The organism is Natrinema sp. CGMCC1.2065 (assembly GCF_051225675.1).
Taxonomy (GTDB): domain Archaea; phylum Halobacteriota; class Halobacteria; order Halobacteriales; family Natrialbaceae; genus Natrinema; species Natrinema thermotolerans.
Map to the genome: position 1 here is coordinate 1 of NZ_JBPJSJ010000006.1, position 55,017 is coordinate 55,017.

At 66.9% G+C, this 55,017-nt stretch carries 54 protein-coding genes and 2 pseudogenes (1 of these 56 only partly in view); 27 read left to right on the top strand and 29 right to left on the bottom strand.

From position 1 onward, the window contains the following. Positions 1-238, bottom strand: a pseudogene (locus ACSBP4_RS07920) (beta-ribofuranosylaminobenzene 5'-phosphate synthase family protein); the annotation flags it as partial. A 203-nt stretch (positions 239-441) separates the two neighbouring features. On the opposite strand from ACSBP4_RS07920, the gene ilvD reads away from it, so the two are divergent. Then, positions 442-2,169, top strand: a complete 1,728-nt coding sequence (gene ilvD, locus ACSBP4_RS07925; protein ID WP_049966746.1) for a dihydroxy-acid dehydratase — start codon at positions 442-444, stop codon at positions 2,167-2,169. 125 nt (positions 2,170-2,294) lie between these two features. After that, a complete protein-coding gene (locus tag ACSBP4_RS07930) occupies positions 2,295-2,450 on the top strand; it encodes a hypothetical protein (protein ID WP_162834903.1) in 156 nt (51 codons plus the stop codon). 15 nt (positions 2,451-2,465) lie between these two features. On the opposite strand, the gene ACSBP4_RS07935 is transcribed toward ACSBP4_RS07930, so the two are convergent. The 3 genes from ACSBP4_RS07935 to ACSBP4_RS07945 form a co-directional block, all read right to left on the bottom strand. After that, positions 2,466-2,894: an adenylyltransferase/cytidyltransferase family protein gene (locus ACSBP4_RS07935; protein WP_049966747.1), complete on the bottom strand. Its 429-nt coding sequence runs from the start codon at positions 2,892-2,894 to the stop codon at positions 2,466-2,468. Positions 2,895-2,988: 94 nt separating this feature from the next. Then, a complete protein-coding gene (locus ACSBP4_RS07940) occupies positions 2,989-3,483 on the bottom strand; it encodes a Mov34/MPN/PAD-1 family protein (protein WP_006650783.1) in 495 nt (164 codons plus the stop codon). 72 nt (positions 3,484-3,555) lie between these two features. Then, on the bottom strand, positions 3,556-7,620 hold the full coding sequence (locus ACSBP4_RS07945) for a hypothetical protein (RefSeq protein WP_435551860.1): 4,065 nt from the start codon (positions 7,618-7,620) through the stop codon (positions 3,556-3,558). 403 nt (positions 7,621-8,023) lie between these two features. Here ACSBP4_RS07945 and ACSBP4_RS07950 point away from each other — a divergent pair, with 403 nt between their 5' ends. The 3 genes from ACSBP4_RS07950 to ACSBP4_RS07960 all read left to right on the top strand — a co-directional run bounded on the left by ACSBP4_RS07950 (position 8,024) and on the right by ACSBP4_RS07960 (position 10,886). Then, entirely contained in the window at positions 8,024-9,931 is a 1,908-nt protein-coding gene (locus ACSBP4_RS07950; RefSeq protein ID WP_435551861.1) for a DHH family phosphoesterase, read from the top strand. A 97-nt stretch (positions 9,932-10,028) separates the two neighbouring features. After that, positions 10,029-10,319: an amphi-Trp domain-containing protein gene (locus tag ACSBP4_RS07955; protein WP_006650786.1), complete on the top strand. Its 291-nt coding sequence runs from the start codon at positions 10,029-10,031 to the stop codon at positions 10,317-10,319. A 180-nt stretch (positions 10,320-10,499) separates the two neighbouring features. After that, entirely contained in the window at positions 10,500-10,886 is a 387-nt protein-coding gene (locus tag ACSBP4_RS07960) for a MaoC family dehydratase (RefSeq protein WP_006650787.1), read from the top strand. Positions 10,887-11,037: 151 nt separating this feature from the next. Here the strand turns inward: ACSBP4_RS07960 and ACSBP4_RS07965 are convergent, their stop codons facing one another. Together ACSBP4_RS07965 and ACSBP4_RS07970 are read right to left on the bottom strand one after the other, a co-directional pair. After that, the gene (locus ACSBP4_RS07965) at positions 11,038-11,166 is read right to left on the bottom strand and encodes a hypothetical protein (RefSeq protein WP_006650788.1); all 129 of its coding nucleotides are present in this window, start codon (positions 11,164-11,166) and stop codon (positions 11,038-11,040) included. Positions 11,167-11,307: 141 nt separating this feature from the next. Further along, positions 11,308-11,631, bottom strand: coding sequence for a hypothetical protein (locus tag ACSBP4_RS07970; protein WP_435551862.1), 324 nt, complete (start codon positions 11,629-11,631; stop codon positions 11,308-11,310). Between the two features lie 113 nt (positions 11,632-11,744). Here ACSBP4_RS07970 and ACSBP4_RS07975 point away from each other — a divergent pair, with 113 nt between their 5' ends. The 3 genes from ACSBP4_RS07975 (at position 11,745) to ACSBP4_RS07985 (ending at position 14,700) form a co-directional block, all read left to right on the top strand. After that, complete coding sequence (locus ACSBP4_RS07975; protein ID WP_435551863.1) at positions 11,745-12,668, top strand: A/G-specific adenine glycosylase; 924 nt, start codon at positions 11,745-11,747, stop codon at positions 12,666-12,668. Positions 12,669-13,036: 368 nt separating this feature from the next. After that, a complete protein-coding gene (locus tag ACSBP4_RS07980) occupies positions 13,037-13,744 on the top strand; it encodes a helix-turn-helix domain-containing protein (RefSeq protein ID WP_006650791.1) in 708 nt (235 codons plus the stop codon). A 398-nt stretch (positions 13,745-14,142) separates the two neighbouring features. Next, positions 14,143-14,700 (top strand): DUF7344 domain-containing protein, encoded by a 558-nt coding sequence (locus ACSBP4_RS07985; protein ID WP_006650792.1) that lies wholly within the window; start codon positions 14,143-14,145, stop codon positions 14,698-14,700. 28 nt (positions 14,701-14,728) lie between these two features. Here ACSBP4_RS07985 and ACSBP4_RS07990 read toward each other — a convergent pair whose 3' ends face one another. Beyond that, on the bottom strand, positions 14,729-15,178 hold the full coding sequence (locus ACSBP4_RS07990; protein WP_006650793.1) for a hypothetical protein: 450 nt from the start codon (positions 15,176-15,178) through the stop codon (positions 14,729-14,731). A 178-nt stretch (positions 15,179-15,356) separates the two neighbouring features. Here ACSBP4_RS07990 and ACSBP4_RS07995 point away from each other — a divergent pair, with 178 nt between their 5' ends. Together ACSBP4_RS07995 and ACSBP4_RS08000 are read left to right on the top strand one after the other, a co-directional pair. Next, positions 15,357-16,085 carry a GNAT family N-acetyltransferase gene (locus ACSBP4_RS07995; RefSeq protein ID WP_006650794.1) on the top strand — a complete coding sequence of 243 codons (729 nt, stop codon included), beginning with the start codon at positions 15,357-15,359 and terminating at the stop codon, positions 16,083-16,085. A gap of 203 nt (positions 16,086-16,288) precedes the next feature. Then, positions 16,289-17,467, top strand: a complete 1,179-nt coding sequence (locus ACSBP4_RS08000) for a redox-regulated ATPase YchF (RefSeq protein ID WP_435551864.1) — start codon at positions 16,289-16,291, stop codon at positions 17,465-17,467. 21 nt (positions 17,468-17,488) lie between these two features. Here ACSBP4_RS08000 and ACSBP4_RS08005 read toward each other — a convergent pair whose 3' ends face one another. Together ACSBP4_RS08005 and ACSBP4_RS08010 are read right to left on the bottom strand one after the other, a co-directional pair. After that, positions 17,489-17,629, bottom strand: coding sequence for a hypothetical protein (locus tag ACSBP4_RS08005; RefSeq protein ID WP_224214673.1), 141 nt, complete (start codon positions 17,627-17,629; stop codon positions 17,489-17,491). A gap of 25 nt (positions 17,630-17,654) precedes the next feature. After that, positions 17,655-18,143 (bottom strand): type II toxin-antitoxin system death-on-curing family toxin, encoded by a 489-nt coding sequence (locus tag ACSBP4_RS08010; RefSeq protein ID WP_435551865.1) that lies wholly within the window; start codon positions 18,141-18,143, stop codon positions 17,655-17,657. A 385-nt stretch (positions 18,144-18,528) separates the two neighbouring features. On the opposite strand from ACSBP4_RS08010, the gene ACSBP4_RS08015 reads away from it, so the two are divergent. After that, positions 18,529-18,804, top strand: a complete 276-nt coding sequence (locus ACSBP4_RS08015; RefSeq protein WP_049966755.1) for an amphi-Trp domain-containing protein — start codon at positions 18,529-18,531, stop codon at positions 18,802-18,804. A gap of 157 nt (positions 18,805-18,961) precedes the next feature. Then, on the top strand, positions 18,962-19,165 hold the full coding sequence (locus tag ACSBP4_RS08020) for a hypothetical protein (RefSeq protein WP_435551995.1): 204 nt from the start codon (positions 18,962-18,964) through the stop codon (positions 19,163-19,165). Positions 19,166-19,186: 21 nt separating this feature from the next. Here ACSBP4_RS08020 and ACSBP4_RS08025 read toward each other — a convergent pair whose 3' ends face one another. Continuing rightward, complete coding sequence (locus ACSBP4_RS08025) at positions 19,187-20,047, bottom strand: UbiA family prenyltransferase (protein ID WP_435551866.1); 861 nt, start codon at positions 20,045-20,047, stop codon at positions 19,187-19,189. Between the two features lie 95 nt (positions 20,048-20,142). Here ACSBP4_RS08025 and ACSBP4_RS08030 point away from each other — a divergent pair, with 95 nt between their 5' ends. Together ACSBP4_RS08030 and ACSBP4_RS08035 are read left to right on the top strand one after the other, a co-directional pair. Further along, the gene (locus ACSBP4_RS08030; RefSeq protein ID WP_435551867.1) at positions 20,143-21,831 is read left to right on the top strand and encodes a thiamine pyrophosphate-binding protein; all 1,689 of its coding nucleotides are present in this window, start codon (positions 20,143-20,145) and stop codon (positions 21,829-21,831) included. 98 nt (positions 21,832-21,929) lie between these two features. Continuing rightward, positions 21,930-23,714, top strand: coding sequence for a histidine kinase N-terminal 7TM domain-containing protein (locus tag ACSBP4_RS08035; protein WP_435551868.1), 1,785 nt, complete (start codon positions 21,930-21,932; stop codon positions 23,712-23,714). Positions 23,715-23,729: 15 nt separating this feature from the next. Here ACSBP4_RS08035 and ACSBP4_RS08040 read toward each other — a convergent pair whose 3' ends face one another. The 3 genes from ACSBP4_RS08040 to ACSBP4_RS08050 all read right to left on the bottom strand — a co-directional run bounded on the left by ACSBP4_RS08040 (position 23,730) and on the right by ACSBP4_RS08050 (position 27,785). Beyond that, positions 23,730-25,277, bottom strand: coding sequence for a TrkH family potassium uptake protein (locus tag ACSBP4_RS08040; RefSeq protein WP_435551869.1), 1,548 nt, complete (start codon positions 25,275-25,277; stop codon positions 23,730-23,732). A 123-nt stretch (positions 25,278-25,400) separates the two neighbouring features. Next, on the bottom strand, positions 25,401-26,231 hold the full coding sequence (locus tag ACSBP4_RS08045) for a hypothetical protein (protein ID WP_435551870.1): 831 nt from the start codon (positions 26,229-26,231) through the stop codon (positions 25,401-25,403). Between the two features lie 132 nt (positions 26,232-26,363). Further along, positions 26,364-27,785 carry an FAD-binding oxidoreductase gene (locus ACSBP4_RS08050; RefSeq protein ID WP_435551871.1) on the bottom strand — a complete coding sequence of 474 codons (1,422 nt, stop codon included), beginning with the start codon at positions 27,783-27,785 and terminating at the stop codon, positions 26,364-26,366. A gap of 171 nt (positions 27,786-27,956) precedes the next feature. Here ACSBP4_RS08050 and ACSBP4_RS08055 point away from each other — a divergent pair, with 171 nt between their 5' ends. From ACSBP4_RS08055 to ACSBP4_RS08065, 3 genes are all read left to right on the top strand, one after another. Continuing rightward, entirely contained in the window at positions 27,957-29,684 is a 1,728-nt protein-coding gene (locus ACSBP4_RS08055) for an alkaline phosphatase D family protein (protein WP_435551872.1), read from the top strand. Between the two features lie 179 nt (positions 29,685-29,863). Continuing rightward, positions 29,864-30,871 carry a TIGR04024 family LLM class F420-dependent oxidoreductase gene (locus tag ACSBP4_RS08060; RefSeq protein ID WP_435551873.1) on the top strand — a complete coding sequence of 336 codons (1,008 nt, stop codon included), beginning with the start codon at positions 29,864-29,866 and terminating at the stop codon, positions 30,869-30,871. 127 nt (positions 30,872-30,998) lie between these two features. Further along, positions 30,999-31,388, top strand: a complete 390-nt coding sequence (locus ACSBP4_RS08065; RefSeq protein ID WP_435551874.1) for a DUF7344 domain-containing protein — start codon at positions 30,999-31,001, stop codon at positions 31,386-31,388. Between the two features lie 39 nt (positions 31,389-31,427). Here ACSBP4_RS08065 and ACSBP4_RS08070 read toward each other — a convergent pair whose 3' ends face one another. Together ACSBP4_RS08070 and ACSBP4_RS08075 are read right to left on the bottom strand one after the other, a co-directional pair. Continuing rightward, positions 31,428-32,393: an NADPH:quinone reductase gene (locus tag ACSBP4_RS08070; RefSeq protein WP_435551875.1), complete on the bottom strand. Its 966-nt coding sequence runs from the start codon at positions 32,391-32,393 to the stop codon at positions 31,428-31,430. A gap of 122 nt (positions 32,394-32,515) precedes the next feature. Continuing rightward, positions 32,516-33,637: a pyridoxal phosphate-dependent aminotransferase gene (locus ACSBP4_RS08075; RefSeq protein WP_435551876.1), complete on the bottom strand. Its 1,122-nt coding sequence runs from the start codon at positions 33,635-33,637 to the stop codon at positions 32,516-32,518. A 146-nt stretch (positions 33,638-33,783) separates the two neighbouring features. Here ACSBP4_RS08075 and ACSBP4_RS08080 point away from each other — a divergent pair, with 146 nt between their 5' ends. Next, the gene (locus ACSBP4_RS08080) at positions 33,784-34,446 is read left to right on the top strand and encodes a DUF6517 family protein (protein ID WP_373632775.1); all 663 of its coding nucleotides are present in this window, start codon (positions 33,784-33,786) and stop codon (positions 34,444-34,446) included. 137 nt (positions 34,447-34,583) lie between these two features. On the opposite strand, the gene ACSBP4_RS08085 is transcribed toward ACSBP4_RS08080, so the two are convergent. Together ACSBP4_RS08085 and ACSBP4_RS08090 are read right to left on the bottom strand one after the other, a co-directional pair. After that, positions 34,584-35,450, bottom strand: a complete 867-nt coding sequence (locus ACSBP4_RS08085) for a 2-oxoacid:ferredoxin oxidoreductase subunit beta (RefSeq protein WP_006650815.1) — start codon at positions 35,448-35,450, stop codon at positions 34,584-34,586. Then, a complete protein-coding gene (locus ACSBP4_RS08090; protein ID WP_006650816.1) occupies positions 35,450-37,204 on the bottom strand; it encodes a 2-oxoacid:acceptor oxidoreductase subunit alpha in 1,755 nt (584 codons plus the stop codon). The genes ACSBP4_RS08085 and ACSBP4_RS08090 overlap by 1 nt, the downstream gene beginning before the upstream one ends. A gap of 266 nt (positions 37,205-37,470) precedes the next feature. On the opposite strand from ACSBP4_RS08090, the gene ACSBP4_RS08095 reads away from it, so the two are divergent. Then, positions 37,471-38,109: an FAD-binding oxidoreductase gene (locus tag ACSBP4_RS08095; protein WP_049966767.1), complete on the top strand. Its 639-nt coding sequence runs from the start codon at positions 37,471-37,473 to the stop codon at positions 38,107-38,109. 198 nt (positions 38,110-38,307) lie between these two features. Further along, positions 38,308-39,243, top strand: a complete 936-nt coding sequence (locus ACSBP4_RS08100; protein ID WP_049966768.1) for a hypothetical protein — start codon at positions 38,308-38,310, stop codon at positions 39,241-39,243. A gap of 73 nt (positions 39,244-39,316) precedes the next feature. On the opposite strand, the gene mce is transcribed toward ACSBP4_RS08100, so the two are convergent. The 3 genes from mce to ACSBP4_RS08115 all read right to left on the bottom strand — a co-directional run bounded on the left by mce (position 39,317) and on the right by ACSBP4_RS08115 (position 42,065). Continuing rightward, on the bottom strand, positions 39,317-39,700 hold the full coding sequence (mce, locus tag ACSBP4_RS08105) for a methylmalonyl-CoA epimerase (RefSeq protein WP_006650819.1): 384 nt from the start codon (positions 39,698-39,700) through the stop codon (positions 39,317-39,319). Between the two features lie 160 nt (positions 39,701-39,860). Further along, complete coding sequence (locus ACSBP4_RS08110; RefSeq protein WP_136396921.1) at positions 39,861-41,543, bottom strand: acyl-CoA mutase large subunit family protein; 1,683 nt, start codon at positions 41,541-41,543, stop codon at positions 39,861-39,863. Between the two features lie 168 nt (positions 41,544-41,711). Continuing rightward, complete coding sequence (locus ACSBP4_RS08115) at positions 41,712-42,065, bottom strand: hypothetical protein (protein ID WP_435551877.1); 354 nt, start codon at positions 42,063-42,065, stop codon at positions 41,712-41,714. Between the two features lie 56 nt (positions 42,066-42,121). Here ACSBP4_RS08115 and ACSBP4_RS08120 point away from each other — a divergent pair, with 56 nt between their 5' ends. Continuing rightward, the gene (locus ACSBP4_RS08120) at positions 42,122-42,385 is read left to right on the top strand and encodes a hypothetical protein (RefSeq protein WP_049966770.1); all 264 of its coding nucleotides are present in this window, start codon (positions 42,122-42,124) and stop codon (positions 42,383-42,385) included. A gap of 20 nt (positions 42,386-42,405) precedes the next feature. Here ACSBP4_RS08120 and ACSBP4_RS08125 read toward each other — a convergent pair whose 3' ends face one another. Continuing rightward, positions 42,406-42,990, bottom strand: a complete 585-nt coding sequence (locus tag ACSBP4_RS08125) for a GNAT family N-acetyltransferase (RefSeq protein ID WP_435551878.1) — start codon at positions 42,988-42,990, stop codon at positions 42,406-42,408. 236 nt (positions 42,991-43,226) lie between these two features. On the opposite strand from ACSBP4_RS08125, the gene ACSBP4_RS08130 reads away from it, so the two are divergent. Beyond that, entirely contained in the window at positions 43,227-43,517 is a 291-nt protein-coding gene (locus ACSBP4_RS08130) for a hypothetical protein (RefSeq protein ID WP_435551879.1), read from the top strand. 88 nt (positions 43,518-43,605) lie between these two features. After that, entirely contained in the window at positions 43,606-44,325 is a 720-nt protein-coding gene (locus ACSBP4_RS08135) for a DICT sensory domain-containing protein (RefSeq protein ID WP_435551880.1), read from the top strand. Positions 44,326-44,328: 3 nt separating this feature from the next. Here ACSBP4_RS08135 and ACSBP4_RS08140 read toward each other — a convergent pair whose 3' ends face one another. From ACSBP4_RS08140 to ACSBP4_RS08155, 4 genes are all read right to left on the bottom strand, one after another. Continuing rightward, entirely contained in the window at positions 44,329-45,291 is a 963-nt protein-coding gene (locus ACSBP4_RS08140) for a M48 family metallopeptidase (RefSeq protein WP_435551881.1), read from the bottom strand. An 80-nt stretch (positions 45,292-45,371) separates the two neighbouring features. Continuing rightward, positions 45,372-45,812, bottom strand: a complete 441-nt coding sequence (locus ACSBP4_RS08145; RefSeq protein WP_006650828.1) for a hypothetical protein — start codon at positions 45,810-45,812, stop codon at positions 45,372-45,374. A gap of 104 nt (positions 45,813-45,916) precedes the next feature. Further along, a complete protein-coding gene (locus ACSBP4_RS08150; RefSeq protein ID WP_435551882.1) occupies positions 45,917-46,843 on the bottom strand; it encodes a hypothetical protein in 927 nt (308 codons plus the stop codon). 78 nt (positions 46,844-46,921) lie between these two features. Further along, a complete protein-coding gene (locus ACSBP4_RS08155; protein ID WP_049966776.1) occupies positions 46,922-47,575 on the bottom strand; it encodes an HAD family hydrolase in 654 nt (217 codons plus the stop codon). A gap of 110 nt (positions 47,576-47,685) precedes the next feature. Between ACSBP4_RS08155 and ACSBP4_RS08160 the strand changes: the two genes are divergently transcribed. Further along, entirely contained in the window at positions 47,686-49,356 is a 1,671-nt protein-coding gene (locus ACSBP4_RS08160) for an aldehyde ferredoxin oxidoreductase family protein (RefSeq protein ID WP_435551883.1), read from the top strand. A 28-nt stretch (positions 49,357-49,384) separates the two neighbouring features. Here ACSBP4_RS08160 and ACSBP4_RS08165 read toward each other — a convergent pair whose 3' ends face one another. Then, on the bottom strand, positions 49,385-49,666 hold the full coding sequence (locus ACSBP4_RS08165) for a ubiquitin-like small modifier protein 1 (protein ID WP_373632756.1): 282 nt from the start codon (positions 49,664-49,666) through the stop codon (positions 49,385-49,387). Between the two features lie 191 nt (positions 49,667-49,857). On the opposite strand from ACSBP4_RS08165, the gene ACSBP4_RS08170 reads away from it, so the two are divergent. Both ACSBP4_RS08170 and ACSBP4_RS08175 read left to right on the top strand, forming a co-directional pair. Then, positions 49,858-51,066 (top strand): MFS transporter, encoded by a 1,209-nt coding sequence (locus ACSBP4_RS08170; RefSeq protein ID WP_435551884.1) that lies wholly within the window; start codon positions 49,858-49,860, stop codon positions 51,064-51,066. Between the two features lie 58 nt (positions 51,067-51,124). Further along, positions 51,125-52,690, top strand: a complete 1,566-nt coding sequence (locus tag ACSBP4_RS08175) for an FAD-dependent oxidoreductase (RefSeq protein WP_435551996.1) — start codon at positions 51,125-51,127, stop codon at positions 52,688-52,690. A gap of 82 nt (positions 52,691-52,772) precedes the next feature. Here ACSBP4_RS08175 and ACSBP4_RS08180 read toward each other — a convergent pair. After that, positions 52,773-53,003: pseudogene (locus tag ACSBP4_RS08180) on the bottom strand (ribonuclease H); the annotation flags it as partial. Positions 53,004-53,240: 237 nt separating this feature from the next. On the opposite strand from ACSBP4_RS08180, the gene ACSBP4_RS08185 reads away from it, so the two are divergent. Beyond that, positions 53,241-53,774, top strand: a complete 534-nt coding sequence (locus ACSBP4_RS08185; RefSeq protein ID WP_435551885.1) for a hypothetical protein — start codon at positions 53,241-53,243, stop codon at positions 53,772-53,774. A 176-nt stretch (positions 53,775-53,950) separates the two neighbouring features. On the opposite strand, the gene ACSBP4_RS08190 is transcribed toward ACSBP4_RS08185, so the two are convergent. Together ACSBP4_RS08190 and ACSBP4_RS08195 are read right to left on the bottom strand one after the other, a co-directional pair. Beyond that, positions 53,951-54,694, bottom strand: coding sequence for a hypothetical protein (locus ACSBP4_RS08190; RefSeq protein ID WP_435551886.1), 744 nt, complete (start codon positions 54,692-54,694; stop codon positions 53,951-53,953). Positions 54,695-54,800: 106 nt separating this feature from the next. Beyond that, on the bottom strand, positions 54,801-55,017 hold the 3' end of the coding sequence (locus ACSBP4_RS08195; RefSeq protein ID WP_373632747.1) for a DJ-1/PfpI family protein. It continues 374 nt past the right edge of the window; only the last 217 of its 591 coding nucleotides appear in the window; its start codon lies beyond the right edge, outside the window; its stop codon occupies positions 54,801-54,803.

The window sequence follows — 55,017 nt, forward strand, 5'->3', positions numbered from 1 at the left end:
GCCGCTCCTCGAGGGCGACCGCGACGCCGGGGAGATCCAGCACGTCGACGGCGCGGCGGGCGTACTCCGCGACGAGCGGGTCGTCGGTCACGACGCCGTCGGCGGGTTCGGCGGTGACGGTCGCCCGCGGCTCCGCGAGCCCGACGCCGATGCCCCCGTAGAGCCGCTCGCGGGCGAGCGACAGGTTCTGAAAACCGACGTGGAGTCGCGCTCCGGTGCTGACGGTCGCGTTCGGCATGATCGTGGGCCCGCTACGAACCTCCCCGGGAAGGGGGTTTCGACGGTGACAATGACTGACGATTACTTCTGAGCGCTCGAGCCCGTGTTCCGCTCCCGAATCCGCGCCGTTCGCCTCCGGGCGAACGTATTCGGCTTTTTCGGAGTTTCCGAACCATTGGCCGAGAAAGGGTAACTTATACCGTTTCGATGCGACGTGAGACCATGAGCAGCGATACCGAATTCGACTACGGCAAGGACGAGGAGTTACGTAGTCGCGAGGTGACCGAGGGCGCGGACAAGGCCCCACACCGCGCGATGTTCCGTGCGATGGGGTTCGACGACGAGGACTTCGGCGCGCCGATGATCGGCGTTCCAAACCCCGCGGCCGACATCACGCCGTGTAACGTCCATCTGGATGACGTCGCCGACGCCGCCCTCGAGGGCGTCGACGACACCGGCGGGATGCCGATCGAGTTCGGGACGATCACGATCTCGGACGCCATCTCGATGGGGACCGAGGGGATGAAGGCCTCGCTGATCTCCCGGGAAGTGATCGCCGACTCCGTCGAACTGGTGTCGTTCGGCGAGCGCATGGACGGGCTGGTCACGATCGGCGGCTGTGACAAGAACATGCCCGGAATGATGATGGCCGCCATTCGAACGGATCTCCCCAGCGTCTTCCTCTACGGCGGCTCGATCATGCCCGGCGAACACGAGGGCCGGGAGATCACCGTCCAGAACCTCTTCGAGGGCGTCGGTGCCGTCGCCGACGGCGAGATGAGCCCGGACGAACTCGACGAGATGGAGCGCAACGCCTGCCCCGGCGCGGGCTCGTGTGGCGGCATGTTCACCGCCAACACGATGGCCTCGATCTCCGAGGCGATCGGCTTCGCACCGCTTGGTAGCGCCAGCCCGCCCGCCGAAGCCGAGTCGCGCTACGAGGTCGCCCGCGAGGCCGGCGAGATCGCCGTCGAAGCCGTCGAAGCGGGGCGGAAACCCTCCGACTTCCTCAGCGAGGCCTCCTTCGAGAACGCGATCGCCCTGCAGGTCGCTGTCGGCGGCTCGACCAACGCCGTCCTCCACCTGCTGGCGATGGCCGCCGAGGCCGGCGTCGACTTAGACATCGAGACGTTCAACGAGATCAGCGCCCGCACGCCGAAGATCGCCAACCTCCAGCCCGGCGGCAAGCGCGTGATGAACGACCTCCACGAGGTCGGCGGCGTGCCGGTCGTCCTGCGCGAACTGCTCGAGGCCGACCTGCTCCACGGCGACGCGCTGACGGTCACCGGCGAGACGATGGCCGAGGCCATCGAGCGGGTCGATCCGCCCGCGATTTCGGATCTCGACGCCGACTTCCTGCATACCGTCGACGACCCGATCCACGAGCGCGGCGCCATCCGCATCCTCACCGGCAACCTCGCGCCCGAGGGGGCGGTCATCAAGATCACCGGCGAGGACCACCTCCACCACGAGGGACCGGTCCGGATCTTCGAGCGCGAGGAGGAGGCCATGGCCTACGTCCAGGAGGGTAACGTCGAATCCGGCGACGTCATCGGGATCCGCAACGAGGGTCCCCGCGGCGGTCCCGGCATGCGCGAGATGCTCGGCGTCACCTCAGCCGTGGCCGGCCAGGGCCACGCCGAGGACGTCGCGCTCTTTACCGACGGCCGCTTCTCCGGTGCGACCCGCGGGTTCTCTATCGGCCACGTCGCCCCCGAGGCGGCGGCCGGCGGTCCCATCGCCGCCCTCGAAGACGGCGACACGATCACCATCGACATCGACGACCTCGAACTCTCCGTCGACCTCTCCGACGAAGAGATCGAGCAGCGACTCGCGGACCGGGAACAGCCCGACCGCCAGTACACCAGCGGCGTGCTGGCGAAGTACGGGCAGGCCTTTGGCTCCGCGGCCAACGGTGCCGTGACCAACCCCGGCGTCAAAGACGAGTAGCGGCCGCAACCGGCTCGCGGCGTCTCACCGTCCGGGCCGTGTTCGTCCCGACCGCGGGGCGGTCCCTTCGATTTCCTGCACCGCTCTTTCCCGCCCTTGAGACCGAGTACCAGCTAGACTCCCGCATGCGCAAATACTGTCTCGAGTGCGACTGGCAGGTCAGCACCGCCGACGGCTACACCGAAAAAGAGGTGTCCAAAGAGGCGATCGACCACTTCGTCGAGACGGGACACACGGTCGATTCGCTGCGGCTCCCGCCGCCCGTGATCCGTCAGAACTGATCTCCGCGTCGCCGCTCAGCCGCGGCGCTCGAGGACCCGATCGATAATCAGCCGGGTCGAGAGCAGTTGCTCGTCGTCGGTCTCTCGGGCGCTCGCACGGCGCACCTCGCAGTCGATCCCCCGCCGCTCGAGTTCGGCCGCGATTGCCTCGTCGTCGTGGTGCTGGTCGTGACCCAGCGCGATCACGTCGGGGTCGATCTCCTCGATGGGGACGAAGATGTCCTCCTCGTGGCCCAGCAGCGCCTCGTCGACGGACTCGAGTGCGCCGACTACGTCCCGGCGCTGGGTCGCCGGACAGATCGGCTTCTCCTTGTGATCGACGTTCGTCTTGCGGGCGACGATCACGTAGAGTTCGTCGCCCATCGCGGCGGCTTCCGCCAGGTAGTGGACGTGGCCGGGATGGATGATGTCGAAGGTCCCCTGCGCGATGACGGTCCGGCTCATGTCGCCCCCGCGGTCGATCCGGCGGTACGTGGTTTTCGTGGCGATCCCGTCGTCGGTCCGGTACGTGGCATCGTCTCGAGCATGGCGAGTCTCGTCATCGCAGTTCCTCGTCGATATCCGCCTGCGTGAAATCGAAGAAGTCCTCGGTCTCGGGCAGGTCGACGTCGATCACGTTCAGTCCGGTCGGCTGGCCCTTCGAATCGAACGCCTTCCAATCGGTCCGGCGGTAGGGCGCGCCGATGATGACGTGAACGCTTCCCCGACCGAAGGTGTCCAGATCGGCGTTACTCGGGCTGATGACGCCGTTCGGATGGGAGTGGATGCTACCCAACGCCTTCACGTCGTTGGGAATCTGGTTCGTCTTGACCGTCGCGCTGACGCTGTTTGACTCGGTGCCGGGCACCACGAGGATGTCCGTGATGACCAGCCCGTCACGGTCCAGCCCCAACCGGTCGGCCTCGGTCCCCCGGAGAAATCCCATGTACTCGTTCGGGTGAGTCTCCTCGGAGGACTCGAGGGCAAACTCGAGCGTTTCCTCCGCGATGCCGAGGATCTCGCTCGAGCGAAACAGCGCGTCGAACAGCCCCATGGTCTACGCTGGGGCCTTGCGGTTGCTAAACGTTCCGATGCGCTGGTTCGGAATCGACCCGACCGACGCCGCCTACTCCTTCCCGTCGGTTGCCGACCGGTCGTCGGCCGCTCGAAGGGCACGACCGAGAGACTCTCTCGAGGTCGCGTCCGCCGGGCCGTCGCCCGTCGACAGTGCGGTCGCGGCCCGCGAGACGGTACGCTCGAGTGTCTCGTCGGAGCGGACGAGTCCCGCCTCGGTCGCCCTCGCGATCGAGTCGTCGACGGCGTCGAGACAGGTCTCCATCGCGACCTCCGTGTCGTGGTCCGTTGCGACTTCGACGATCGCCGCCGCGTAGACCGTTACCAGAAACGTCTCCGGGTCGTCGACGAGCGAGCCCGTCGCCCACCCATGAAGCGTCGAGTCGACGCGGCGACACCACGCGTCGGCTCCGTCGCGGATCGCTGCAGCGACTGCGCGAGCGGAGACGGCGACGAGCACGCTCGAGGGATCGTCGGATGCCGCGTTCGTCGCCATCACCTCCGTCCGCTCGCCGACGGCCGCCAGCCACTCGTCCACGTTCGTCCCGTCGGCGTGTTCGCGACCGACCGCCGCGAACGCGTCGCCGTAGATCCGCTCGAGGAAAGTCGTTCGGTCGACATCGAGCCACTCGAGCGCCGACTCCGTCATCACGGTCGCCACTACTTCGCTGACCCCGAACCGGACCGCGTCGCGCTCGGCGTCGGCCGCACGCGCCAGCGCGGTGCCGAATACCGAGACCGCGTAGTCCCGCGGCCGGCACGGATTGTCCGCCGCCGTCGCCGCCGTCTCGATCTGTGACAGCACCGTCTCGACCAGCCGATCGTGCGTCCGTTCGCCGGTATCGGTTCGCGTGAGTACGGCCGCGAGAATCGCCGCGTCCGTGGCTGCGAACGCCTCGAACCACGCCGTCCGGTCTGGTTCGTCGATCGCGTCGCGACGGCTCCGGTACGACTCGACGAGGGACGCGATCCACTCGCGACTGCGGCTGGCGTCGCCCTCGTTCGCCCAGGCCACTGCCGCGTCGCCGTAGACCTCGGTCAGGAACGAGTACGGCTCTTCGACTACCTCCGTCGCCGCGACGGTCAGTCGGTCAGTAATCCCCGTCCACCAGGTATGCTCGCTGCGAGGCGTGACACCGGTCGACGAATCGGCGTCGAACCCCCGCACGTGCGCCGACAGCGCACCGCTGTAAACCGCTGCCAGATACGAGTCGAGCGTCGCTCCGGACGCGTCTGCGGCCGCCCCTCGAGTCACGGTGTCGTCGTACAACTCGAGCCAGTCCGTGAATCCGAGAGCGTCCTCGGAGGGAATCGTCTGGTGGCCGTAGGGGTAGCTCCTGACGCCCTCGTGGTTGTCCTGCTCAACGGCGGCGAACGCTGCGAGGGCGTCGGCGTGGAGGGCCGCTCGGCTCTCCCACTCGTCGTCCGAGCGGTCCGACTCGGCGACAGCGTCGACAAGCCGGTCGTAGCCCGCAAACGACAGTTCGGCCCGCTCGAGGTCGCCGTCCGCGACGATGGCGTGAACGGCCTGTCCGTACGCCTCGGAGACGAACGCGTCGGAGTCATCGATGTCCGCGAGCGCGGCGGTTCGGCGCAGACTCCGACCGACCGCCTCGAACCAGGGGCCGACCCGATCCGCTGGACAGTCGTGTTCGAACGCCCATCGTCCGATCGAGCCGACGTAGACCTGTTGTAGCATCGTCGTTTGGACGTCCGGATCGACGATCAGCGTGGCCGATTCCCTGACTCGTGTCTCCAACTCGTTCGTCCACGCCAGCAGTTCCTCGGGAGACCGCTCGAGGCCCGCGATAGCGCCGAGCATGGACGCGAAGCTGCCAGCGAGTACACGTGCCGTCTCCCGGTCGTCGATGTCGTTTGCGTGCTGTCGGACGTGCGACTCGATGGTGGCGAGGGCAGCTTCGGCCGTGGCGGGGTCGTCGCTCTCGCGGGCGATTTCCCCCACCGTTCGTCCGTACACGACGTGAAGCCAATAGTCCGACCCGTCGGTCGGAACGACCTCGTGGAGGGCCTCGTCGACGCACGCGACGGCACCGATGTTCACCCTCGTCTCGTCCCCGGGGAGTGCGAGTTTCCCCAGTGCCGTCGCAAACGCGGTCGCGAACGGTTCTTGGTCGCCGCCGACCGATTCCCGTCCCACCGGAGTCGCGGTCTCGTTCGTGGCGGCGACGGCGTGCTGTGCGATCGCACCGATCCACTCGTCGGTCGTCGGATCCGCGGTCGCGATGGCGGCCATCGCGGTCCCGTAGACCCCGCCGCGAAACCGTATCGCCTCGTCGGAATCGGCGCACCGATTCCGCCCGACATCGCGAACGAGTTCGTCGACGAGGTCGAGCCACGGCGACCCCGCGTTCGGCCGGTGGGTCGTCGCGAACCCGTGGACCGTTTCGGCGACGATCCGACCGAGGAACGCCTCGTCCAAAGCGTTGTCCGGGACGCCAGCAACGGCCGCGAGCGTACTCTGGTCGGCAACTGGCTCGACATCGATGGGGTCGCGGGACGGCGTTTGGGTCTCGTTCCAGTCCATCGCGTCGAGTAGGTCTTCGGCGATCGTCGCTGGGTCTCGATCGGCGGGGACGGCTGGCTCGTCGAGTGAAACCACGCCCTCGTCGACCCAGTCGACGATCGCTCGAACGCCGTCGTCGCCGACGATTTGGGCCGGTTCTGCCGCGTACGTCGCAACCACGACGGCATCGGGCGTGGCATCGATCCCGCGGCGAACCCGATCGGGCCGTCGGAGATCGGGGAGCATGATCGTCGCCCCCCAGTCGCTCAGTTCCGCGGCGACGCGGGAGGCGAGTCGTCGCTTCCCGCTCGCCTTCGTCCCGGTGAGGACCACGATCCCGCCGTCGAGCGCCTCAAGCAGGGCTGTGGAGTCGACGTCCGACTGCGGGTCCGTTCCCGGTCGATCGGCGCTCCCGTCCGAGCCGTCGGTCCGATCGGGAAGTTCGTGCGCCGTCGCCGCTGCCCGCAGTTCGTCGAGCCCCTCCGACTGCCAGGCACTGACCAACGGCGACGAACCGTACGTCTCAGGCGATGTCGAGACCGCCTCGAGCGACGAGAACACCGCGTCGATAGTACGGAACGCCTCGGCCCGGTCTTCGAGGAAGTCGGCGATTGCGGCCTCGTCGTCGGCTCGAGCCGCGAGTCGATCGCGAATCGCTCCCCTCGCGGGTTCGGCCGCGAACGTTCGGAGGAAGCCGACGGTACCCGGCGGGAGGTCGAACGCAGCCTCGAGGGCCTCAGCGGCCGCTGGGAGTGGTCGACACCGGACGAGCGGCCCAAACCAGTTCGCGTCATCGACCAGTGCAGCAGCGATAAGCGACGCCGCTGCGGTGACGGGCGGGGCCCGCTCGTTGAACCGTCGCCCGGGTTTGTCGCCACTCGGTACCAGGGGGCGGCCGATGTCGACGAGTGCGTTGCCGAGTGGCTCGATCGAAACGTCTCGGTCCTGAAGCATTCGCCGCACGTCCGCACCGACGAGTACCGGCGTCGATCCGGCGGAAGTCAGCGACAGAAACGCCGCGGGAGTGACCGTTGCGTCGTACCAGCCCAACCGGGCACGGAGTGGGTCGCTCTCGAACCGATACGTCGGATACGCGATCCGCGATCCGAGCTGGGCCCGTCTCTCGTCACCCAGTGGGGACGTTCGCCTCGACGCGACGGCGTCTCGAATCGTTTCGATCGCGTTGGTACCCGCAGCAGGCGGCGTTCTGACCATCAAAACGGTATCCACCGCCTCGACGAACGCCGCGGACACGTCCGACTCGGACCGGCATAGCCAGTCGAAACTTCGGGGTCGGGTCACGAACGCCGCGCCGCCCGCTCGAGTGAGCAACGATTTCTCGCTGCGTTCGTCACCGTACGTCGACCAGGCTTCGTCGGTCAGATCGCAGATCGCGGTCGCGAAGTCATCGACGATCACCAGTTCGTCATCGTCGACAGCCGCGGCCGCCGGCAGTCGCGTGACGGTGTGTCCGACGGCCGCTACGTGGTGGGACTTGCCGACGCATGGTGCGCCGAGAACGAGGGTTACCTCACCTGACTCGATCGAATCAGACAGTTCAACCGGCCTAATCTCCTGTATATCGGTTTCCATGCGAATACTCTAACCGACGCTACCGACGATCAAACGCGACCTGTCGGTTCCGACGGGATACCTTGTTCATTTTAAACTTCCTCATATAAAATACCTGCCGTGATATCGTCGTCTCGCCCCGACGGTACGGGTGGTCCGATCGCGACCGAGAAGCACCGACAGAGCATCGACCGAGGGGCAACCGTGCGCTCCCGGCCACTCGACGTCTCGCGCAGTCGCTCCGCAGGCGGGTTCGACGGCGACGAGTTGGCAGCGCCTCGTCGCCGAGCAGAGCAGCGACGGGCCCGGAACCACTCGGCGCGGACGTACTCGCACCGAACGGCTCTTGATGCGATCCGCGCCGCGAGTCGCCATCGCTTCTTGACAAGGGTTATACGCGACCACCTCCAAAATCCGACTCAAGATGACGCGTGACTCCGCCGGGGAACCCGGCGCAGACGACGGGGGTTCCGTCGTTTACGATCTCGCTCCCGATTGTACCGCTGACGACGTTGAGACCGGCCGCTCCTATCTTGCCGAAATTAACGGCATCGTCGACTACGGCGTCTTCGTCGATCTCTCCGATTCCGTCTCCGGACTCGTCCACGAATCCGTCCTCGAGGGCACCTACGCCGTCGGCGACGAACTCGTCGTCGAACTCGAGAGCGTCCGCGAGAACGGCGACATGGCCTTCGAGCCGGCCGACGTCGGCGACGACTACGAGACCGAACCGGTCAGCCGCGACTACTCGCTGACCGGCACCGACGGCCTCGAGGCCTCGGTCGGCGACCAGATCCACCTCGAGGGCGAGGTGACGCAGGTCAAACAGACCGGCGGCCCGACGATCTTCCACGTCGCCGACGAGAACGGCGTCGTCCCCTGTGCCGCCTTCGAGGAAGCCGGCGTCCGCGCCTACCCGCAAGTCGAGGTCGGCGACGTGGTCCGCGTGACCGGCACGCCGGAACACCGCGAGGGTTCGGTCCAGATCGAGGTCGAGGGGCTCTCGACGCTCGAGGGCGAGGATGCCGACGAGGCGCGCGACCGCCTCGAGGCGGCCCTCGAGGAACGCGCCGAACCCCACGACGTCGAGCCGCTGATCGACTGGCCGGCCTTCGAAAAGCTCCGCGAGGACCTCGAGGAAGTCGCGCGACTGCTTCGCCGGACCGTCCTCGAGGGACGCCCGATCCGGGTGCGCCACCACGCCGACGGCGACGGGATGTGCGCCGCCGTCCCCGTCCAGATCGCGCTGCAGCGTTTTATCGCCGATGTCCACGAGGACGCGGACGCGCCGCGTCATCTCATCAAGCGGCTGCCGGCCAAAGCGCCGTTCTACGAGATGGAAGACGCGACGCGGGACCTGAACTTCGCCCTGGAGGACCGCGAGAAACACGGCCAGCAGCTTCCCCTCCTGTTGATGCTTGACAACGGCTCGACGGCCGAGGACGTCCCGGCCTACGAGACGCTGGCCCACTACGACATCCCGATCGTCGCCGTCGACCACCACCACCCCGATCCCGACGCGGTCGGCGACCTGCTCGACGCCCACGTCAATCCCTACCTCCACGACGAGGACTACCGGATCACCACCGGGATGCTCTGTGTCGAACTCGCGCGGATGATCTATCCCGAACTCGGCGAGGAACTCCGCCACGTCCCCGCCGTCGCCGGCCTCTCGGACCGCTCGAAGGCCGACGCGATGGACGACTACCTCGAACTGGCCGCCGAAGAAGGCTACGACGAGAACCGACTGCAAGACCTCAGCGAGGCGCTCGACTACGCCGCCTTCTGGCTGCGGTATAACTCCGGCGACCAGCTGATTCAGGACCTGCTGCAGGTCGACAGCGACGACGAGGATCGCCACCGCGAACTCGTCGAGTTCTTCGCCGACCGCGGCCGCGAGGAGGTCGACGAGCAACTCGAGGCCGCCATGCCCCACCTCGAACACGAGACCCTCGAGAACGGCGCGCACCTCTATCGGATCGACGTCGAGAACTACGCCCACCGCTTTACCTACCCCGCGCCGGGCAAGACCACCGGCGAGATCCACGACCGCAAGATCGAGGAGACCGGCGATCCGGTGATCACGGTCGGCTACGGGCCCGACTTCGCCGTGCTTCGCAGTGACGGCGTCCGGCTGGACATCCCGAACATGGTCTCGGAACTGGAAGCCGAAATCGCGGGCGGCGGCGTCTCCGGCGGCGGCCACCTCGTCGTCGGCTCGATCAAGTTCGTCAGCGGCAAGCGCGAGGAAGTGATCGACGCCTTGGTCGAGAAGATGGCCGAGGCCGACATCGACGAGGCGCTCTCGAGCGCGGCCCCGATCGACGACTGACGGCTCCGACGGTCGCAGGAGCCCCTCTTCAGTCCAGTAGAACTTGCGGTACGTACGGCGAATACATTTATCGGGACGGGAAGTGTAGCGACGCTGTATGCCCGAAGAAGTCCTGTTCAAATCGGAGAGCGACCAGAGCCGAGCGGACATCGCGTCGTATCTCCGGCGTGTTGCTGACAAGCTCGAACGGGGGGATGCAATCACGCTCAAGTCCGGTTCCGAGTCCGTGACGATGGAGCCGCCGGCCCGACCGACGTTCGAGGTCAAAGCCGAACGCGAGGGGCCAACGAGCGGGCCCGGTGAGTTGAGTGTCGAGTTCGAACTCGAATGGAACGAGGACGGCAACGAGGGGGACGGCGGGAGCGGCGGCCAGTTGGAAATCGAGTGAGCGATTAGCAGACGGAGTTCCCGAGAGAGTTGTCCGAGATCGGAGCGGACACGAACGGCCGTTACGATCCGGATTCCGCGCGTGACTCGAGCGAGCGAGGACCGTGGCGAAACGGTCGCAGCCGACGCGTCGTCCCGGCACCGCTATTTTGTTGTAGTTTCAACGCGGAGATCAGTTCCGATGACGCACCCAACCGAGGGCGAGACGAGGACGTTCGAGCGAACGTTCACGGTCGACGACGTACAGCGGTTCGCGGACCTCACCGGTGACGACCAACCGCGCCACACCGAGCCGGACGACGATGGACGAGTGATGGTCCAGGGGTTGTTGACCGCGACGCTGCCAACGAAACTCGGGAGCGATAACGAAGTGTTGGCCAGTACGATGGAGTTTAACTTCCACCAGCCGGTCTACACCGGCGAACCGATCACGTGTCGCTCGACGTTCGACACCGTTAGAGAACGAGATGACCGGTACGAATTCGTCTCGGACGTCGTCTGTGAGAACGCGGCCGGTGAGACCGTCCTGACCGCGGAGACTGAAGGCCTCATTTGGAAAGACGAGTGACTCGAGCAAGGTCCGAGCGGATCGAGCGCCCGGGTTCGCACCGACTGCGGCGTGAAACGTCCCGACTGCTGAGCGGACTCTCTCGAGCGTGGAGGGAACTGAAAACCGGGCGGTCGGTCATCGATTCGATTACGACACTGTCGCGGACCGATCAGTCGGCACCGTGACGCGGCGTGTAGCCGCAGTCGTCACAGACGAGCGATTCGTATCGGGTCGAGAGCGCACCCGAACAGTCGGGACACTGGTATTCGGATTCGAGTGAATGCTGGGAGATTGCCATGTGCGATCCGAGGAGCCGAGCGCTGATAAGCTCACCTATTATGACGGTGAAATCATATCGTGTTCCTATGACTCATAGTAGTTCAGCGGCCTGAACGTCGTAAATTCCGATCGGTCGCCGGCTGGCGACGGACACGCGAATTCAGAACTGGTAGCGTCGCTCGTCGTCCATCGAGGGGTACTGGTCCGCACCGGTCATCTCCTCGAAGGTCATCCCCGAGAGGTACTCGTCGTAGGTCACGTCGTAGGCCGTCCGCAGCTGGAAGTCGAGTTTCCCGGTGTCGACGGTCGACTGAAAGAGCATGTGGATCGCCCGCCGGACGAGTTCGTCGGTTTCCTCGGGCTCGAGGGCCGTCTCGAGCAAGGCGAGTTCGTTGCGCGTCTCGCGGTCCAGCGAGAGCGCCAGTTCGTCGCCGATGTCGGTGTAGGTGGCCGTTACGTCGTCGTTGAGATCGTCGAGGGTCATACCCGTGCGGACTCGAGCGGGCCGGATAGGCCTTTCCAGTTCGAGTCGGACCACGTCGCCGGGGGCCGCCCCATTGCGACACTGACTTACAGCCGACGGCGTAACCCCAGCCGATGACAGCAGGGGATGGGGCGCAGCTCCCCGACGACCGCGAGGCCGTTCGCGAGGCGCTGATCGCGTGGTACGAGGACGACCATCGGGAGTTCCCGTGGCGGCGGACCGACGACCCCTATGAAATCCTCGTCAGCGAAGTGATGAGCCAGCAGACCCAGCTCGGTCGGGTCGTCGAGGCCTGGGAGGGGTTCCTCGAGCGCTGGCCGACGACAGCCGCCCTCGCGGCGGCCGACCGGGCGGACGTGGTTGGCTTCTGGACGGACCACAGTCTGGGCTACAACAACCGAGCCAAGTACCTCCACGAGGCGGCTCGGCAGGTCGAGGAGGAGTACGACGGCGACTTTCCGGAGACCCCCGCGGAGCTACAGGAACTGATGGGCGTCGGTCCGTACACGGCCAACGCGGTCGCGAGCTTCGCGTTCAACAACGGGGACGCGGTCGTCGACACCAACGTCAAGCGAGTCCTCTATCGGGCGTTCGACGTGCCCGATGACGACGCGGTCTTCGAGGACGCGGCGAACGATCTCATGCCCGACGGCGAGTCGCGAGTCTGGAACAACGCGATCATGGAACTGGGCGGGGTCGCCTGCGAACAGACGCCGACGTGCGACGAAGCCGGTTGTCCGTGGCGCGAATGGTGTTCGGCCTACGCCAGCGGCGACTTCACCGCCCCCGACGTCCCGACCCAGCCGAGTTTCGAGGGGAGCCGCCGGCAGTTCCGCGGTCGAGTGATCGGCACCCTCCGCGAACACGGCGAACTCGAGATCGATACGCTCGGCCACCGCATCCGCGTCGACTACGTCCCCGACGGCGAGTACGGCCGTGAGTGGCTGACCGGCCTGCTCGAGGACCTCGAGGCCGACGGGCTGGTCGAGTTCGACCGCGACGGTGCGGACGGACCCGTCGCTCGGCTGCGACGGTAGTTACGTGCCGATCGTGTGGAGAAATCGGCGAGAACGGCGGCGACGGAGCGCCGTGGTTTCGTATTCCCTGTCAGCCAAATATCGGTTCTTGGCCACCTAGAAGGAAGACACGGAGGGACTTGTACTTGACCGGAAATTACAGGAATTGAGAACGCATCGATGTCGTTTCGTCTCTTCGTAGAGAGTCGCACCCCGATGAGAGTGTTAAAATTCACACACAAATGGCCGGTAGTCTCCTATAACACGGTCATACCCCGCATATCGTCCCGGCTGAAATTGGATTCGACATGACAGTCATCCGATTTGGGTGGCGGGAAAGGCTACCGGTAGCGAAATCCGTCTATACGTCTTCGTGGTGGGGTTCGGTGATGACCACAGTCGTCGAACTCGAGATTCCGGCAGCGCGACTCGGCTTTGACCGGACCTTCGATCGGGTATCGACGTTCGAGTTTCAGGTCGGGGGGATGATCGGTGACTCGCCGCCGCTGATCTGGGCCGGCGGTCCGGATCGGGACGCCGTCGCTCGGGCGCTCGAGGCCGATCCGTCGGTCGACGTAATCGCCAGCCTCGGCGACGGCGGGGAGTCGCCGACCGGCGCGTCCGACGGCGCCGGGACGGACGTCGGCCCGGGCGATCGCTGGCTGTTCAGGACCGAGTTCGGGGACGCGGCGAAACTGTTTACCGAGATCGTGACCGACAACGACGGCGCGATCCTGACCGCTCGGGGACGGAACGGTCGGTGGCTGGTGAAACTGCTCTTTCACGATCGGGAGTCGGTGTCGGCGTGTCACGACCTGCTCGAGCAATACGAATACCGGGCGACCGTCACCCGGATCAGCGGCGTCGACGACCTCGCGAGCGCACAGACTCCCCTGACCGAAACCCAGTACGAGACGATCTGCAAGGCCCACGAACTGGGGTATTTCGACGTGCCGAGGGGGGTGACGCTCAAGGAGTTGGCGGCCGAACTCGACGTCTCCCATCAGGCGTTGTCCGAACGACTCCGCCGAAGCCACGCGGCTCTGGTCAGCGCCGAACTCTCCGAGCGGACCGCACCGATGGCGATCGATCCCTGAGTCCGCCGGGCCTCGGTCGACACGCTAGCAGTTTTCCCGCTCCTCTGCGCTCGTAGGTTCCTGAGTGAAACATATCTCGTCAAGTAATACCCAATACGCCCTCTTTCTATCGGCAGACAATGACGTTCTTGTTCCAATAGATAGATTTATTGCCCGATGGCCCAATGAGGGTTATGTCGGCGAGACGCCGACCGCCCGACGACCGACCGTCGCTGTGAGCGCCGGTAGATCACCCGTACTCAATCACGATTCGCGGTCATTCGTGGCTGTATGACCGCGTTGCTGTCGGCCGCTCCGGGTCGTTCACGACCCGAGCGTTCGCTTTTGCCGTCAATCACCGAGACACACCGTCGAGGTCAGTATGTTTATCCGTCCGCCTGGTATACAATCACACGAACGTGATCGATCGCGGCCGGACCGACGACCCCGGTGATGCCGCCCGAGACGCGGACGGAGGGGCGATCCCCGCCGAACTGTCACTGGACGACGTCCATCACCTCCTCCAGACGAAGCGTCGCCGGGACGTCCTGCGATACCTGCGGGACGCCGAGGGGCCGGTCCGACTGCGCGAACTCGCCGAACAGGTCGCCGCCTGGGAACAGGAGACGACCGTCGAGGAACTCCGATCCGATGAACGCCAGCGCGTCTATATCTCGCTGTACCAATCCCACCTGCCGAAACTCGACAATCACGGGATCATCGAGTACGACAAGGATCGCGGCCGGGTCGACTCGACGCCGCGGACCGGTCAGCTCGAGCCGTATCTCGAGGGGCCGACCGAAACGGACTCGAGCGACCCGTGGCCCCGCCGGTACGGGGCGACCGTCGGGCTCGGTACTGTGTTCCTCGGCGCGGTGGCGGCCGGGCTCGCTCCGATCGACGGGCTCGTCGCCGCGGGACTCGTTTTGGGTTCGTTCGCAGCCGTAACGGCCGCACACGCGTGGACCGACTCGTAGAGCGACGGGAACGACCCGGCGACGACCGTCAGTCGGCGCGGGAGTGGGCCGTTCCGGTCCGCTCTCGGGACCGCTCGAGGAGTCGGCCGGCGTGAAAGGCGACCGAGAAGTCCTGCGGACTGGGCAGGGCACAGGCGAGCCACCCGATCGCCGCCGCGGCGACGACCGGCGTCTCCGTGGTCAGGTGGCCGGACAGTCCCAGTCCGAAGACGGGCACGGCGAGCAGGGCGGGCGCGAGCGCCGCGAGGCGGAGTGCCCAGGGCGGTTCGGTACCGGTCGGTCGGGGGTGGACGGCGGCCCACGGCCGTGTCGTGACCAGTGCGACGAGGCCGTCGGCACGACCGGGAAAGTAGGAGACGGCGTACTCGACGCGTGCGAGCCGCAGAACCGCGGCGTGTGACCATTCGTGGGCGACCAGTCCGACCGCTACCGCGATCGCGAGGGCCGATCCAGCAACCACCACGTCCGATCCGATCATGGGGAGCGCGCGACACGTCTGCCGCCGGGAACCGGGCGGCGATCGTCTCACGCGATCGGATCGATGGACTCCCGGTGCAAGGGGGGCCGGCTGTACCAGTTGCCGGCTTAAGGTCACGCCGGGGACCGGTCGTATCCGCCAGGCAAGGATTAAGTATTGGTTCGTGGTAGCGAGTGCCATGGCCACTGAGACACTCGAGTTCGGTCACGAGGACCGCAAACGGATCTACGAGTACGTCGAGCGACACGGCGCGGTCGATCCCGACGACACGCGGGAACGGTTGGGGATCGATCCGAGCGGCTTCCGACACCACGTCGCGATCCTCAAACGCGACGGGCGACTCGAGAAAGGCGACGGCAAACTCCGGGTGACGATCGACGCCGGTGCCGAGGAGGAGTACGTCTCGGCGGACCTCGAGTTCCACATCCGACCCGCCCGCCAGGAGGACCTGACGGGGATCGTCGGCGCGATCCGGCAAGTTGCCGAGGAACGAACCTACATCGAGGCCGAGAGCGTCGCCGACGAGATCGATCACGAGGAGGCCCTGCTCCGCCACAACGAACTCGAGTCGCGGATGTTCTTCGTCGCCACCGTCGAGGACGACGTCGTTGGCTGGGTCCACCTCTATGCGCCCGAAATCGACAAGTTGAGCCACACCGCCGAACTCACCGTCGGCGTCTTGGAGGAGTACCGTGGCCACGGCATCGGCTCGCATCTCCTCTCCCGGGGGCTCGAGTGGGCCGGTTCGAACGGCTACGAGAAGCTCTACCAGAGCGTTCCCTCGACCAACGAGGGGGCGATCGCCTTCCTCGAGGGTCACGGCTGGGAGACGGAAGCCGTCCGCGAGGACCACTACAAACTCAACGGCCACTACGTCGACGAGGTAATGATGGCTGTCGAACTCTGAGTTGACAGCCCGATTTATCTGACCGCCCCCGAAACGGGGTAGAACGCACGACGTGCCCCCCACGCGGTTCGAGTACGGGGGACGAGGGGAATCGACCGCCGTACGCGACGTGTCCGCCGCTTCCGCCGGCCCGACCGACGCGAGTGACCGCCGAGGTCGGTCGAATCGAAAGACAATTCCTCCGGACGGCGCTATCGGGAGGCATGCTTTCGATCGCGCTTGCCGGGAAACCGAACGCCGGCAAGTCCACGTTCTACACCGCGGCGACGATGGCGGAGGTCGACGTCGCCAACTATCCGTTCACGACGATCGACGCCAACCGCGGGGTGAGCTATGTCCGGACCGAGTGTCCCTGCCTCGAGCGCGAGGACCGTTGTAACGCCGAGAACTGCGAGGACGGCAAGCGCTACGTGCCGATCGAACTGCTGGACGTCGCGGGGCTGGTCCCCGGCGCTCACGAGGGGAAGGGACTGGGCAATCAGTTCCTCGACGAACTGACGAACGCGGACGTGATCGTCAACGTCGTCGACGCCTCCGGCGGCACCAACGAGAAGGGCGAACCGGTCGATATCGGCGACCACGACCCGCTCGAGGACATCGACTTCATCGAGGAGGAGATGGATCTCTGGCTGGCCGGCATCGTCGACCGCAACTGGGAGTCCGTCGAGCGCAAATCGCGCTCCCCGGACTTCGACATCGACGACGCGCTGGCGGACATGCTCTCGGGCTTCGGTGCCTCTCCCAAGCAGATCGCGACGGTCCTGCGGGAACTGGACTATCCCGACGACCCGATCCAGTGGGACGACGACCACCGCGAGGAACTCGCACGACTGGTCCGCGAGCGAACGAAACCGATCGTCGTCGCGGCCAACAAGATCGACGTCGCACCCGAGGAGAACGTCGAGCGCCTGCTGGACCTGGACAAGCCCGTGATCCCGACCACGGCGGAGGGCGAACTCGCCTTGCGCCGGGCCGCCGAGAACGGGCTGGTCGACTACGATCCCGGCGACGAGACGCTCGAGGTCGGCGACGACGTCAACGACGCCCAGCGCGAGGCCCTCGAGGGACTGGCAGACACCATGACCGAGTGGGGCGGTACCGGCGTGCAGGCGGCACTCGACCACGCCGTCTACGACCTGCTCGATCACCTCACCGCCTACCCGGTCGAGGACGCCTCGAAGTGGTCCGACGGCAGCGGCAACGTCCTCCCCGACGCCTTCCTCCTGCCCGAGGGCTCGACCCCGGTCGACCTCGCCTACAGCGTCCACTCCGACATCGGCGACGGCTACCTCCACGCCGTGAACGCGAAATCGAACCGCGAGATCAGCGAGGAGTACGAACTCGAGGAGGGCGACGTGATCAAGATCGTGAGTACGAACTGATAACAGTAGAGTCGAAGCGCGTTACTCGTTTTCGAGGGCGTCGTAGATTTCGCGGTTCGCGTCCCGGTCAGCTGCTGCCACCCGCTGGACGAGTTCTCGTCGGATGTCGTCCATTACTTCATCGAGGGGAGAATCGGACTCTGAACTTTCCTCGGTCGCCATATCTGGTGTATCGCCCCGACTGCGGTTAATCGTTCGGGTTAGACGAATCACCGATCAGTTCGTCCAGTCCGTACTGGATGAGATCATCACGCCACTGTTCGATCTCTCCGACGAGGTCGATTTCTCCAGTATGAGAACGAAGGTATTCGATGGTTTCTGCTTCTTCGACGGTCGTCTGATCGGTGCCGAACTGCTTGAGGATCGTCCTGATCTCGTTGTCGTACGTGAACCGATATCCGTTGAGGAAGTAGAACACGACCGTCGTGTTGAGCGCGGTGCGTTTGTTCGCATCGACGAACGGGTGGTTCGCCACCAACAGTCTGAGGAGGTGAAATGATTTCTCGTGAATCGTTTCGGGCACCGTCCCGAAACTCCCACTCTCGATGTAGTTCAGGGCAAACTCGATATCGCCACGATTCTGGACGCCAGCATGCGTGTCAGAGTACTCCGAGACGATGTCGTCGTGGATGGCGAGAACGTCGCCCACTGACGGATACCAGAGCGAGTCTGCCATTCGTTCGTTCAATCAGACTGCACCCGAGGTAATCCTTGCTATTGCAGCGCACGGAGTTTGGCTGTATCTATCCGTTGTGTACGCAGAAGTGCTGATCAAGATCGTGAGCATCAACTGACGGAGCGACGAAACCGGCGTAGATAGAACGGTATTGCTCTTCCGCGGCGAACGCCGTCGGCGTTCGCCTCGCTACCGCTGTAGCGAACCGGGTCGGATCGGGCCGGGTATCGTCGGGTCGGTTCGGAGTCAGTCCGTCGGGAACTGATAGTCGGTCGTGAATTAATCGAGTGGGTGTGAATGCAGTTTTATTATGTATTTTTGTACATCTATGACCGATACGCCATTGGGTGTGCTATTTATCCCGCGAAACGTGGTTGGGTCCGATATGGTGGACAAGACCCTTTCCGCCGACGAAGTCACCCGCGAAGAGGCCGCCGAACGACTGCGAGCGCTGGCCGACGAGATCGATGGGACCGGAGCAACATCGGTCCGTACGGGGAACAAAACGGTCGATCTCACGCCCTCGGAGTCGATCGCCTACGAGGTCGGCGTCCGCGAGCGCTCCTCGATCCTGCGCGGCCAGCGCGAGACGGTCACGGTCAAACTCGACTGGAAGCCGCCGAAAACCACGGAGGGAACCGAAGAGAGCGAAGCCGAGTAGCGGCGCTCTGGTCGGATTCTCCGGGCGGTCGATACCGACGACGGCACGGACTATCGCGATCGCTGTTGGGTAGGGTCGTGCTTTTCTCCGACGGCGACCTACACCCCGCATGACCCCACGTCACACGGGCGTTTCCGAGTCCCGACGCGACCGAGCGATGGCGGCACGGTTGGCCACCCTCGAGGAGCGACTCGAGGCGGCCGAACGCCAGCAGCGCCTGTTTCGGACCACGGTCGCCGGTCTCGCGCGCGAGGTCGGCTGCTCGCTGGGCTGTCAGTGCAGTCGCTGTGACGGGAGCTACACGCTGGTCAGGGACGGCTGCATGTACTGTCCTCGCTGTGGCTTCCGGGAATCGCTGTAGGGCGGTCCCGTCGACGGGCCCTCAGACCAGCCGGCCGAGCGGATCGAACCGGACGGCGGCGACGAGAACCGCCAGGAAGACGTACGAGCCCCGGACGAGCAGCATGGTTGCGAGTTCCGGATCGGCCCGGCGCGCGACGGCGGCGACCGCAGCGAAAGCCACCACCGCCAGCAGCGCGGTCAGCGGGAAGATCCGAAGGATGGCGAACGCGGCGACGGCGACCAGCGCCGCGGTCATCAGCCCGTAGGCGACGGTGTAGGCACGGTCGGGACCGACGGCGACCGCGACCGTTCGCTTCCGAATCGAGCGATCGTACGCGTAGTCCTGTGCGTCGTCGATCACTTTGACGCCCGACAGCAGCGTCAGGAAGACGACGGCGAAGCCGAGCGAGATGGCGGTGATCGTCCCGGCCTGTACGTAGAACCCGCCGAGGATCGAGAGGGCGATGCCGAGCGGATAGCCGGTCGTCGCCGTCACGGGGTTCGTGTCGAGCTGGGGTGCGTGGTGGTAGGCGATCAGCCACGTCGGAACCACGACCGCCAGCACGAGGACGTCGACCAGCGCCGCGAGCAGGAGACAACAGCCCGCGAACACCGCCGTCGACGCCGCGAGGCCGAGCCGACAGCCCCGTTCGGTCAGCGGGTGGTCGTCGTCCTCCCCGCGGACGTGGAAGTCGACGTAGCCGTCTTTGACGTGGGCCGTGTAGACCGCCGCGAACATCGCGACGACGTGGACCGCTGCGAGAACCGGGTCGACGCTCCCCGCGAGGATCGCGCCGAACAGCGACGCGGCGATCGGCGGCGTCATGAAGACGGGATGGACCTGCGACCAGTACGCTCGAGCGACCGCGCCCGAACCCGTCCCGTCTCTCGCGAGAGCCATACCCGGACGACAACGAACCGACGGATAATACCTCGGGCGGGCACCGAGGTTCCGAAACACACAATTTGATGTGGTGTGCCGTACCACGAGCGAGCATGACGGACGAGTATACTGGCGCGGATCTCTTCACTGACGCTCTCGAGACCTACGGCGTCGACTACGTCTTCGGCAACCCGGGGACGACCGAACTCCCGATCATGGACGCGATCGGCGACAGCGACCTCGAGTACCGGCTCGGCCTCCACGAGGACATCGCTGTGGGGATGGCCGGCGGCTACGCACAGCGCCGGCGGTACCACGCCCACCACGACGACTCGATCACGCCGGTCGGGGTGGCGAACCTCCACATCGCGCCGGGGCTGGCCCACGGGCTGGGCAACCTCTACGCGGCAAAGATCACCGGCGCGCCGCTGGTCGTGACCGCGGGCAATCACAGCACCGACTTCCGCCACGAGGAGCCGATCCTCTCGGGCCGGCTCGCGGACATGGCCCGCGAGTACTGCAAGTGGTCCGACGAGGTGCTCGACGTGTCGGCGCTGCCGACGATGCTCCGGCGCGCGTTCCGCGTCGCGATGACCCCGCCGACGGGACCGGTCTTCCTCGGGCTGCCGCTGGACGTGATGCTGGCCGAAACCGACGCCGAACCGGAACGGCTGGGCCCGATCCCCAACGCCGGCAGCGGTGATCCCGGCCAGCTCGAGCGCGCGGCGGAACTGTTAGCCGAGGCCGACGATCCGGTGATCGTCGTCGGCGACCACGTCGCCCGGTCGGGGGCCGACGCCGTCGCCGCGGCGGTCGACCTCGCGGAGGCGACGGGGGCCCGCGTCCACGGGGAGATCCTCGCCTGCGAGGTGGACTTCCCGACCGACCACGAGCAGTGGGTCTCGTACCTGCCGACCAACGAGGAGCTGGCCGCGATGCTGATGGATACCGATACGATACTCTTCGCGGGCTGTTCGACCAACACGACGCTGACCCGCCACGAGGAGGCGCTGGTCGATCCCGACACGACCTGCATCCACCTCTCCGACGACAGCTGGCAGGTCGGGAAGAACCAGCCCGCCGACGCGGCCGTGATCGGCGATCCGGGGCTCGTCATGCAGGGCATCGCCGAGCGCGTCCAAACGAAGCTCTCCGAGGACGTCGTCGCCGACCGCCTCGAGGGAGTCGCCGAGGTCAAGGAGATGGTCGAGTCCCAGATGGCCGGCTACGGCGAGGCCGACGGGGACGATCCACGGGCCTCGAAGGCCCAGCTGGTCGATGCGATGGAGCGGGTTGCGGGCGACGCCGCGATCGTCGACGAGGGCGTCACCTCGAAGTACGCCATGCTGACCCGGTGGGACCTCGGCCCCGAGCAGTACATCTCGAACAAGGGCGGCGGGCTCGGCTACGGGCTGCCCGCCGCGGTCGGTGCCGCGGTTGCCGAGGAACAGCACGACGATCCCCGGGACGTGGTCGGGTTCATCGGCGACGGCTCCTACCAGTACTACCCCCACTCGATCTACAGCGCCGCCCGCTACGATCTCGACCTGACCGTCGTCATCTCGGACAACCGCAACTACCGCATCCTCAAGGACAACACGCTGGCGATCATGGGCGGCGAGGAAGACGACTACGACTTCGTCGGCATGGACTTCGAACCGAACGTCGACCTCGTCAAAAACGCAGAGAGCCACGGCGCGCGAGCCGAACTCGTCGAGACGCCCGACGGAATCGAGGGCGCGCTCGAGGCGGCGCTGAACCGCGAGGGGACGGACGTACTGGACGTACTGGTACAGGACTGAGACGTCGATCCGCGACCGCCTCGAGGGCGGAGCGCCGGCTCTCGGATGGCCGGCCGGTAGACACTTGCGTCTCGTTACTAATTGCTACCTATTCACCGATGGGTTGGGCCGTCTCTCCGTACAGTGCCGTGTTGTTGCTCTCGCTCGTCGTCGCCGTCGGAACCGCGGCCGCGGCGTGGCGGACCCGACCCGAAGCCGGCTCGAGCGCGCTCGCCGCGCTCATGGCGACCGTCGCCGTCTGGCTCGGCGCACACGTCCTCGAGATCGAATCGGCGACGATAGCCACGAAACTGTGGTGGGCCGACCTCCAGTGGATATGTGCTGCCGTTATTCCGACACTATTCGTCGTCTTCGCGCTCCAGTATACGGGCGAGGACCGCTGGCTCACCCGGTCTCGACTGGGGCTGTTGTCGATCGAGCCACTCGCCATGATCGGCGCGTTGGCGATCAACGACCGCACGTTCGTGCTGTGGGGGCCGCCGGTCGAGGAACCGATCTCGATCGGGAGTTGGTGGGCATCGTCCGCGACGGTCGCGACCTCGGAACCGGGGCTCGGGCTGTTCGTTCACCTGGGGTACGCGACACTCTGTCTGGCGATCACGTCGGTCCTCGTCTTCCGGCTGATCGCGCGGACCGAGCGACTCTACCGGTGGCAGGGAGTCGCCGTCTTCGTCGCGATCACGGTTCCCTGGGGGGCGGCCGTCCTCTCGGCGGCGTCGCTCGAGATCGTCGGCACGACGCCGATCGGCTTTACCGTCACCGGCCTCGCGGTTACCTTCGGCCTCTATCGATACCGGCTCCTCGAGATCGCCCCCATCGCCCGCAGCGAGGTCGTGACGAACCTCGAGGACGGCGTGCTGGTCGCCGACGCCGATCGCCGTATCGTCGACAGCAATCCGGTCGCGCGGGAGATATTCGCGGACGAGCGAGACGCTCTCGTCGGGGAATCGATCGACGACGTAATTCCGATCGATGTTGACGCGGTGATCGACGAGTCCCGCGACCGAGACCGGGTGGACGCCGCGACAACGGCGGGAAACGCCGACACGATGCAGTTCTCGCTCGACGGCGGACGGACCTATTACGATCTCTCGATTTCGTCGATCGACGACGGGCGCGGGTACTCGGCCGGCTGGACGATCGTCGTCCACGACGTGACCGAGCGGGTCCATCGCGAACGCGAACTCGAACGCAAGAACCGAAGACTCGACGAGTTCGCGAGCGTGGTCAGCCACGACTTGCGGAACCCGTTGACGGTCTCGAAGGGGTATCTCGAACTGCTCGAGGAGGAGTACGACCCGGCGTACGTGCGGACCGTCGCCGAATCCCACGAGCGGATGGAACAGCTGATCGACGACGTGCTGACGCTCGCTCGGCAGGGCCAACGCGGGCTGGATCCCGAGCCGGTCGCACTCGCGGCCGTCGCACACGAGGCGTGGTCGACGGTCGATACCGCGGGGGCGACGCTGTCGGTCGTCGACGAGCGAACGATCGTCGCGGATCGAACCCAGCTCCGGCAGTTACTCGAGAACCTGTTCCGAAACGCGATCGACCACGGGGGGCGATCGGGGGCCGAAACCGACGGCCGCGACCTGACCGTCACCGTCGGGACGCTCGAGGGTGGGTTCTTCGTCGCCGACTCGGGGACGGGCTTCGAGGGCGATCCCGAGGAGATTTTCGACTCCGGCTATACGACGAGCGAGCGCGGGACGGGACTCGGGCTGTCGATCGTGGCGGACATCTGCGAGGGACACGGGTGGTCGGTGATCGCGACTGACGGGGACGGGGGCGCACGGTTCGAGATCACCGGCGTCGAGCGACACGAAACGGCGACTGACGACGGGGCCGACGAGACGTCATCCGGGGTCGGTGCGGCCGAGTAACGACACCCCGCGTAGTCAGGAACGCCAATAGGCCGGCGTCAGGATCACCAGCACGGAGAGGATCTCGAGCCGGCCGATCCACATCAGGAAGGTCATGTACAGCTTCGCGGCCCCGGAAAACGGCTCGTAGCTGTTCATCGGGCCGACGACGCCGACGCCCGGCCCGACGTTGCCGAGCGTCGCGATCGTCGCGCTGATCGCCTCAAGTGCCGTCAGCTCGAGGCCGGGCGTTCGGTAGGCGTCGAGAAAGAGCAGGACCGTCGAGACCGCAAACAGCGTCAGAAAGAGGACGATGAAGACGAAGATACCGTGGATCGCCTCCTCGTCGATGACGTCGCCCGTGTCGCCCATCCGAACGGGCCGAACCGCCTGCGGGTGGACGGTCGTGAACAGTTCGCGTTCGATGGACTTCCCGACGACGTACCAGCGGATGATCTTGATCGAGCCGGCCGCCGACCCCGCCGAACCGCCCAGAAACATCGCGAACAGCAAGATTACCTGCGTCGACTCGCTCCAGGTGTTGAAGTCCATGCTGGCGTAGCCGGTCGTCGTCACGATCGCCAGCGTCTGAAAGAGCCCGTGGCGCAGCGATCGCTCGAGGCTGCCCGGGATCGCGGCGACGCCGTCGGGGACCGTCGCGAGGCCGACCCCGAGAAAGAGCAGAGCCGAGAGGAGGGCACCGACGACGCCCATCGATAGGAGATAGGACCGGAACTCGGCGTTCCCGGTCAGCCGATCGGGCTTGCCGCGCCAGACGTGCCAGTAGAGCGCGAAGTTCGTCCCGGCAACGATCATGAACGGCATGACCGCCCACTGGACGATCGGTTCGAAGGCCTCGACGCTGCGTCCCTCCGGCGAGAAGCCGCCGGTCGGCAGCGTCGTGAGTGCATGCGAGACGGCGTTGTAGAAGGTCATGTTCGGGGCCAGTCCCGCGAGGTGGAGCCCGTAGTAGACGACCACGGCCGCGAGCGTGAACCAGACGTAAATCAGCCAGAGCGCCCGCGCCGTCTGTCTGATCCGCGGGGTCAGCTTCTCGACCTGAATGCCGGGCGCTTCCTCCCGGATGAGCTGGGTCCCACCGACGGAGAGTTCCGAGAGGATCGCGACCATGAGGACAATGATCCCCATCCCGCCGAGCCACTGGGTGAGCTGTCGCCAGAGCATGATCGAATGCGAGTGCGTTTCGACGGAAATCTCGCCCATCACCGTCGCCCCGGTCGTCGTGAATCCGGACATCGACTCGAAGAGGGCGTTGATCGGCTGCGCGATCGTCCCCGTTCCGGCGACGAGATACGGGATCGTCCCGACCAACGGGAGGACCAGCCACGTCAGCGCCACCAGCAGGAACGCCTCGCGGTGTTCGAGGTCCGGCTCGGGCTCGAGGCGCTCGAGGCCCACCCCGACGACGACCGCGACGGCCAGCGCGACCAGAAACGGGAGCGGGCTCTCCCGGTAGAACAGCGCGACCGCCGTCGGCACCAGAAGCGTCAGCGAGAGGGACTTCAACACGGTGCCCAGGAGGCTGCAACTCGAGCGGACATCGACGTGAATCCTGCCAATCATAGCTGAGAGCGTGACCGAACCCACCGTCGGCCGGCGAACAGTAACTACTACGGAAGAATTGTAGCAGCGCAATAAAGACTGGGCTGCACTCCACGACGGCACGGTCGGGCGGGTCGCCGAGACTCAACCGAAGACCCGCTCGTAGTGGTGGGCCATCGCCGCTCGAGCGGTGGCGGAGAAGACGGGAACGTAGTCCATGGTGAGGTAGAACGGCGACTCGGTAACCGGCTCGGCGTACTCGTCGATCGGCCCCCGTTCGGTCGCGAACGGGTGATCGCGCGGCGTGTTCCGGCTCTCCACTGCCGAGTAGCCCGTCGCCATTGGGGTGATGCCGTGGCGAACGAACCAGCCCCGCGCGTCGGGATGGTCCTGTGCGCCGCAGCTGTGGGCCCGTCGCGACGGCGAGGGTTCGGACTCCGTCGCCTCGACGGGGTAGTGCGGAAAGTCGGTCCAGCCGACGACCGCGTGGCCACACTCGTGGGCTGCGAAGTTCCGCAGCAGGTCTCGAGGGGTCCCGATTCCCGCGCCGAAACACGCGGCGAGTTCGGCATTGACGTAGCCGTACGCACCGGGTTCGCGGGAGCGACCGTCGCCACGGCCCGCGTACCCCCGCATCGCCCCGGCAGTCGTCGCGCCGTCGGCGACGACGACCAGCGTCACCGTTGCCGCCGTTCGACCGCCTCGCAGGGCGTCGTCGGTCTCCATGGCGTCTAACGTCTCGCCGTGTGCGGGCGCGATCTCGAAGTCGGCGACCGCATCCGTCTCGAGGGTTACCTCGGCGGTGCCCGGCGTCGCTCCGGACCAGGTCTCCGCGAACAGGTCGACACCCTCGCGGACCGCGTCGAGCGCGTCCTCGGCGGGCTCGGCGGAGGCGTGACGAACGATCTCGAGGGTCAGATCACCGTCGCTGCCGGTAGCCGCGCCGACTCCCGATACAGCGGCTGTTCCGGCCACGGTACAGGCACACGCGAGAACACGACGGCGGGTTGGCATGGAACGCTCTAGGGAACGATGCGAGTGTGATCATATCGTCTTTCCGGCCGAGAGGAGGGTTGGGGCTGCCACTGACGCCGGTCCCGACCGCTGTCAGCGGTCCGGTTCCCGAACCCGCTCGCCGTCGGCCGTCTCCGGGAAGACCTTCCCCGGGTTGAGCGTGTCCGTCGGGTCCAGCGCCCGCTTGACTGACCGCATGGCCTCGACCGCGCCCGCGCCGTGTTCCGGCTCGAGGTACGTCTGTTTCCCCTCGCCGATGCCGTGTTCGCCCGTGGCCGTGCCGCCGAGGTCGATGGCGAGTTCGACGATCTCCCGGTAGAGGGCCTCGCCGCGCTCGAGCTGGTCGGGCTCGCTCGGGTCGGCGAGGACGCTGTAGTGGAGGTTGCCGTCGCCCGCGTGGCCGAAGCAGGGGACCAGCAGGCCGTACTCGTCGGCGAGTCGCTTCGCCTCGCGAACCACCTCGGGGTAGGCGCTGATCGGCACCGTCACGTCGCCCGGATGGAGCGACTCGAGGTCGGGGTCGTAGCTCCTGACGGCGAAGGCCAGTTCCCGCCGGGCCTCCCAGAGCGCGGCCATCTCGTCGTCGTCCTCGCTCATCTCGAAGCGGGCGACGTCGTGGTCCTCGAAGATCGTTCGGCAGAGGTCGATCTCCGCCTCGATCCCGTGGTTGGCGTGGAACTCGAGGAAGACCATCGGCGCGTCGGGCAGGCCGGTGTCGAGGTAGTCGTTGGCCATCCGAGCGCTCAGCCCGTCGACGAGCTCGATCTTGGCGACGTCGACCTCGGTCCGGACCGCGTCGAAGACCGCCTCGGCGGCGTCGTCCAGCGTCTCGAAGATCGCCCGTCCGCCACGGATCTGCTCGGGCCGGCCGGCCAGCTCGAGGGTGGCCTCGGTGACCACCGCCAGCGTCCCCTCGCTGCCGACCAGCAGGTCGGTCAGGTTGTAGCCGCTCGAGGTCTTGATCGCCCGCGAGCCGGTCCGGACGACGGTGCCGTCCGCGAGGACGGCCTCGAGCCCGAGGACCCAGTCGGCGATCTCGCCGTAGCGGACCGTCCCCATCCCGCTGGCGTCGGTCGAGATCATGCCGCCGATCGTCGAGATATCGCCCGAGGAGGGCAACGGCGGGAAGAAGAGGCCGTCGCCGGCGACGTGTTCGTCGACGTCGGAGCCGATGATCCCCGGGCCGACGTCGATCTGGAAGTCGTCGGGCCGGTAGTCGACCACCGCGTCCATCCGGGTCAGGTCGAGGCTGATTCCGCCGTGGGCCGGGACGGCGTTGCCCTCGAGGCCCGTCCCGGCCGCGTAGGGTGTGACGGGCACGCCGCGGTCGGTCGCCGCCGACAGCACTGCCGAGACGTCCGCGGTCCGCTCGGGCCAGACGACCGCGTCGGGCATGACCCCGCCCGACTCCTCGGTCCCCCAGTCCGTCGCGTGTGATTCGCGTCGGCCGTCCGCGAACGACAGCTGGTCGTCCCCGAGGTCGAGGTCCTCGAGGAACGAACAATCGTGTGCCATGCATGCATGTTAGACACTGACAGTATCAACGTTTCCCACTGGGTCGTACGCGGATCGCTCGAGACGGCCTCGTGACTCGGGTATATATCCCTCGTATCCGACGATATAATAACAGTATCCAACATATATAAATTATAATCGCCTTTTACTGGATTCTGCCAGCACAATCGTATGCCAGAGCAAAATGGCACACGGAACCGGACGAATCGGCGCGGCTTTCTCGAGAGCATCGGCACCACCTCGGTCGCTGGCGGCCTCGCGGCGGTTCTCGCCCAGCGCGATATCGTCCAGCCCGTCGCCGCGGCGTCGGCGACGGATCCGAGCGTCTTCGCCGTCGACGAGACAGCCGATCCCGACGCGACGTTTCCGCAGTCGGTGGCCAGCGGCGGGCCGACCTCGAGCGGCGCTATTCTCTGGACGCGGATCGCCCCCAGTGCGGTCGTCTCCGAGGAGCCGATCGGTGTCCAGGTCGCGACCGACGACAGTTTCGAGGAACCGGTCTACGAGGGAACGGTCCCCGCCGATCGACTCTCGAGTACACACGATTACACGGTCAAAGTCGATCTCGACGGCGTTCTCGAGTCGGATCGGCGCTACTACTACCGGTTCGTCTACGACGGCGTCGCGACACGGACCGGTCGCTGTCGGACGCTGCCGGCGGCCGGCGCGAGCCCCGATTCGCTGTCGTTTGCGGTCCTTACGTGTCAGGACTACCAGAACGGGTACTACGGAGCCTACCGCCATCTCGCGGCCGAAGACGTCGACTTCGTCGTCCACCTCGGCGACTTCATTTACGAGTCCGCCGACGGTGCCTACACCTCGCCGACGACGGATATCAAGGACGGGCGCGACATCGACCTCCCCAGCGGCGCCGGTCTGGCGGAGTCCCTGGCCGACTTCCGGACGCTGTATCGAACCTACAAGGGGAACGAATTCCTCCAGGAGGGCCTCGAGCAACACACCGTTGTTCACGGCTGGGACGACCACGAGATCGGGAACAATCGATACTGGGACGAGGAAGCGAACGCGCCGGTGTTGCCGGATACGGACGGCGGCGAGCAGCCCGAGCGGGCGATGGAGATCACGGCCGACGGCATTCAGGCGTGGGTCGAGTACGTTCCCGCCCGCGTCGAGTTCGATCCGAACGAGTCGGCACTGCAGGACCAGCTCCGATTGTGGCGGGATCTCCAGTTCGGCGACCTCGTCGATCTGACCGTCACCGACGAACGCCTCTATCGCGACGGGCCACCCTGTGGCGACGCACGGATCACCTGCACGGATGAGGAAGCACAGGGGCGGACGATGCTTGGTCACGAACAGAAACAGTATTTCACGGAGTGGGTCAGCGAGTCCGATGCCGTCTGGTCGGTCTGGGCCAACGAGGTGCTGACGATGCCCCTGACCATCGGCGACAACTGGTCGCAGATCGAACTGCTCCACGACTCGTGGGACGGCTTCCAGCACGAACGCTGGGAACTCATGCAACACGTCGCGGACGTCGATCCACGCAACTTCGTCGTCCTGACCGGCGACCTCCACGCGTCGCTTGCCGGCCACGTGAAAGCCGGCTACGGCGAAATCGAGCCGTTCGAGACGTACGACCGAATCGGTGTCGAGCTGATGACTCCCGCCGTTACGAGCGTCAACGCCGCCGACGTCGTCGATTTCCCGAGTGACTGGGACGACGACGCGCTCGCGGAGTTGACCAAGGATCAAAACGACCACCTCGAGTACGTCGACTGGCATCAGCACGGCTACGCCGTCGTCGAGTTCACCCGCGATCACTGTACGTACACCGTGTACGGCGTCGACAAAGATGCGGACCCGCGGGATGCCGAGCGGTCGACCCTCGCCCGATATCGCACTCCGGACGGCGACCCGTCCCTCACGGAACTGTAGGCACACAGTGGGTGGATCGCCGCGAGCGGTTCGCCGGAGATGTGGCGACCCTCCCATCGCGGTGATCGGTCGCGCACGTGACTGGACGGAAACGCTACAGATTTATGTGAGTCCGTGACGCGGTGTGCGGTGATGGCAGACCGAACCACGACTCGACGGCCGACGCGGAGGGGAGCCCGATGAACGCCGAACTCGACTTGCTGGTCCGGCTCGGGGACTACGACCGCCCGCAGGGCGTCGCCGAGCGTGCCGTCCAGGCCGAGGAACTGGGTTTCGACCGGATCACGGTCGGCGAGACGACCGGCTGGAACATCGTGCCGCCGCTGACGCTGGCGGCAGACCGGACCGAGGAACTGGGCATCTCCAACGACGTCATCTCGCCGTACGGCCGGACGCCGTCGATGCTCGCCCAGACCGCGCTGACGATGCAGGCGGCCGCCGACGGCCGCTTCCGGTTCGGGATCGGCCCGAGTTCGCCCGCGATCACCGAGCGCTGGCACGGCCAGGAGTTCGACCGGCCGCTCCGGCGCACCCGGGAAGTGATCGAGATCATGCGCAACGTCTACGAGGAGGGCAACCCCGCCTACGAGGGCGACATCTTCGAGATCGCCGGGCTGGGCTACGAGCGCGGCCCGAGCGAGAACCCGCCGCCGATCGACGTCGGCACCCTCGGCCCCAAGGCCACCGAGATGGCCGGCCGCTTCGGCGACGGCTGGGCCCCCCAGATGTTCACGAAAGACGGCCTGCGCGACCGCCTCGAGGACTTAGAGCGCGGCGCGGAACTCGGCGGGAAGGACCTCTCGGACCTGCGGGTCGCGCCGATCGTCCGCGGGATCGCCAGCGAGGACCGCGAGGCCGCCCGCGAAAAAGCCCGCGGCACGATCGCGTTCATGCTCGGCGCGTACGGTCCCTACTACGGTAACTCGGTCGCCGAGCAAGGGTACCCCGACGTCGTCGAGGCGGTCCGAGCCGCCTGGGACGACCGCGACACCGACGCGATGGCCGCTGCCCTGCCCGACGAGGTCCTCGACGAACTCGCGTTCGCGGGCACCCCCGACGAGGTCCGCGAGTGGCTCGCGGAGTACGCCGCCATCGAGGGCGTCGACGCCGTCCGTATCGGGTTCGTCGACGGGATGAGCGAGGACGGCAAGCGGACGACGATGGAAGCGGTCGCCGACCTCGTCTAATCGCCGGATCGGTCCTCCATCGCGATCGCAGCCGTCTCGAGCGGGCCCTCCTACGACGTGACACGCAGTGTGGTGTTTCGATCGGACTCACAAGTTGCATATATACGTCCCGGACCCTACCGGGGATATGATCCCACTACTGCGGTCGCCCGAGCGCCTCACCGCGTTCGGTGAAGATGCCGACGCCGTCGATACGGCGATGGATCTGCTTGCCGACGGGCGACGCCGCGCGGCGCTGCAGTATCTCGCGGAGACGGGCGGCGACGCCACGCTCACGGAACTGGCGGTCGAGATCGCCGCGCAGGAGGCCGGCGTGGAGCCGAACGCGATCTCGGACCACGGCGACGTTTCCTCGCGGGAGCGTCGCGCCGTCCGAATTTCGCTGCATCACACCCACGTCCCGAAGCTGACGACCGCCGAGGTCGTGGACTACGACACCGAGACCGAGACGATCACGCTTACCGACCACGGACGAACCCTGCTCGAGCGGGCGGACGCGGTTCAGGTGTCCGCCTGACCGGCCGACTGCGCTGTTTTCACCGAGAACTGCGGTCCGTTACGGCTCGATCACGAGTTTGCCGAGGAAGCTATCTTCCATGACCGCACGCTGGGCCTCGGCGGCCTCCTCGAGGTCGTAGCTTCTGGCCACGTCGATCGAGAGCTTCCCGGTGTCCATGAGGTGGGCGACGCCCCGCATCGGCACGCGCAGGTCCGGCGTGTTGAACATGCTCATGAACTGGTAGGAGACGTCTTTCGAGCGGGCCGCGCCGTCGTTCGTAAAGCCCGGATCGGGGCTGTTCTCGCCAATGCCGACGACGCGAGCGCCCGTCGCGGCGACGTCGGCGTCGAACTGCAGGTAGTCGTCGAGGCGGTGGTCGAGGACGGCATCGACCCCGCCGTCGGCCGCCTCGCGGACGGCGTCGGCCAGATCGTCCCGGCCGTAGTCAAGCACCGTCTCGGCACCGTAGTCGGCCAGTTCGTCGTGGTACTCCTCGGACGCGGTCGTGATCACCCGCGCGCTTACCGCGGCCGCGATCTGGACGGCCGCGTGGCCGACGCCGCCGGAGCCGCCGTGGACCAGACAGTACTCCGCGGGCTCGAGGTCGGCGTGGTCGATCAGCGCGCGCCAGGCGGTGACGGCGGCGACGCCGGCCCCGCCGGCCTCTATCGGATCCGCACCGTCGGGGAGGTGGACCACCCGATCAGTCGGGATCGTCGCGTACTCGGCGTAGGAACCCTGCGAGCCGCCGTTACCGATCCCGGTCCCGTAGACGCGGTCCCCCTCCGCGAAGCCCTCGACGGCCTCGCCGGTCGCCGCGACGGTTCCCGCGACGTCGACGCCCGGCGTGAACGGCAGGCCGACCGGTTCGTACGAGCCGTCCCGGAAGTAGGTATCGACGGGGTTGATCCCCGCCGCGGCGACCTCGACGAGCAACTCGTCGGCGGCCGGTTCGGGCCGCTCGATCTCCTCGACCTGCAGTACGTCCGCGTCGCCATGTTCGTGAAGGCGTACAGCGCGCATCTCGTTCGAACACACGGATCGGGACGGTAAAACGGTACACGTGACGGCAGGGGAGACGGCGACTTTCTCGGCGACAGAGAAAGCTGCATGGAAGACCGGAGAAACCGAACGGCTTGAGCGAGCTACTGGACGGCTCGAGTCGCGTCGTCGATGATCTCGAGTGCCTCCTTCAGCTCCTCGGTCCCGGTCGCGTAGGACAGTCGCGCGTAGCCCTCGCCGTTCGCGCCGAAGGCGTCACCGGGGACGACGACGACGCCGCGATCCAGCACCTCGTCACACCAGCCCTCGGGTACTTTCGGCATCGCGTAGAACGCGCCTTCGGGGGTGGGTACCTCGAGGCCCGCGTCGGTGAGCCCGTCGAGGACGAGGTCCCGGCGCTGCTCGAAGGTCTCGACCATCTCCGTGACCTGATCCTGGGGGCCGGTCAGAGCGGCCTCGGCGGCGTACTGGGCGGGCGCGGAGGCACAGGCCTGCCCGTACTGGTGGACCCGAAGCATGCGCTCGATGCGACGATTGGAGCCGACGACCCAGCCGAGCCGCCAACCGGTCATCGAGTAGGTCTTCGAGCAGGCGCTGACGACGACGACGTTGTCCGTCTCGGCGAACTCGAGCGGCGAACGATGCTCGCCCTCGAAGACGATGTGTTCGTAGACCTCGTCGGAAATACAGAGGACGTCGTGTTCGTCGGCGATACGGGCGAACTCGCGCATGTCGGCCTCGCTCTGGACGGCCCCGGTCGGGTTCGCGGGGCTGTTGACGACGAACGCCGCGGTCTCTTCGGTGATGGCGTCTTCGACGGTCGCGGGATCGAGGGTGAGATCCTCCCGCAGCCCGACGGGCTTGGGCGTGCCGTCGGCGATGTGAGTCAGCGCGTCGTAGGAGACGAAGCCCGGATCGGGGAAGATGACCTCCTCGCCGGGGTTGACGTGGGCCTCGATCGCGAGATGCAGTGCCTCGCTCCCGCCGGAGGTCGCGATGATGTCGGCGGGATCGACCGCGAGGCCGTAGTCCCGATCGTACTTCGCGGAAATGGCCTCCCGGAGCTGGGGCGTCCCCTTGTTCGAGGTGTAGGCGTCCGCCTGTCCCGACTCGATGGCCTCGATGGCCCCGCGGCGGGCGTGGGCCGGGGTCGGGAAGTCCGGCTGGCCGAGGCCGAGGTTGATCGCGTCCTCGCCCGCGGCCTCGAAGACCTCCCGGATACCGCTGATCGACACCTGCTCGACTCGGTCTGCGAAATCAGTCATAGCTATACGGGGGGTATCGACCCCGATAACTCTTGATGTGTGAATCGCCTATCATCCGCCGTCGACGCTCAACGAGACCGGACAGTCTTGTCTGCGAGACTGAAGATGCCACAAGGAATATGGCCCTCGTGACGAAGGGACCAGTAATGACTCTCTCTCGACGATCGCTGCTCGCCGCGGGCGCGACCGGAACGATCGCACTGACCGCCGGCTGTATCGACGTCGTTCTCGGGAACGAACCGCTCGAGTTCAGTTCCGACGCCGTCCGCCCGACCGACGACGCGCTCGAGGAGACGGGCTACGCGGAAGACGACGTCGGTCAGCAAACGATCGACCGCTCGGTCGAACTTCCCGGCGGCGTCGAGCGCCAGGTCGAGGCCTCGATCGCGACGGCGATCTACTCGAAGGCCGTGGAGTATCAGGGTGAAGAGCGCGACGGGGCCGCCGTCGCCGCCGTCTCCATCCCGGGGATGGAGGTCGCAGGCCGATCGCTCAACCCGATCGACGATCTGTCCAACGAGGAACTGCTCGATCGGTTTCTCGGCGAGTTCGAGGGCGGCCAGGGCGATATCAGTAACATCCAGCACCAGGAGACGTTCGGCCTCGATATCCTCGGGGACGGCCGCGAGGTCGACCGGTTCCTCGGCGAGTCCGAACTCGGCGGCGAGCCGATCGACGTCGAGATCAAACTCACCTCCTTCGATCACGAGGGCGATCTGCTCGTCCTCCTTGGCACCTATCCGAAACTGCTCACCGAGGAATCGGCCAACGCCGAGGTCCTGCTCGAGTCCGTCGAACACCCGGCCTAACGACCGGCGACCGGGTCGCTCCGGCGGTTAGTTTGCGATTGGAACCTCGCCTCTCGAGCGGTCGGTAACTAAACGGCGAAGGCAGTACCGGAACCGACGACGGAAAAAGCGCGAATCAGTCGGAATCGACGGCGGTCTCAGTAGAACTCGCGGACGAGATCCATCGCGTCCTCGGGCGCGCCGTCGGGGATCTCGGACATGTCCTCGGTGACGCCGTGTTTCTCGTGGTAGGGAACCGAGTTCTCGTCCTGGTACATGACGCCCTGATACTCCTTCTCGCTGTCGAGGATGACCTCCTTGGCGGCCTCGTAGTCGTGGGGGTCGTGGTCCTCGTCTTCCTGCAGGTCGACGAGGCTGTCGCGGAAGTAGTCGTAGGTGTCGACGTCGTTGAACGTGACACAGGGGCTGAAGACGTTGACGAAGCCGAAGCCGTCGTGTTCGATGGCCTTCTCGACGATCTCGGCGTGGCGCATCGCGTCCGAGCTAAAGGACTGAGCGATGAAGCTCGCGCCGGAGGCGAGCGCGAGTGCGAGCGGGTTGACCGGCGGCTGCTTCGGCCCTTCGGGAGTCGTACTGGTCTCGAAGTCCGACCGCGAGGTTGGCGACGCCTGGCCCTTGGTCAGGCCGTAGATGCGGTTGTCCATGACCACGTAGGTCATGTCGACGTTCCGGCGGACGGCGTGGACGAAGTGACCGGCACCGATCGAGTAGCCGTCACCGTCGCCGCCGGCGACCATGACCTCGACGTCGGGTCGGGCCATCTTGACACCGGTCCCGACCGGGAGCGCACGGCCGTGGACCCCGTGAAGGGCGTAGCTGTGCATGTAGGTCCCGATCTTGCCGGAACAGCCGATCCCGGCGACGACGAACGTGTTGTCGGGGTCGTTGCCGGTGTTGGCCAGCGCTTTCATCATGCCGTTCATCGTCCCGAAGTCGCCGCAGCCGGGACACCACGTTGGCTGCTTGTCGGATTTGAAGTCGGTGAATCGAACGTCGGAGCTCATTATGCGGGTACCTCCTCGGTGAGTTTCTCGGTGATATCGTCTGCGAGTTCGTCGGCCTTGAATCGCACGCCGGTGTACTTGTTGATCCGCTTGACGCGGGTCAACACGTCGTGTTCGATCACGTCCGCGAACTGTCCGTTCGCGTTACACTCGACGACGATCGTCTCGTCGGCGGCCTCGATCTCCTCGGTCAGGTCGGGTCGCGGGAAGATATAGGGCACTGAGATCACGTGGACGTCGATCCCGTCCTCCTCGAGGTACTCGAGTGCCTCGACGAGCGCGCCCTCGTTCGATCCCCACGAGATGACGAGGTTGTCCGCGTCCGGATCGCCGAACTCGCGGTAGTCCCAGTCCTCGTTCTCCCTCGCGGTCTCGACCTTGCGGTTGCGCTTGTCGACCTGCTGGACGCGTTCGTCCTCTTCTTCGGTCCGGCGGCCGAGTTCGTCGTGTTCGAGGCCGGTAGACATGTGGGCAGCGTCGGTCGTCCCGGGGATGGCCCGCGGGCTGACGCCGTCCTCGGTGACGGCGTGGGCACGGAAGTGGCCCTGCGCGTCGAGCCACTCGTCGACCTCGTCCTCGTCGACGAGCTTGCCGCGGTCGATCTCGACCTCGCTCATGTCGAAGGCCTCCGGCGGGAACGTCTGCTCGGTGACCGACATCGCCAGGTCCGAGACCAGGAAGACCGGGGTCTGGTACTTCTCGGCGAGGTTGAACGCCTCGACGGTCTTCCAGAAACACTCGGTGATCGACGTGGGTGCGACGACGAACCGCGGAACCTCGCCGTGGCCGCCGTACAGCGCCATGTTGAGGTCGCCCTGCTCCTGTTTCGTCGGCATCCCGGTCGAGGGACCGGATCGCTGGACGTCGGCGATGACCAGCGGCGTTTCGCTGGTCGCGACGAGACCGAACGTCTCGGTCATGAGGTCGATCCCGGCTCCCGACGTGGCGGTCATCGCTCGAGCGCCCGCCCGTGCGCCGCCGAGTGCCATGTTGATCGCCGACAGCTCGTCTTCGGCCTGCACGACGTGGCCGCCGTAGTCCTCGATACGCCCGGTCAGGTACTCCATGATCGAGGTCGCGGGCGTGATCGGATAACCGGCGTAGAACCGGCAGCCGGCCGCGAGCGCGCCCATGCCGATGGCCTCGTTGCCGTTGAGCAGGACGTAGTCGTTGTCGGTGGTCTCGACGTTGTAGCCGAGGTGGCTCAGGTCGTAGTTCTCCTCGACGTACTCCTGGCCCGCGCGAGCGGCTTCCTTGTTGTTCTCGACGATCTTCGAGCCCTTGCCGCCGAAGCGCTTCTCGAGGGCCTCGTCCAGATACTCGACGTCGAAGCCGGTGATCTTACACGCCGCGCCCAGCGCGACGATGTTGCGCATGATCGCGCCGCCGGCCTCCTCGGCCAGCGATTTCAGCGGGACGTCGACCGCGGTCATCTCGTCGGGGATCTCCGCGTCCCACGAGCGCTCGCCGTCGTAGATGATGGCGCTGCCCTCGTGGAGTTCGTCCAAGTTCTCGTCGATGGTCCGCTGTGTCAGGGCGACGAGAATGTCGAGGCGGTCCACGACGCTTTGGACCTGCTCGACGGACGTCCGAATCTTGTAGGCTGTGTAGCCGCCACGGATTCGCGACGCGAAGTCTTTGGAGGTGAATACGTGTCTTCCGGCCCGGGACAGTGCCTGAGCGAAGATTTTTCCGGTGGAGTCGATACCGTCACCGGCCTCGCCTCCGATCGCCCAGTTGAGATCCTCAGCCATGTTATGAGGCCCCTTGCCCCCCATAAATGAAAAGGCTTCTGAAACCCCAAGCGGACCACCGCATCAGTGGTGGATATGTTCGGGATGGAAGGACAGTTGGTTATTAATCGTTAGGAATTGTGGGGCGAGAGTTTACGAGAGAAAGAAACACGGAAGCGAGTGAATGTGTGTGGTAATCACACGGTATCGTCTCCCATCGAAACGGCCGCTCGCGAGGGTCGCGGCGAACGGAACGCCTTTTCAATCCGCCGACGAACGGGTTCGACATGGATGGGACGCCAGTCACGGTCGCATCGGTCGGCGAGGTCGGTCCCGACACCGTCGCGCTCGAACTCGAGACGCCCGCGGGGTTCGACGCCCTCCCCGGGCAGTTCGTCCTCTTGCGGGCCGCCCCCGAGGACGAGGAGATCGCTCGCCACTACACGCTCTCCTCGCCGACGGTCGGCGAGACGTTCGAACTCACCGTCGGGATCGACCCCGAGGGCGACCTCTCGCCGTGGCTCGCGGGCCTCGAGGGCGGCGAGACCGTCCACGTCGAAGGCCCGTTCGGCCGGATCACCTACGACGACGACGGTGACGTCGTCGCCGCCGCCGGGGGTCCGGGAGTCGGTGCGGGAGTCGCGGTCGCCGAGGCCGCTCACGAGGCCGGTCACGACGCCACCGTGATCTATCAGGCCGACGAACCCGCCCACACCGACCGGCTCGAGGCGCTGTCGGACGCGGGTGCGACCGTGGTCTTTATCGATGACGGCGCGGCCGAGGAACTGGCCGATGCGATCGCAACACACTACGAGGCCGGTCAGGTCTACGCATTCGGCTTCGACGACTTCGTCACCGCTATCGCGGACGCGATCGAGGCCGCGGGCGGCGATCCCGACGACGCGCTGATCGAGAACTTCGGGTAATCGGCCGGCTCACCGACCACCGACTCGAGGTGGCGACGCCGTCACTCCCGCGACGCCGTTGCTAGCGTGACGCCGATCCCCTCGAGTGGGGTCAGTCCGGCCACAACAGTTGCCTCTCTTCGGAACTGAAAGTCCGTCGATAGAACAGGTACGAAGCCGTGACAAAGGTGTTTATGCCCGATCGGTGTGGGAGCGCGTATGCGACGTCGTGATCTCCTCGCGCTCACGACCGGAGCGGCGTGTGGCCTGGCCGGCTGTGCCGACTCGCGGTTCGAGCGGCTCCAGTCGGAGCGGCCCGACGTCGACGGCTCGAGCGACGATACCGATCGTCGAGGCAGCGAGTCCGCCGGGCCCGACGCGATCGTGGTCGGGGACCCCGACGAGGTACCGTTCCTCGAGGCCCATCCGCCACACGAGTTCACCCTCCGCAACGACGGCGAGACCGAACGGACGGTCGCCGTGGTCGTTTCGGCCGACGACGCTGACGGCAGTGACTCGATCGACGGCGACGGGGAGGACGAACGGGACGAGCCGCTGCTCGACCGCAATCTCGATCTCGGGGCCGGCGAGGAACGGACGCTCGTGTTCGTCGAGCCACGATCGTATACGATCACGGTCACGTCGAGCCGCGACGGCGGCACGGGCGAGTCGACGGTCACCGACGGGATCAGTCGCCGGCCGTTCGATTGCGTTCGCTCTCGGACGACCGTCACGCTCTCCGAATCCGGCACGGAGACGGAGTCGACGTCGTCGTCGATCCCCTGCCCGGTGCCCGACGTAGCGGACGCATCGCTCGCGGTCGATAGCCGGGAGTGTGCGGGCCGGACCGACGGCGACGACGCGACCGTCGAGTTCGAAAACGAGCGTGTGCTGGTCGAGGGGTCGATCCGCATCCCGACGCCGTGTCACACCCTCGAGCTATCCGACGTAACCTACGACGACGGTCGCGACCTGCTCGTGGTCACCGTCGCCGTCGGCGAACAGGAGGCCGAGACCTGCGTCGACTGCCTCGGGACCGCCGACTACGAGGCCGGAATCGATCTCGAGGGTCGGTATCCCGGCCGGGTCGCGGTCGTCCACGCGACCGGCGACGAACGGCGGGTGATCACCACGAACGAGTTCGCCGCCGGGTAGCCCGGCGGTCGGGCAGACGGGCTGTTCGTCCGGTGCAACCGCGCGCGACGGTCGCGCCGGAGACGAGTCCGTCTCAGTGTTCGACGAGTTCGATCAGGATCCCGCCGGTGTCCTTGGGGTGGAGAAACGCCACCGAATGGCCCCACGCGCCCGGACGGGGTTCCTCGTCGATCAGCGTCACGTCGTGGTCCCGGACCGTCTCGAGAGCCCCCTCGATGTCGTCTGTCGCGAGCGCGAGGTGGTGGATTCCCGCCCCGTTGTCCTCGAGATAGCGCGCGATCGTCCCCTCCTCGATCGGCTCGAGCAGTTCGACATAGCCGTCGCCACAGTCGAGGAAGACGACGCGCATGCCGTCGAACACCTCCTCGTGGGCGACCTCGAGACCGAAGAGATCGCCGTACAGCGTTGCGAGTCCCTGTGCGTCGTCGGTTGCGATGCCGGCGTGATCGAAGTGCATCGGCCTGTACTCCGGTCGATGGCCGTGTTACTGTTGTGATTTTTCGTGGCGTTTCGAGCCCGCACGGACCGGGTGACTGGCCCCCAGTCGGACATCGACCACGGAAAACGGGATATCGGGACGAAGGTTCGTTCGGTCGCAGTCGACGATTCGAGCGCCGTCAGACCGCGCCGGGCTGGTACTCGCCGAACTCGTCGCGCATGACGTTACAGATCTCGCCGACCGTCGCGTAGGCCTTGACGGCGTCGATGATGTAGGGCATTACGTTCCGGTCGCTTTGGGCCGCGTCCCGCAGCGCCTCGAGCGCCGCGTCGACGGCCTCGTCGTCCCGGCGTTCGCGGGTCTGCTCGAGGCTGTCGATCTGGCGCTGTTGGTCCTCCTCGGTGATCTCCTGGACGTCCATCTCGGGCTCCCCGTCCTCGCTCTCGAACTCGTTGACGCCGACGATGACGCGCTCTTTCTCCTCGATCTCCTTCTGGCGATCGAAGGCGGTGTCCTGAATCTGGCGCTGGACCCACTGCTGCTCGACGGCCTCGAGCATGCCGCCGCGCTCGTCGACCTCGTCTAAGATCTCGTATGCCTCTTCCTCGACCTCGTCGGTCAGCGACTCGACGTAGTAACTCCCCGCCAGGGGGTCGATGGTGTCGGCCGCGCCCGACTCGTGGGCGAGGATCTGCTGGGTCCGCAACGCGGTTCGGACGGACTCCTCGGTCGGCAGCGCAAGCGCCTCGTCTTTCCCGTTCGTGTGCAGGCTCTGGGTGCCGCCGAGGACGGCCGCCAGCGCCTGATAGGCGACGCGGACGACGTTGTTCTCGATCTGCTGGGCGGTCAGCATCGAGCCGGCCGTCTGGGTGTGGAACTTGAGCTGTTTGGACTTGGGGTCGTCGGGGTCGAACCGCTCGTCGATGATGTCGTGCCACATCCGACGGGCCGCGCGGAACTTCGCGACCTCCTCGAAGATGTTGTTGTGGCCGTTGAAGAAGAAGGAAAGCTGCGGCGCGAACTCGTCGACGTCGAGGCCGGCCTCGATCGCCGTCTCGACGTACTCGATGCCGTTACCGAGCGTAAAGGCCAGTTCCTGCGCGGCCGTCGAACCCGCCTCGCGGATGTGATACCCCGAGATCGAGATGGTGTTGAACTTCGGCGTCTCCTCGGCACAGAACTCGAAGATGTCCGTGATGATCCGCATCGAGGGCTCGGGCGGATAGATGTAGGTGTTGCGTGCGATGTATTCTTTGAGGAGGTCGTTCTGGATCGTCCCCCGCAGCTCCGAGCGATCGACCCCCTGCTGGTCGCCGACCGCGATGTACATCGCCAACAGCACCGACGCGGGCGCGTTGATCGTCATCGAGGTCGAGACCTCGTCCAGCGGGATGCCGTCGAAGACGGTCTCCATGTCCTCGAGCGAGTCGATCGCGACGCCGGCCTTGCCGACCTCGCCGGCGGCCATGTCGGCGTCGGAGTCATAGCCCATCTGGGTCGGCAGGTCGAAGGCCATCGACAGCCCCGTCTGGCCCTCGTCGAGCAGGTAGTGATAGCGCTCGTTGGTGTCTTCCGGCGTCGAGAACCCGGCGTACTGGCGCATCGTCCAGAGCCGGCCGCGGTAGCCGGTCGAGTAGACGCCGCGCGTGTACGGCGGCTCGCCCGGATTGCCGAGATCGTCCTCGTAGTCGAGATCGCCCACGTCGTCGGGCGTGTAGAGCCGATCGACCTCTTGCCCCCCCGTGTCGGTCGTAAACGTTTCCTTGCGCTCGCCGAAGCGCTCGATGACGGGTTCGACTTCCGCCTCGTGCCACTCCTCCTTGCTGGCACGGATCTCCTCGAGTTCGTCGGGATCGAACATTATGATTACCGAGGACCGGCCGGGGCTTGAAGGTTGATGAACACGGCGAGATCTGCGGCCGGCGACGCGGTCGCGTCGCCGACGGCTCATAGGGTTTCCTGTCCCGACGTCCCGGTGGGACCGCGACCATCCCGCGGTCCCACCGGTACTGACGGACAGGAGACCGTATCACACGCTGTCCTCGGGGTCGTGTCGGGCGGCCATCCGCGCAGCCTCCTCGGCGTAACGCTCCTGGGTCGCCACGTCGTCGACGGTACCAAGCGAGTTCGGCGGCACGACCAGACTCGCCTTCGTCTCGCGAGCGGGGCCGCCGAAGCTCGTCAGCGCCCGCTCGCGCCGGTGATACCGCCGGCCGTCTTCGGTCGCGTACACGAGGATGACGATGTTGAGTTCGTCGTCGCCGTAGGTTCGCTCGACGAGCCAGACGCGGACGCCGTCGTCGTCATCGGTCGGGTCACCGTGATCCGCCGTCTCTCCCGCGTCGGTCCGGTCGCCCGTCTCGTCGGATCGGTTCGTCTCCATGAGAGTCACTCGTGTCGCCACGGCCACTTATCTTTCGCGGCGTCGACGGCACGCGTATGTCCGGCGACGCGTCGCTCGAGGAGTCCGCCGAGGCGTCGACGCCGGCCCGCGGCGGTGACGACCGTCGCCGCGCGGCCCGCTACGTCGCGCCGTTTCTGGCGATCGGGGCCGGGCACCTCCTGCTCTTGCTGGTGTGGGGGCTGGACCCGCTGTGGGCCTTCGCCGTTGCGCCGCCGATCGTCTTTCTCTGTGGAATTTGCTGGGTCGCGTTCCGCCACGGGTTTCACGAGCGCGCCGGCCGACCGGGATCGAGTCGCTGACGGAAGCGTCGCCATCCGACTCAGCGCCCCGTGTCGTACTTGTACGTCGCCGACTCGGGGTCGATGCCGAAGTCCTCGGGCGACTCGTCGTCGTCGGCCTCGGCCCGGCCCTCGGGGGCATGTTTGAACGCCTCGCGAAGCCGATCGGGGACCCGGAACTCGGCACCGTCGATCGCCAGTGGCTTCGCGTCCGGATCCGCCCCCTCGCGCTTGGCCTCGAGTCGCTCCCGGAGGACCGACGGCAGCGCCGACTCGTCGACCCGCTGGAAGCCGAACTGGGCGAGGTATGGACCCTCGCCGGTCAGGGCATAGACGGTGTCGAATCCCTCGTCGCCGGCGTACTCCACGAGCCGCTCGACGACGTGGGCACCGACGCCCTGCCCGCGCCAGCTCTCGAGGACGCCGATGCTGGTCAGTTCACAGACATCGTCGCCGTCGTCGGGCTTGTGAATGCGGATGCGGCCGAAGCCGGCCTTCTCGCCGGACGCCTCGTCGATCGCCACGACGTAGTCGCGCGAGCGGAACGCCGTTTCGTCGAGCCCCATCGACTCGATGTGGTCGAGCAGCCAGACCTCTTCCCTGTTTTTCGCGTCCCGCACGTACATGTCTCGGCGTAGGCGACGTGCGGGCAAAAGCGTTTGTGGGTTGGCAGGATTGCCCCGGGGGTGAACGGGCCGAACGGACGACAGCCCAGACGAATGTTTATTCAGTCAACTATACAGACATAATTCGAGTGTTTGGACGATTTTGGCCCCAAGAGGAGCCATTCAAACCAGACTTCCGGGAATATAGTTGCGATAGCCGAAACTTTATCCTTTGTCATGACAACTATTGGCATGAGATGGCCGAATGCGACGCCTGCGGCGACGACGTACGGCGACGGTTCCGACACCGACGGCGGACCGAGGCGATGACACACCGCCGAACCGAGCGCGTCTGTGCGAGCTGTCACCCCGATCTCCCGGACGCGGTCGCGCCCGACGACCCGGGCGGGGGCACAGCGGACGAGCGTGGCGGGCGGGCGATCGCGGACGGCGGGACGCACCGTGCCTGTCCGGTCTGTTCGGGGGCCACGATCACCGACGGAACGTCGGACACCTGCCTCAAGTGCGGGTGGACCACCAACCGGTAGCCGACCGACGAGTCCACAGGATTACGGGGGCGGTACCCCTAACAACGTAGCCCGGTCGACGAATAGCCGAGCTGACTACTCATGCGTAGTGAACGTCTCCACGGTTTCCCTCTCCGACTGTATCGAGCGCATCGAGACCGACCGCAAGACCGTCCGGTTCTGCAACGTGTCCGACCGAAGCAACGACGACGCGCTCGAGGCGTTCTTCGAACCCCACGACGTCGACCTCGAGTTCGTCGATGCGCCGGATCGCCCGGCGGACGTAGTCGACCTGCTCGCGGACGGTCGCCGGATCGAATCGAGTCCGCTCGCGGCGGTCCGTCGGTACGCCCGGGCCTGGGAGGAGTCGATGGCGGTCGGGTTGCGGGCCGACCCGCCGGCCGTGGTCACGGGACTCCGGGACAACTACTTCGAGTCCTACGACAAGCAGCGGATGATCATGGCTTCCCGGACCGTCGAGTTCCGGGCCTGGAACGGGGGCGAGGGCGAACTCCACGCGGGGTTCCAGCAACTGTCGAAGATCGACCACCAGCCGGAGGTGTACCGCGATCTGGCGACGTCGGACGTCGACGTTCACGTCTACGGCGAGCCCGACCGTCGACCGCGACCGGACGTCGACCTGACGACCCACGCCAGCACCGACGCGGAGGCCCGCCGCCACTGGTGGGTCGCCTATGACGGTGCCGGCGACGACGAGGAGAAACTCGTCTTGCTCGCCCAGGAGCGCGGCCCGAATCGGTTCTACGGCTTCTGGACGGAACGACCCCCCGTCGTCGACGACGTGATCGCCCGCATGGACCACTTGTGAGCGTTACCTCGCCGTCGCGCTGACGGTCTCGTCGGGGTCTCGAGCGCGCTCGAGCAGCCGTTCGATCCGGTCGTCCGTCGAGGGATGGGTCGACAGCAGCCGGCTCAGTGCGCCCTTGTCGTCGGGAGTAACGTACAGCGGTGCGAGCAGCCCGCGCGGGGGCTCCGCGGCCCGCTGGATTCGGCGGAGTGCGCGAGCCAGCGAGACCGGCTTGCCGGTCACCGCGGCGGCCCGATCGTCGGCGGCGTACTCCCGGCGACGCGAGTGGGCCCGGACCAGCAGCGTCACGGCCAGGAACGCGAACACCGCGCCCGACTCGAGTACCACCAGCAGCCGACCGAACGCCGTTCGCTGCCACGATCCCGGCCGCCCACGGAGCCACGCGACCGCCCGAGCGATCCCCGCGATCGGCAACAGGACCGGGGCCAACACGAGAAAGCCGAGCCCGGCGAGCGTCCGGAAACCGCTGTAGGCCAGCGTCTGGACGAACGCGTCGTAGCGCTCGAGGTGGGCGAGTTCGTGGGCCACCAGCGCCTCGAGTTCGTCGGGCGAGAGCAGTCGGAACAGCGACCGATCGAGGACGATCGTCCCGTTGCCCGCCGTGCCCAGCGCGAATGCGTTGGGCATCGGCAATCGTGCAAGCAGGACCGTCGGCGAGTCGACGTCCATCCGCGACTCGAGGCGATCGAGCCGGCGGAAGAGGACGGGCGCGTGTGACCGGGGGAGTTCGACCGCCTCGAGGCTCGAGAGCAGTTGCGACGTGCCAAAGCGGTAGCTCAGTACGCCGCCGACGACGGCGACAGTGACGATCAACGCGAGCGTGCCGAGTGGACCCGGTGCGGTCACCCGAAGGACCGACAGCACCCAGTAGCTGACCGCGGCCAGCGCGAGGTACCACACCAGGACGGCGAGGCCGACAAGTGCCATCAGGAGCCGGGTCCCGTTTCCCGCTCGAGCGACGGACATCGTTGTCGGTCGCGTGTAGGGACGGCCGATTGAAACGGGTATCGGACGGCCCAACCCGATCGATCGTCGCTCGCCGACGGTCAGTGGTTCTGCTGAAACTCGAAGTACTGTCCCGCTCCGTCGGGGACGGGCCGAACCTCGATGAAGAGTCGGTCGTCCCGTTCGGGGTCGTCGGCGAGCGCCGGATAGAACTGATACGTCGCCCTCACCGGTGATCGGTCCAGCGCGACGGTCACGACGTACCCGTCGCTCTCGAGGACGTCGTCGACCGATAGTTCGGACGAGACGTCGTCCCCGGTTGGCGGCGGGAGTTCGTACTGTTCTCGGAGCGCGACCGCCTCCTGATACGTCTCCGCGTCCCGTCTCGTCGCCTCGACGGTCACCTCGTGTCGCGTCGAATCGAAGTTGAGAAGCGTCAGTGAGAGTGGCGACGGCTCCGAGAAGAACCCGGTACAGCCCGATAGCGCTCCCGCACTGAGGGCGCCGCCGAACGCGAGGACCGTTCGCCTCGAGAGTTGCATGCACCGAACGAGTTTCCGATATAAAATAACGGTTCCGGACGGACCGCGGTCGTCCGGAACTCCCGATCGCCCCGGCGAGCGCCGGGACGCCGTCACCGCCGGAACTACCCCGCCGACAGCGCCTCCTCGAGCCGATCCTCGATCGCGTCGAGTTCCGCGCGCAGTTCCTCGCCCTCGGCGTCAGCGAGGTCGTCGATCCGGTCGGCCAGCCCCTGCAGGCGGGTGTACTTCTCGTCCTCGTCGACGCCGACCTTCTGGACGTAGACGTCCTCCTCGACGTCGTAGACGGCGTCCTCCTCGAGGTCGGTCACGGCCAGTACGACGTCGAGTTTGTCCCGGTCGATGCCGGTGACCCACTCGCGGGGGATGCCGTGATCGTCGAGGGCCTCGAAGATCGACGCTTCGTCTTTCGGGCGCTGGCGCTCCCGCGTCGTCCGGCGGACGGTACCGTAGCGGCCGTGCAGCCGCTGGTCCGGTCCGAGTCGCTCGAGCAGCGGGTCCCGTGCCGAGCGCCGCAGGCGATCGGCCCCGTGCTGGGTATCGGAGGCCAGCACGTAGAGGTCGGTCAGCGCCTCGGTGTCGAGGGCGGCGGGCTCGTCGGCGTCGATCCGCTCGAGGACGGCGGCGAGCAGGAGCGCGTCGTCGTGGACGCGCTCGGGCGGGTCCCGCGCGGCCGCCGCCGAGACGAGAAACGGGCTCTCCCCGCCGGCGGCGTCGGGATCGTACCGGATCGCGTCGCCGTCGGCCGTGTACGCCGCGGCCAGCGTCAGGACGCTGGCGTAGGGCTCGACGCCCGGCTGGAGCCCCTCGATCGGGACCGCCCCCTCGTCGAGTCGCTCGAGGAAGACGACGAACTGCTCGCGCCAGAGCGGCCGCGTCTCGCCGCTGTCGCCGAACCGAACGACGAGCCGGTCGTCGTCGGTGCGCTCGATCCCGAAGGGCCGCTCGGAGACCGGCGTCAGCAGCTCCGCACCCGGCTCGAGGGCCTCGCACTGTCGCCGGAGGCTCGTCCAGGTGTCGTCGGGTTCCATACGCTGGCTACGCGGACGGGGCTGAAAAAGCGCGGCCACGAATCTGCCACCGGCGTCACGACGGACGATCGCCGGGACTCAGTCGACGATCGAGGGCACGGCCGCGAGCGACGAGAGGTGATAGGTCGGATCGACGGCTACGTCCGTCGAGTCCGTGCCGGACCGCGAGAGCAGCGCCGAATCGATCCCGGCGTTGTCGGCCGCCCGCACGTCGACGGCCCTATCGCCGACGTACAGCGCCGACTCGGCCTCGAGGTCGGCGAGCGCGGCCTCTATGTTCGTTGGATCGGGCTTGCGCCGGGCCAGGCCGGCCGGCGTCAGCGGACAGCCCCGAACCGTCTCGAACGGTGATCGGAACCCGAACCGGTCGAGCAGCGTCGAGACGACGGTCGGGTGGTTGTCGCTGACGATCCCGAGCGGGACCTCGAGCGAACGGACCGCGGCGACGTCGTCGTAGGCCGAGCGCAGGCCTTGTTCGACGGACTCACACTGGGTCCGGACCAGTTCGCGGGCCGCTCGCTCACAGAACGTGTCGGCCTCGATGCCGAGGTCCCGACACCGCGTCGCGACCGCATCGAAGTCGCCGGCCATCAACTCGCGGACCGTCTCCGCCGCCGGGCCCGACCGCCCAAGCCGCTCGTAGACCCGCTCGAGGGCGTCGGCCAGTCGCTGGCTCGAGGGCGTCTCGACCACGACGCCGTCGAAGTCAAACAGGACCGTATCGTACTGCATTCGTCTCGACGGTGTCCGCTCGAGGGTCCTAAACCTGTCCGATCGGAACCGGGCACGCCGTCGTGTCACGACGACCCAAAGCTAAGGGGGTTCCCCTGCTATGGGGTATCATGCTTCACGCAGAAGGCCCGCTGCTCACCGTCGACGTGGACGAGCGGACCGCACGCAGGACGGATATCGACGAGTTGCTCGCGGACGCGATCGGCGGGCGGGCGGCCGCGACGGCGCTTGCCCACGAACGGATTCCCTTCGACGCCGACCCGTTCGGCCCGGAAAACCGGGTCTACGTGTCGACCGGCCCGCTCCAGCAGTCGCGGATGTCCTTTACCGGCCGGATGAACATGACCGGGCTCTCGCCGCTGACCGACGGCCTCGTCTCGGCCAACGCCGGGGGGTATCTCTCGCGGAACTTCGTCGGGACCGGGATCAGCGCCCTCGAGATCGTCGGCCAGAGCGACGAGTTGCTCGCGGTCCACGTCACTGATTCTGGCGTCGAGTTCGAGCCGGTGCCCGACCTCGAGGGGGCCACGGTACCCGAAACGTCCGAGTACATGACCGAGCAGCACGATCTGGGTCCGGAACACTGCATCGCAATCGGGCCGGCGGGGGAGAACCGGGTGCGCTTCGCCTCGGTAATGACCTTCGACTCGCGGGCCTTCGGCCGCGGCGGCCTCGGCGCGGTGCTGGGCGCGAAAAACGTCAAGTGCGTCACCTTCGCGGGCGACGCCGAGCCGCCGGTCGAGATCCCGGACCCGCCGGAGTCGGAGATCCACCGCGAGGCGGCGACGGCCGACGACCGGATGCGCAGCCAGGGCACCGCGGGCGGCACCGAGTTCATCAACGACAACTTCTCGCTGCCGACCCGGTACTTCCGGGAGTACGAGTTCGAGGGGGCCGCTGCCATCGGCGGCGACGCCGTCGAGTCAAAGAAGTACAAGAAAGGGGCCTGCTCGGCCTGTGCCTACGCCTGCAAGCTCCCGACCCGCGACGAGGAGACCGGCCTCGAGACCGAAGGGCCGGAGTTCGAGACGATCTACGCCTTCGGCTCGATGCAGGGGGTCGACGACGTCGTCGACGTCATGCAGTCGAACGAACTCTGTGACACGCTGGGGATGGACACCATCTCCGCGGGCGTCACGGTCGCGGCCTACCTCGAGAGCGAGGACGCGTTCGGCGATGCGGACCTCGCCCACGAGATCACCGAAAAGATCGCCCGCCGCGAGGGGATCGGCGACCTGCTCGCGGAGGGGGTCGATCGCACCCACGACGAGCTGGGGGTCGAAAACTACACCGTGAAGGGCATGGAGTTCGCCGCCCACGACGGCCGCGTCCTCCACGGGCAGGGGCTGTCCTACGCCGTCGCGAACCGCGGCGCCGACCACCTCTACGCCAGCATGCTCGCGCTGGAGTACAGCGGTGAACTCGACCCGCAGGGGACGCTGGGCAAGGCCGAACGGCTGGTCGAGCGGGAGGACCTCGCCGCCTTCCTCGACACCGGCATCGTCTGCGTCTTCGGGCGCGACTACGCCACCCCCGACCGGCTCGAAACGCTGTTCGACGCCGAGTACGAGACGCTGCTCGAGGTCGGAGCCCGAGCGGTGGAACTCGAACGTCACTTCAACAACCGACGGGGGTTCGACCGCGAGGACGACGACCTCCCCTACGAGATCCCCGACCTCGACGAAGCGATCGGCGAGTACTACGCAGCGCGGGGCTGGAACGACGACGGGACGATCCCGACCCGCGAGATCGAGTCGCCGCCCGCGCCGTCGGCCGACTGAGGCGTTCGACGACGTCTCTCGGTCCCCGTCAACCGCCGTACACCGACGGCACCAGCCGGATCACCGCGTCGGGATCGAGTTCGGTCTCGAGCCCCTCGAGATGGACGACGTTGCGTTGGTCCTTCGTGACGACCGTGTCCCCGGCCAACCCCGCCCCGTCGTCGGCGACGAGTTCCCCCTCGAGGCCCGGAAACGCGGTCTCGAGGTCGGTCAAGAGGTCGCCGACGGTCTCGGCCTCCGTCTCGTAGCGAACGGTCTTCTCGCCGACCGCGTCGCGAAAGGGGCCGAAGAAGACGCACTCGAGTTGCACGACCAACCGTTCGACGGGAGAGGCCTTGAAATCGACGGGGCGAGTGCCGCGACGAACACGCGGTCGTGACGCTACGGGGTCGGTCGGGACTGCGCGTGGCCGAAGCCAGTCACGCTCGGCCGACGCCATCCCGTCGGCAGCGTCGACCGCGATCACAATCCTGTTGGATGTTCACTTCGGAGAGCCGACCAGTGGTAACGTCGACACAGCGCCGGCGGACGCTCTGGGTCGTGGTGGCCGCGGCGACGCTGACGGTCATGGCCGGGGCGATCCTCGGCCCGATCGTCCCACAGATACGCGACGAACTCGGGGTGTCGGGATCCGCGGCCGGCCTGATCATCACCACCCACGGCGGCGTGATCGTCCTCGCGAGCCCGCTCGTGGGAGCGCTCGTCGACCGGATCGGACCGCGTCGGCCCCTCGTTGGCGGCCTGTTCGTCTACGGCCTCGGCGGCGGCGCGGGACTGTTCGTCGACGCGTTCCTCCCGCTGCTGGCTTCCCGCGTCGTCCTCGGACTCGGGACCGCCGCGGTGTATACGTCGGTGACCGTCCTCATCTACGATCTCTACGAGGGGCAGGCGATGGAACGGGCGCTGGGCTATCGCAGCAGCGCGAACAGCGCCGGCGCGGCGGTCTGGCCCCTCGTCGGCGGCGTGGCCGGGAGCCTCGCGTGGAACGCCCCGTTCGGCATTTATCTCGTCGCCGTACCCCTCGGCCTGCTGGCCGCGGCGACGGTCCCCGAGATGACGGCCTCGAGCGACGGGACCGATACCGCGGCGAACGGGAGCGGCCGGGCCGACGGGGCGGAACGCGGGGGCGGCGGCGTCCTCGCGGTCTTTCGTGACCGGCCAGCGCTTCCGCTAGTCTACCTGCTGTACTTCGGGGCGAACGCCCTGCTGTACGTGATCGTCGTCTACTACCCCCAGTTGCTCTCCGGTATCGGCGTAACCTCGTCGCTCCGGATCAGCCTCTATCTGGCCGCCAACGGCGCTGCGGGCGGCGTCTCGGCGATCGCCTACGACCGACTGCTGGGCTACGCCGATCGGTCGACGCTCGTCCTCGCGGCCTTTGTCCTCTGGGCCGGCGGGCTCGCGACCGCGACGGTCGTCGAGACCGCCGTGGGCGCGGCCCTGCCGGTAGTCCTGTTCGGCCTCGGGATCGGCCTGGTCTTCCCGTCGACGTTCGCCTGGGTCGAAGCCCTCGTCCCGCCGGACCGACAGGGGCAGTTCAGTTCCTACATCGCCTCCGTCGGCTACACCGGACAGTTCCTCTCGCCGGTCCTGTTCGGAGCGCTCGTTCCCCTCGCGGGCGTCGACGGCGTCTTCGCCGCTGCCGCAGCGATCGCCGGTATCGCCGCCGTCGGACTGGGGACGAGCCGGCTCCGCGGCGCGGCGTCCTGACCCCGCATCCACCCCTCGGTCCTTTTGTCTGGGTGTGGATAGCCCGACCCGCATCCCGATGGCGAACCCGAACCCAGTCGAGTCCCGGCGTCCCGAGTCGCTGTGGCTCGCCACGACCCCCACGACCGAGTACGGCACGCTCGAGGACGGTCTCACCGTCGACGCGGCCGTCATCGGCGGCGGAATCACCGGTCTGAGCGCCGCGATCGAACTGCAAGACGCCGGCCGCTCGGTCGCCGTCCTCGAGGCCGACCGGATCGTCGAGGGGACGACCGGACACACGACGGCGAAGCTTACCTCCCAGCACGGACTGTGCTACGATCGGCTCGTCTCACAGTTCGGGAGGGAGAAAGCGCGCCAGTACGCCGCAGCGAACGAGGCGGCGATCGAAACCGTCGAACGGCGCGTCGCGGCGTTGGACATCGACTGTGACTTCCGCCGGACGCCGGCCTACACGTACGCCGCCTCGCCCGACGACGTCGAGCAGGTCCGGGACGAGGTCGAGGCCGCAAAGCGACTCGGCCTGCCGGCGTCGTACGTCGAGGAGACCCCGCTGCCGTTCGAGGTACCCGGTGCGGTCCGCTTCGACGAGCAGGCTGCCTTCCATCCCCGGAAGTACCTGCTCGCCGTCGCCGAGGCGATCCACGACGACGGCGGCCACGTCTTCGAGGAGACCCGCGCGCTCGAGGTCGACCCCGGGTCGCCGTGTCGCGTCGAGACCGACCACGGGACCGTCGTCGCCGACGATGTGGTCGTCGCGACCCACTTCCCGGTTCTCGATCGGGCCGGCTACTTCGCGCGGATGCACCCCCACCGCGCGTACCTGCTGCCCGTCCGGATCAACGGGACGCCGCCGGAGGGGATGTACTACAACACGGCCTCGCCGGCGGCGACGATGCGGACGTACTCGGTCGCTGACGACGAGAGCGCGGGCGACGAGGACGACGATCTCCTGCTCGTGGGCGGTCAGAGTCACAAGCCGAGCGTCAGCAGCGTGCCGACCTCCGAGCGGTATCGTCGCTGCGAGGCCTTCGCCCGCGATCGCTTCGATGTCGAGTCGGTCGAGTACCGCTGGTCGACGATGGACTACTCCCCGGTCGACTCCGTCCCCTTCATCGGCCGGATCGATCCGCTCTCGGAGGGCGTCTACGTCGGGACCGGGTTCGACGGCTGGGGAATGACGACTGGCACCGCCGCGGGAACGATCCTCGCCGACTTGATCGTCGAGGGCTCGAGCCCGTGGGCGGACGTCTTCGACCCCCAGCGGTTCACCCCAAAAGCGTCGGCCAAGCGCTTCCTCGAGGAGAACGCGACGGTCGGTGGGAGCTTCGTCGGCGACCGAATCAAGTCCCTGCTGGCCGCGCTCGGGGCCGACGCCGCTGATAACCTGCCGCGGGGCGACGCCCGTGTCGTCCGGCGCGTGAGCCAGCCCGTGGGACTCTACCGCGACGACGAGGGGACGACGCACGCCGTCTCGGCGACCTGTCCGCACATGGGCTGTCTCGTCCGGTGGAACGACGCCGAGGAGACCTGGGACTGCCCCTGTCACGGCTCGCGGTTCACTCACGACGGTGACGTACTCTCGGGGCCCGCCGTCGAGGGGTTGCTGTACCGACAGCTCTGACGCCCGCTCGAAGCGGCATGTTGCTCCTATCCGGTTCCGAAGGCCGCGATATCCGCACCTGCTGTCGCCAGTGCATCGGCGGGGTTTGGGTCGCTGTCGGCCAGCTGCGTGTACTGGACTCGAGCAGGTTCTCGAGCGCGCGGCGCAACTCGGCCGGGGTGGTATCGGGATCGAAGAGGCCGCCGTAGCCGGGGACGGCGTCGTCGATGGCGTCGGTGGCGGCCGCCACCTCGTAGCCGACGCCCGCGAGTACCTCGTCAACGAGCGCGGCGAGCGGCGAGAGCCGTTCGGACGGGAGTCGGTCGTCAGTCACGCCACCGCCCCCTCGGGCTTCGGTTCCGGACTCGTACAGCCTTGCTCACGGCTGTGCTCGACGGCCGATCGCACCACTGCATACCGGCCCTCGGTGGTCGAACGGGATAATTCCTTCAGGTGGCACCGGGGGCGGGCCGGTTCGAATCCGACGGCCCCTGACGCGGTGTCGCTGCGTCCGTCGCGTATCGCCGTGCCGGCAATACATTCGAGGCACTGGAAACCCCACGACCGACAAATGCGGACGATCGTCGAGGCGCTCGAACCCGACGTGCCCTACCGCGTGAGACAGTTGCTCGGTCCCGTGATCACCCGACTCGGGCGAACGCTCGGACAGCCCCAGTACCGCCTTCGCGATACCGAATACGTCGGCACCGTTCGGCGGCCGCTGGGCGAGTTCACGGAGACGCTCCAGGAACACGGCTTCGAGTGGGACCCACTGGCGTGGTATCACCAGCCGCCGGTCGGGTCGGAGCCGAACGGGAGCTGGACGTATCGTCGGACATTGCTCGCCGACAGGCAGATTCACGTCATCCTCATCGCTCACTCACCGACGTATATCGACGTGTTCGCCCACGAGGAGTACAACTGGCTGCGACACCCGATCAAACACCTCTGGCAGGTCGGCATCGACCGGAACGCCGGCAGTAGCAAAGTGCGGCGGTGGATCGAGAGTCGCGGCATAGAGATCGATACCAAATCGCGGCGGCGGCGACGAATCGCACAGGCGGTAATAGGCCTGCATAAGGACCTCATGTCCATCATCCAGTAGCGTGGATCCAACCCGTCCCTTCGAAGAAGAAGGGGCCACACCGCACGCCGTGTGTATTCCGAGTGGGCTCTCGACTGGCTCGTGTTCGTCGTCGCCGGTTCGTCGACGCGTCTGCACCCCCACTGGCCGAGGGTTTTCGAAGCGATCCAAATGACAAACCCGTGTCCTCTCTCGCGCTAGAGCGACACCGACTCGAGATCGATCCTCGTCGGCTCCGGGACCGAGTCGACGGTCGCGCTCGAGACGGCGTAGTCACCCAGTTCCTCACTGTCGTTCGCGTCACCCGGAAGGACGATTACGGCCTTCGCGAGCAGCGGCGCGATCACGCCCGCGACGACGGTTCGGGGGTCCGACAGCGGCCCGCGGACCACGACGCGGTCGTCGGCCTCGAGGTCGGTCCCCTCGAGGACGCCGTGTGCGGCCTCGAGGACCTGCTCGTGCGTCACCGTCCGCTCGCCGTCGGTCAGGATCGCCGTGTCGGGATCGATCGCCAGCGGCGGGAACGACGGGTTCTCGCTCCACAGTCCCGCGTCGAAGTGATGGACGTCGGGCGCGTCGGGCTCGTCGCCGTAACCGACCCGCTGTGCGCCCTGCGGAAGGTCGTAGGACTCGAGCGCGCTGACCGGCGCGACGAGCGTTCGGAAGTCGCCCTCGTCCGTGAGGTCTGTGGGCGGGTCGAAACGAGTGGTCCCCTCGAGCAGCGTCGTCCCGAAGAAAGCGAGCAGGGCCAGCGGCCCGTCGCCGACGACACCGACGGTGACGCCCTCGCGAACCCCCGAGTGGCGCAGGAAGTTGCCGGCCTTCCACGCGGTCGTACACAGCCAGTGGTAGTCGTACTCCCGCCCCGTCGCGTCGACGAGGGCGATCCGGTCGTCCCGCAGCTCGCGGGTGAGCAGGTCGTCGACCGTCCCAGCGTTCATGGTCGGGACTGAGGACCGCGGGGGAAAAAGAGCGCCGACTCGTGTCGTTCGTCTCGCCTTCGGTCCCCGCTATACGGCGGGGTTCAGCCCGTCTCCCCAGTCTCGCTCAGTCGTCGGCGGCCGCCGGCTCGGCATGGTCGACATCGGTCCCAAGGACCTCGAGGAACTCGGCGAGCCACTCGGGGTGGTCCGGCCAGGCCTGTCCCGTCACGAGGTTGCCGTCGCGGGTCACCTCGCCGGTCCACTCCGCGCCCGCGCCGCGGACGTCGGCCTCGAGGGCCGGATACCCGGTACAGGTTCGTCCCTCGAGGACGTCCGCCGCG

Coding starts and splice junctions, on each gene's coding strand:
- ilvD (WP_049966746.1), top strand. CDS start 442: ATGAGCAGCGATACCGAATTCGACTACGGCAAGGACGAGGAGTTACGT.
- ACSBP4_RS07930 (WP_162834903.1), top strand. CDS start 2,295: ATGCGCAAATACTGTCTCGAGTGCGACTGGCAGGTCAGCACCGCCGAC.
- ACSBP4_RS07935 (WP_049966747.1), bottom strand. CDS start 2,894: ATGAGCCGGACCGTCATCGCGCAGGGGACCTTCGACATCATCCATCCC.
- ACSBP4_RS07940 (WP_006650783.1), bottom strand. CDS start 3,483: ATGGGGCTGTTCGACGCGCTGTTTCGCTCGAGCGAGATCCTCGGCATC.
- ACSBP4_RS07945 (WP_435551860.1), bottom strand. CDS start 7,620: ATGGAAACCGATATACAGGAGATTAGGCCGGTTGAACTGTCTGATTCG.
- ACSBP4_RS07950 (WP_435551861.1), top strand. CDS start 8,024: ATGACGCGTGACTCCGCCGGGGAACCCGGCGCAGACGACGGGGGTTCC.
- ACSBP4_RS07955 (WP_006650786.1), top strand. CDS start 10,029: ATGCCCGAAGAAGTCCTGTTCAAATCGGAGAGCGACCAGAGCCGAGCG.
- ACSBP4_RS07960 (WP_006650787.1), top strand. CDS start 10,500: ATGACGCACCCAACCGAGGGCGAGACGAGGACGTTCGAGCGAACGTTC.
- ACSBP4_RS07965 (WP_006650788.1), bottom strand. CDS start 11,166: ATGGCAATCTCCCAGCATTCACTCGAATCCGAATACCAGTGTCCCGAC.
- ACSBP4_RS07970 (WP_435551862.1), bottom strand. CDS start 11,631: ATGACCCTCGACGATCTCAACGACGACGTAACGGCCACCTACACCGAC.
- ACSBP4_RS07975 (WP_435551863.1), top strand. CDS start 11,745: ATGACAGCAGGGGATGGGGCGCAGCTCCCCGACGACCGCGAGGCCGTT.
- ACSBP4_RS07980 (WP_006650791.1), top strand. CDS start 13,037: ATGACCACAGTCGTCGAACTCGAGATTCCGGCAGCGCGACTCGGCTTT.
- ACSBP4_RS07990 (WP_006650793.1), bottom strand. CDS start 15,178: ATGATCGGATCGGACGTGGTGGTTGCTGGATCGGCCCTCGCGATCGCG.
- ACSBP4_RS07995 (WP_006650794.1), top strand. CDS start 15,357: ATGGCCACTGAGACACTCGAGTTCGGTCACGAGGACCGCAAACGGATC.
- ACSBP4_RS08000 (WP_435551864.1), top strand. CDS start 16,289: ATGCTTTCGATCGCGCTTGCCGGGAAACCGAACGCCGGCAAGTCCACG.
- ACSBP4_RS08005 (WP_224214673.1), bottom strand. CDS start 17,629: ATGGCGACCGAGGAAAGTTCAGAGTCCGATTCTCCCCTCGATGAAGTA.
- ACSBP4_RS08010 (WP_435551865.1), bottom strand. CDS start 18,143: ATGGCAGACTCGCTCTGGTATCCGTCAGTGGGCGACGTTCTCGCCATC.
- ACSBP4_RS08015 (WP_049966755.1), top strand. CDS start 18,529: ATGGTGGACAAGACCCTTTCCGCCGACGAAGTCACCCGCGAAGAGGCC.
- ACSBP4_RS08020 (WP_435551995.1), top strand. CDS start 18,962: ATGGCGGCACGGTTGGCCACCCTCGAGGAGCGACTCGAGGCGGCCGAA.
- ACSBP4_RS08025 (WP_435551866.1), bottom strand. CDS start 20,047: ATGGCTCTCGCGAGAGACGGGACGGGTTCGGGCGCGGTCGCTCGAGCG.
- ACSBP4_RS08030 (WP_435551867.1), top strand. CDS start 20,143: ATGACGGACGAGTATACTGGCGCGGATCTCTTCACTGACGCTCTCGAG.
- ACSBP4_RS08035 (WP_435551868.1), top strand. CDS start 21,930: ATGGGTTGGGCCGTCTCTCCGTACAGTGCCGTGTTGTTGCTCTCGCTC.
- ACSBP4_RS08040 (WP_435551869.1), bottom strand. CDS start 25,277: ATGATTGGCAGGATTCACGTCGATGTCCGCTCGAGTTGCAGCCTCCTG.
- ACSBP4_RS08050 (WP_435551871.1), bottom strand. CDS start 27,785: ATGGCACACGATTGTTCGTTCCTCGAGGACCTCGACCTCGGGGACGAC.
- ACSBP4_RS08055 (WP_435551872.1), top strand. CDS start 27,957: ATGCCAGAGCAAAATGGCACACGGAACCGGACGAATCGGCGCGGCTTT.
- ACSBP4_RS08060 (WP_435551873.1), top strand. CDS start 29,864: ATGAACGCCGAACTCGACTTGCTGGTCCGGCTCGGGGACTACGACCGC.
- ACSBP4_RS08065 (WP_435551874.1), top strand. CDS start 30,999: ATGATCCCACTACTGCGGTCGCCCGAGCGCCTCACCGCGTTCGGTGAA.
- ACSBP4_RS08070 (WP_435551875.1), bottom strand. CDS start 32,393: ATGCGCGCTGTACGCCTTCACGAACATGGCGACGCGGACGTACTGCAG.
- ACSBP4_RS08075 (WP_435551876.1), bottom strand. CDS start 33,637: ATGACTGATTTCGCAGACCGAGTCGAGCAGGTGTCGATCAGCGGTATC.
- ACSBP4_RS08080 (WP_373632775.1), top strand. CDS start 33,784: ATGACTCTCTCTCGACGATCGCTGCTCGCCGCGGGCGCGACCGGAACG.
- ACSBP4_RS08085 (WP_006650815.1), bottom strand. CDS start 35,450: ATGAGCTCCGACGTTCGATTCACCGACTTCAAATCCGACAAGCAGCCA.
- ACSBP4_RS08090 (WP_006650816.1), bottom strand. CDS start 37,204: ATGGCTGAGGATCTCAACTGGGCGATCGGAGGCGAGGCCGGTGACGGT.
- ACSBP4_RS08095 (WP_049966767.1), top strand. CDS start 37,471: ATGGATGGGACGCCAGTCACGGTCGCATCGGTCGGCGAGGTCGGTCCC.
- ACSBP4_RS08100 (WP_049966768.1), top strand. CDS start 38,308: ATGCGACGTCGTGATCTCCTCGCGCTCACGACCGGAGCGGCGTGTGGC.
- mce (WP_006650819.1), bottom strand. CDS start 39,700: ATGCACTTCGATCACGCCGGCATCGCAACCGACGACGCACAGGGACTC.
- ACSBP4_RS08110 (WP_136396921.1), bottom strand. CDS start 41,543: ATGTTCGATCCCGACGAACTCGAGGAGATCCGTGCCAGCAAGGAGGAG.
- ACSBP4_RS08115 (WP_435551877.1), bottom strand. CDS start 42,065: ATGGAGACGAACCGATCCGACGAGACGGGCGACCGGACCGACGCGGGA.
- ACSBP4_RS08120 (WP_049966770.1), top strand. CDS start 42,122: ATGTCCGGCGACGCGTCGCTCGAGGAGTCCGCCGAGGCGTCGACGCCG.
- ACSBP4_RS08125 (WP_435551878.1), bottom strand. CDS start 42,990: ATGTACGTGCGGGACGCGAAAAACAGGGAAGAGGTCTGGCTGCTCGAC.
- ACSBP4_RS08130 (WP_435551879.1), top strand. CDS start 43,227: ATGGCCGAATGCGACGCCTGCGGCGACGACGTACGGCGACGGTTCCGA.
- ACSBP4_RS08140 (WP_435551881.1), bottom strand. CDS start 45,291: ATGTCCGTCGCTCGAGCGGGAAACGGGACCCGGCTCCTGATGGCACTT.
- ACSBP4_RS08145 (WP_006650828.1), bottom strand. CDS start 45,812: ATGCAACTCTCGAGGCGAACGGTCCTCGCGTTCGGCGGCGCCCTCAGT.
- ACSBP4_RS08150 (WP_435551882.1), bottom strand. CDS start 46,843: ATGGAACCCGACGACACCTGGACGAGCCTCCGGCGACAGTGCGAGGCC.
- ACSBP4_RS08155 (WP_049966776.1), bottom strand. CDS start 47,575: ATGCAGTACGATACGGTCCTGTTTGACTTCGACGGCGTCGTGGTCGAG.
- ACSBP4_RS08160 (WP_435551883.1), top strand. CDS start 47,686: ATGCTTCACGCAGAAGGCCCGCTGCTCACCGTCGACGTGGACGAGCGG.
- ACSBP4_RS08175 (WP_435551996.1), top strand. CDS start 51,125: ATGGCGAACCCGAACCCAGTCGAGTCCCGGCGTCCCGAGTCGCTGTGG.
- ACSBP4_RS08185 (WP_435551885.1), top strand. CDS start 53,241: ATGCGGACGATCGTCGAGGCGCTCGAACCCGACGTGCCCTACCGCGTG.
- ACSBP4_RS08190 (WP_435551886.1), bottom strand. CDS start 54,694: ATGAACGCTGGGACGGTCGACGACCTGCTCACCCGCGAGCTGCGGGAC.